49 protein-coding genes, 1 tRNA gene and 1 pseudogene (1 of these 51 running past the window's edge) are annotated in these 57671 nt (G+C 68.3%); 22 read left to right on the forward strand and 29 right to left on the reverse strand.

Annotated features, from left to right (window positions below; all coding sequences use genetic code 11):
* Window positions 1–287, forward strand: a pseudogene (locus IE97_RS0113120) (serine/threonine protein kinase); the annotation flags it as partial.
* 44 nt (window positions 288–331) lie between these two features.
* Here IE97_RS0113120 and IE97_RS0113125 read toward each other — a convergent pair.
* Together IE97_RS0113125 and IE97_RS42905 are read right to left on the reverse strand one after the other, a co-directional pair.
* Window positions 332–1651, reverse strand: a complete 1320-nt coding sequence (locus IE97_RS0113125; RefSeq protein ID WP_030237325.1) for a hypothetical protein — start codon at window positions 1649–1651, stop codon at window positions 332–334.
* 216 nt (window positions 1652–1867) lie between these two features.
* Complete coding sequence (locus tag IE97_RS42905; RefSeq protein ID WP_003999697.1) at window positions 1868–1996, reverse strand: DLW-39 family protein; 129 nt, start codon at window positions 1994–1996, stop codon at window positions 1868–1870.
* Between the two features lie 337 nt (window positions 1997–2333).
* On the opposite strand from IE97_RS42905, the gene IE97_RS0113135 reads away from it, so the two are divergent.
* Window positions 2334–2699 (forward strand): DUF6344 domain-containing protein, encoded by a 366-nt coding sequence (locus IE97_RS0113135; protein WP_030237328.1) that lies wholly within the window; start codon window positions 2334–2336, stop codon window positions 2697–2699.
* Window positions 2700–2819: 120 nt separating this feature from the next.
* On the opposite strand, the gene IE97_RS0113140 is transcribed toward IE97_RS0113135, so the two are convergent.
* From IE97_RS0113140 to dnaA, 9 genes are all read right to left on the reverse strand, one after another.
* Window positions 2820–2896, reverse strand: a tRNA-Ile gene (locus IE97_RS0113140).
* Window positions 2897–3010: 114 nt separating this feature from the next.
* Window positions 3011–3814, reverse strand: coding sequence for a DUF3566 domain-containing protein (locus tag IE97_RS0113145; RefSeq protein WP_030237333.1), 804 nt, complete (start codon window positions 3812–3814; stop codon window positions 3011–3013).
* Between the two features lie 19 nt (window positions 3815–3833).
* Entirely contained in the window at window positions 3834–6428 is a 2595-nt protein-coding gene (gene gyrA / locus IE97_RS0113150) for a DNA gyrase subunit A (protein ID WP_030237336.1), read from the reverse strand.
* A 42-nt stretch (window positions 6429–6470) separates the two neighbouring features.
* Complete coding sequence (gyrB, locus tag IE97_RS0113155) at window positions 6471–8519, reverse strand: DNA topoisomerase (ATP-hydrolyzing) subunit B (protein ID WP_106975344.1); 2049 nt, start codon at window positions 8517–8519, stop codon at window positions 6471–6473.
* A gap of 466 nt (window positions 8520–8985) precedes the next feature.
* Window positions 8986–9552, reverse strand: coding sequence for a DUF721 domain-containing protein (locus IE97_RS0113160; RefSeq protein ID WP_030237344.1), 567 nt, complete (start codon window positions 9550–9552; stop codon window positions 8986–8988).
* Window positions 9549–10670 carry a DNA replication/repair protein RecF gene (gene recF / locus IE97_RS0113165; RefSeq protein ID WP_030237348.1) on the reverse strand — a complete coding sequence of 374 codons (1122 nt, stop codon included), beginning with the start codon at window positions 10668–10670 and terminating at the stop codon, window positions 9549–9551. Before recF ends, IE97_RS0113160 begins: the two co-directional genes overlap by 4 nt.
* 54 nt (window positions 10671–10724) lie before the next feature.
* On the reverse strand, window positions 10725–11600 hold the full coding sequence (gene gnd, locus IE97_RS0113170; protein ID WP_030237352.1) for a phosphogluconate dehydrogenase (NAD(+)-dependent, decarboxylating): 876 nt from the start codon (window positions 11598–11600) through the stop codon (window positions 10725–10727).
* 174 nt (window positions 11601–11774) lie between these two features.
* Entirely contained in the window at window positions 11775–12905 is a 1131-nt protein-coding gene (gene dnaN / locus IE97_RS0113175; RefSeq protein ID WP_010032702.1) for a DNA polymerase III subunit beta, read from the reverse strand.
* A gap of 859 nt (window positions 12906–13764) precedes the next feature.
* On the reverse strand, window positions 13765–15858 hold the full coding sequence (dnaA, locus tag IE97_RS0113180) for a chromosomal replication initiator protein DnaA (protein ID WP_078603210.1): 2094 nt from the start codon (window positions 15856–15858) through the stop codon (window positions 13765–13767).
* Between the two features lie 374 nt (window positions 15859–16232).
* Between dnaA and rpmH the strand changes: the two genes are divergently transcribed.
* The 9 genes from rpmH (at window position 16233) to IE97_RS0113220 (ending at window position 23168) form a co-directional block, all read left to right on the forward strand.
* A complete protein-coding gene (gene rpmH / locus IE97_RS40200; RefSeq protein ID WP_003956500.1) occupies window positions 16233–16370 on the forward strand; it encodes a 50S ribosomal protein L34 in 138 nt (45 codons plus the stop codon).
* 21 nt (window positions 16371–16391) lie between these two features.
* Window positions 16392–16763: a ribonuclease P protein component gene (gene rnpA / locus IE97_RS40205; protein ID WP_078603211.1), complete on the forward strand. Its 372-nt coding sequence runs from the start codon at window positions 16392–16394 to the stop codon at window positions 16761–16763.
* Window positions 16760–17134: a membrane protein insertion efficiency factor YidD gene (yidD, locus tag IE97_RS0113190; RefSeq protein ID WP_030237362.1), complete on the forward strand. Its 375-nt coding sequence runs from the start codon at window positions 16760–16762 to the stop codon at window positions 17132–17134. Before rnpA ends, yidD begins: the two co-directional genes overlap by 4 nt.
* Before the next feature lie 3 nt (window positions 17135–17137).
* Window positions 17138–18418, forward strand: coding sequence for a membrane protein insertase YidC (yidC, locus tag IE97_RS0113195; protein WP_030237365.1), 1281 nt, complete (start codon window positions 17138–17140; stop codon window positions 18416–18418).
* Between the two features lie 15 nt (window positions 18419–18433).
* Complete coding sequence (locus tag IE97_RS0113200; RefSeq protein WP_020273088.1) at window positions 18434–18946, forward strand: protein jag; 513 nt, start codon at window positions 18434–18436, stop codon at window positions 18944–18946.
* 127 nt (window positions 18947–19073) lie between these two features.
* Complete coding sequence (gene rsmG, locus IE97_RS0113205) at window positions 19074–19790, forward strand: 16S rRNA (guanine(527)-N(7))-methyltransferase RsmG (RefSeq protein ID WP_030237371.1); 717 nt, start codon at window positions 19074–19076, stop codon at window positions 19788–19790.
* Window positions 19791–20055: 265 nt separating this feature from the next.
* Window positions 20056–21132 (forward strand): ParA family protein, encoded by a 1077-nt coding sequence (locus tag IE97_RS0113210; RefSeq protein WP_078603221.1) that lies wholly within the window; start codon window positions 20056–20058, stop codon window positions 21130–21132.
* Window positions 21129–22229 carry a ParB/RepB/Spo0J family partition protein gene (locus IE97_RS0113215; RefSeq protein WP_030237378.1) on the forward strand — a complete coding sequence of 367 codons (1101 nt, stop codon included), beginning with the start codon at window positions 21129–21131 and terminating at the stop codon, window positions 22227–22229. The genes IE97_RS0113210 and IE97_RS0113215 overlap by 4 nt, the downstream gene beginning before the upstream one ends.
* Window positions 22230–22550: 321 nt before the next feature.
* Window positions 22551–23168 (forward strand): GNAT family N-acetyltransferase, encoded by a 618-nt coding sequence (locus tag IE97_RS0113220; protein WP_030237382.1) that lies wholly within the window; start codon window positions 22551–22553, stop codon window positions 23166–23168.
* A 92-nt stretch (window positions 23169–23260) separates the two neighbouring features.
* Here the strand turns inward: IE97_RS0113220 and trxA are convergent, their stop codons facing one another.
* The 7 genes from trxA to IE97_RS0113255 all read right to left on the reverse strand — a co-directional run bounded on the left by trxA (window position 23261) and on the right by IE97_RS0113255 (window position 33025).
* The gene (gene trxA, locus IE97_RS0113225; RefSeq protein ID WP_010032728.1) at window positions 23261–23593 is read right to left on the reverse strand and encodes a thioredoxin; all 333 of its coding nucleotides are present in this window, start codon (window positions 23591–23593) and stop codon (window positions 23261–23263) included.
* A gap of 47 nt (window positions 23594–23640) precedes the next feature.
* Window positions 23641–24609, reverse strand: a complete 969-nt coding sequence (trxB, locus tag IE97_RS0113230; protein WP_030237386.1) for a thioredoxin-disulfide reductase — start codon at window positions 24607–24609, stop codon at window positions 23641–23643.
* Between the two features lie 167 nt (window positions 24610–24776).
* Window positions 24777–25706: an anti-sigma factor family protein gene (locus IE97_RS0113235; RefSeq protein ID WP_030237391.1), complete on the reverse strand. Its 930-nt coding sequence runs from the start codon at window positions 25704–25706 to the stop codon at window positions 24777–24779.
* Window positions 25703–26428 carry an RNA polymerase sigma factor SigM gene (sigM, locus tag IE97_RS0113240; RefSeq protein ID WP_030237395.1) on the reverse strand — a complete coding sequence of 242 codons (726 nt, stop codon included), beginning with the start codon at window positions 26426–26428 and terminating at the stop codon, window positions 25703–25705. Before sigM ends, IE97_RS0113235 begins: the two co-directional genes overlap by 4 nt.
* A gap of 27 nt (window positions 26429–26455) precedes the next feature.
* On the reverse strand, window positions 26456–28156 hold the full coding sequence (locus tag IE97_RS0113245) for a protein kinase family protein (RefSeq protein WP_030237401.1): 1701 nt from the start codon (window positions 28154–28156) through the stop codon (window positions 26456–26458).
* Window positions 28157–28275: 119 nt separating this feature from the next.
* Window positions 28276–30585, reverse strand: a complete 2310-nt coding sequence (murJ, locus tag IE97_RS0113250; RefSeq protein ID WP_030237406.1) for a murein biosynthesis integral membrane protein MurJ — start codon at window positions 30583–30585, stop codon at window positions 28276–28278.
* A gap of 43 nt (window positions 30586–30628) precedes the next feature.
* Window positions 30629–33025: a DUF6049 family protein gene (locus IE97_RS0113255; protein ID WP_030237408.1), complete on the reverse strand. Its 2397-nt coding sequence runs from the start codon at window positions 33023–33025 to the stop codon at window positions 30629–30631.
* 256 nt (window positions 33026–33281) lie between these two features.
* Between IE97_RS0113255 and IE97_RS0113260 the strand changes: the two genes are divergently transcribed.
* A complete protein-coding gene (locus IE97_RS0113260; RefSeq protein ID WP_030237413.1) occupies window positions 33282–34727 on the forward strand; it encodes a CCA tRNA nucleotidyltransferase in 1446 nt (481 codons plus the stop codon).
* 100 nt (window positions 34728–34827) lie between these two features.
* Here IE97_RS0113260 and IE97_RS0113265 read toward each other — a convergent pair whose 3' ends face one another.
* The 3 genes from IE97_RS0113265 to IE97_RS0113275 all read right to left on the reverse strand — a co-directional run bounded on the left by IE97_RS0113265 (window position 34828) and on the right by IE97_RS0113275 (window position 37982).
* Window positions 34828–36090: an MFS transporter gene (locus IE97_RS0113265; RefSeq protein ID WP_030237418.1), complete on the reverse strand. Its 1263-nt coding sequence runs from the start codon at window positions 36088–36090 to the stop codon at window positions 34828–34830.
* 89 nt (window positions 36091–36179) lie between these two features.
* Entirely contained in the window at window positions 36180–37262 is a 1083-nt protein-coding gene (locus tag IE97_RS0113270) for an inositol-3-phosphate synthase (protein WP_030237421.1), read from the reverse strand.
* 45 nt (window positions 37263–37307) lie between these two features.
* Window positions 37308–37982: a PadR family transcriptional regulator gene (locus tag IE97_RS0113275; protein WP_030237425.1), complete on the reverse strand. Its 675-nt coding sequence runs from the start codon at window positions 37980–37982 to the stop codon at window positions 37308–37310.
* A gap of 402 nt (window positions 37983–38384) precedes the next feature.
* Between IE97_RS0113275 and IE97_RS0113280 the strand changes: the two genes are divergently transcribed.
* Together IE97_RS0113280 and IE97_RS0113285 are read left to right on the forward strand one after the other, a co-directional pair.
* The gene (locus IE97_RS0113280; RefSeq protein WP_234331809.1) at window positions 38385–41021 is read left to right on the forward strand and encodes a transglycosylase domain-containing protein; all 2637 of its coding nucleotides are present in this window, start codon (window positions 38385–38387) and stop codon (window positions 41019–41021) included.
* 121 nt (window positions 41022–41142) lie between these two features.
* Window positions 41143–42657, forward strand: a complete 1515-nt coding sequence (locus IE97_RS0113285) for a glycosyltransferase family 87 protein (RefSeq protein ID WP_030237433.1) — start codon at window positions 41143–41145, stop codon at window positions 42655–42657.
* 96 nt (window positions 42658–42753) lie between these two features.
* On the opposite strand, the gene IE97_RS0113290 is transcribed toward IE97_RS0113285, so the two are convergent.
* The 3 genes from IE97_RS0113290 to IE97_RS0113300 all read right to left on the reverse strand — a co-directional run bounded on the left by IE97_RS0113290 (window position 42754) and on the right by IE97_RS0113300 (window position 45482).
* Entirely contained in the window at window positions 42754–43785 is a 1032-nt protein-coding gene (locus IE97_RS0113290; RefSeq protein ID WP_030237437.1) for an alanine racemase, read from the reverse strand.
* A 92-nt stretch (window positions 43786–43877) separates the two neighbouring features.
* Complete coding sequence (femX, locus tag IE97_RS0113295; protein WP_030237440.1) at window positions 43878–44999, reverse strand: peptidoglycan bridge formation glycyltransferase FemX; 1122 nt, start codon at window positions 44997–44999, stop codon at window positions 43878–43880.
* A 165-nt stretch (window positions 45000–45164) separates the two neighbouring features.
* Window positions 45165–45482: a hypothetical protein gene (locus IE97_RS0113300; RefSeq protein ID WP_030237445.1), complete on the reverse strand. Its 318-nt coding sequence runs from the start codon at window positions 45480–45482 to the stop codon at window positions 45165–45167.
* Between the two features lie 262 nt (window positions 45483–45744).
* On the opposite strand from IE97_RS0113300, the gene rpsF reads away from it, so the two are divergent.
* The 4 genes from rpsF (at window position 45745) to rplI (ending at window position 47441) form a co-directional block, all read left to right on the forward strand.
* The gene (gene rpsF / locus IE97_RS0113305) at window positions 45745–46035 is read left to right on the forward strand and encodes a 30S ribosomal protein S6 (protein ID WP_030237450.1); all 291 of its coding nucleotides are present in this window, start codon (window positions 45745–45747) and stop codon (window positions 46033–46035) included.
* 71 nt (window positions 46036–46106) lie between these two features.
* The gene (locus IE97_RS0113310; protein WP_030237454.1) at window positions 46107–46694 is read left to right on the forward strand and encodes a single-stranded DNA-binding protein; all 588 of its coding nucleotides are present in this window, start codon (window positions 46107–46109) and stop codon (window positions 46692–46694) included.
* Between the two features lie 45 nt (window positions 46695–46739).
* Complete coding sequence (gene rpsR, locus IE97_RS0113315) at window positions 46740–46976, forward strand: 30S ribosomal protein S18 (protein WP_003949403.1); 237 nt, start codon at window positions 46740–46742, stop codon at window positions 46974–46976.
* Window positions 46977–46994: 18 nt separating this feature from the next.
* Window positions 46995–47441 carry a 50S ribosomal protein L9 gene (rplI, locus tag IE97_RS0113320; RefSeq protein ID WP_030237457.1) on the forward strand — a complete coding sequence of 149 codons (447 nt, stop codon included), beginning with the start codon at window positions 46995–46997 and terminating at the stop codon, window positions 47439–47441.
* Window positions 47442–47607: 166 nt separating this feature from the next.
* Here the strand turns inward: rplI and IE97_RS0113325 are convergent, their stop codons facing one another.
* Entirely contained in the window at window positions 47608–48945 is a 1338-nt protein-coding gene (locus IE97_RS0113325) for an MATE family efflux transporter (protein ID WP_030237460.1), read from the reverse strand.
* Between the two features lie 461 nt (window positions 48946–49406).
* Between IE97_RS0113325 and dnaB the strand changes: the two genes are divergently transcribed.
* On the forward strand, window positions 49407–50888 hold the full coding sequence (gene dnaB / locus IE97_RS0113330) for a replicative DNA helicase (RefSeq protein ID WP_030237465.1): 1482 nt from the start codon (window positions 49407–49409) through the stop codon (window positions 50886–50888).
* Between the two features lie 65 nt (window positions 50889–50953).
* Here the strand turns inward: dnaB and IE97_RS0113335 are convergent, their stop codons facing one another.
* Window positions 50954–51517 (reverse strand): dihydrofolate reductase family protein, encoded by a 564-nt coding sequence (locus IE97_RS0113335; RefSeq protein ID WP_030237469.1) that lies wholly within the window; start codon window positions 51515–51517, stop codon window positions 50954–50956.
* 141 nt (window positions 51518–51658) lie between these two features.
* On the opposite strand from IE97_RS0113335, the gene IE97_RS0113340 reads away from it, so the two are divergent.
* On the forward strand, window positions 51659–53044 hold the full coding sequence (locus IE97_RS0113340; RefSeq protein ID WP_030237473.1) for a serine hydrolase domain-containing protein: 1386 nt from the start codon (window positions 51659–51661) through the stop codon (window positions 53042–53044).
* A 72-nt stretch (window positions 53045–53116) separates the two neighbouring features.
* Here IE97_RS0113340 and IE97_RS0113345 read toward each other — a convergent pair whose 3' ends face one another.
* Both IE97_RS0113345 and IE97_RS0113350 read right to left on the reverse strand, forming a co-directional pair.
* Window positions 53117–53569, reverse strand: a complete 453-nt coding sequence (locus IE97_RS0113345) for a GNAT family N-acetyltransferase (RefSeq protein ID WP_030237477.1) — start codon at window positions 53567–53569, stop codon at window positions 53117–53119.
* A 40-nt stretch (window positions 53570–53609) separates the two neighbouring features.
* Window positions 53610–54074 carry a MarR family winged helix-turn-helix transcriptional regulator gene (locus IE97_RS0113350; RefSeq protein ID WP_030237480.1) on the reverse strand — a complete coding sequence of 155 codons (465 nt, stop codon included), beginning with the start codon at window positions 54072–54074 and terminating at the stop codon, window positions 53610–53612.
* 143 nt (window positions 54075–54217) lie between these two features.
* Here IE97_RS0113350 and IE97_RS0113355 point away from each other — a divergent pair, with 143 nt between their 5' ends.
* The gene (locus IE97_RS0113355) at window positions 54218–55426 is read left to right on the forward strand and encodes an MFS transporter (RefSeq protein ID WP_030237485.1); all 1209 of its coding nucleotides are present in this window, start codon (window positions 54218–54220) and stop codon (window positions 55424–55426) included.
* A 113-nt stretch (window positions 55427–55539) separates the two neighbouring features.
* Here IE97_RS0113355 and IE97_RS0113365 read toward each other — a convergent pair whose 3' ends face one another.
* A complete protein-coding gene (locus tag IE97_RS0113365) occupies window positions 55540–56406 on the reverse strand; it encodes a GNAT family N-acetyltransferase (protein WP_030237490.1) in 867 nt (288 codons plus the stop codon).
* A gap of 454 nt (window positions 56407–56860) precedes the next feature.
* On the opposite strand from IE97_RS0113365, the gene IE97_RS0113370 reads away from it, so the two are divergent.
* A protein-coding gene (locus IE97_RS0113370; RefSeq protein WP_234331810.1) for a globin domain-containing protein crosses the window boundary here: on the forward strand, window positions 56861–57671 show its 5' portion. The gene runs 554 nt beyond the window's last position; 811 of the gene's 1365 nt are visible here — the first part of the coding sequence; it begins with the start codon at window positions 56861–56863; the stop codon falls past the right edge of the window.

Genomic DNA, 57671 nt, shown 5'->3' on the forward strand with positions numbered 1-57671 from the left:
CCCTGCCCCCCGCGCAGCCGCTCCCCCCGGCGTACCCGAACCACCAGGGTTACTCCGGCCGGCCGCTGCCCGAAGCGGCACGGCTTCGCGCCGACACTTCCACCGCCTCGTACACCGCACAGACCCCCGAGGCCCCACGGACGCCGCTGTCCGGCCAGGGGGCGTCACGGCACCGAGCGCAGCGCCCGGCGCGTCGCTCCGGGCCGCCGCCCAAGGTGGCGGTCCCGCTCCTGCTCCTCGCCCTGGCCTGCTACGCCGTGGGCTTCTGGGCCCTGGCCCAGCTCTGAGCCCCGCACGGGCGAGCGCGTACCGAACGGCACCCGGTTCGGCCCTAGACCACGTTCTTCCGCCGGGCCAGCACGGTCCACACGCCGAGCCCCACCAGCAGCGCGCTCCCCGTGCCGATGCCGCCGACGGCGACTACCCGCAGCGCGGTGTCGTCACCGGCGGCCACGCCCTCCGCCGCGGTCTGCCGGTCCTGGTCGGTGACCTCGAAGACGCCCTTCGGTTCGGACTCCCCCACGTACCGGGGCCCGTCCTTCGCCGCCCCGCTCACGCGCACGCGCAGTGTCATCGCGAAGGGACCGTCCCCGAAGCTGTCGGCGACGTCCTCCGCGAGGTGTGCGACGAGGTAGTAGGAGCCGGCGAAGCGCATCGCGCCGATCTGGTCCGTGGGGGCGTGGCGGTTGGCGTGGTCGACGGGCGGCAGGGCGGGCAGGCTGTTGGACTTCTGGTCGCCGTCGTAGCCGACACCCACATCGGCGACATGGCCGCGCGCGGGGTTGTACAGGGCCAGGTCCAGCGCGTCTGAGGTGTACCCGGTGCCGCCGGAGTCCGAGCTGCCCAGTTCGGCGGTGACGTGCAGCTGCTGGCCCCAGTCGACCGGCACCTCGTAGAACAGCGTCCGGCCGGGGCGGATGCCGTCACGCCAGACGCCCTGATCCAGAGGGGTCGCCCCGGCGAACCCCTCGCCGCCGCGACGCCGCTCGGCCTCCCCCTGGAGCGGCTGCGGCGAGGCGGAGTTCCACACCTCGGGCGCGCTGGTCGCCCCGGTGTTCGCCGTCCGTGGCTCGGTCATGGCGACGAGCTCCAGATCCCAGGCGTCGGGCGAAGAACCCTCGCCGTCCGGATCGACGCGTTCGACGAACACGTAGTAGGTACCGGCCTCCCGGCACAGCGGTTTGGCGGGTGAGATCTCACGCTTGCCCCATGCCGCGACCGGGTGCGGGCTGCGGGCGGCCCCGAAGCTCGTGGTGTCGACGGAGCAGGGGGCGCCGTTGTCGTCCTGCAGGGACACCTTGACCCCGTCGATGACGGAGACGGTGCTGCCGGGGGAGGGGACGGCGGTGACGGAGACGTACGCGTTCGAGGAGGCGTCGAGTGCGATGCGGTAGCTGACCTTGCCGCTGCTCGGGAGGGAACTCCGGTAGACCGTCCCGGGCTCCAGGGGGGCGGCGTCCGCGGTGCTCCTGGCTCCCTCGATGCTCCGCGCCCCCTCGGCGAAGGCGTAGGGGCTCGGCGACGTCGCCGTGTCGGAGGCCTCGACGGCGGCGAGAGCCGCCTGGCCCGGTCCCACGGCGGCCGTCGTACCCAGCACCACCGCCACGACCCCGAGGCGCACGGCCACCGCAGGACGACGGCCGAGCCACATACCCCCACGACGCCCCCGCTCCGTACGAGACCGTCCCCTCACGCGCCACCCCTCACGTCACCGACCCGCGGAACCGCCGGGAACCTCACACCGTGAACCCGTGGCCCATCCTGCCTCGCGGTCGCGTCCACCACCCGGCCATCCACGCAATCCGTGCGACACACAAAACCCCGACCGCGAGGCGGCCGGGGTGTGCTCGGTATGGGGTGTCGTGACTCAGGAACCCGTGGGCACGGAGTCAGTCGCCTCCGTCCACAGATCCTGCTCGGCGCGATCCGCCTGGATCTGGCGGTACACGAGGAGCCCGCCGATGGCGGCCAGTGCGACCAGGAGAAGCTTCTTCACCGCGCGACCTCGTCTTTCCTTGACGTAGGGGACCTCTGGCGCCCGACTATACACACCGACCGATACCGATCGGTGACCTGCGTCGGCCCTCAACTCCCTTCCGAATGCCCGGGATAGAAGCGGAACTCACCGATCCGACCGGAGGGTGATCACACGCCGACGGACGGTTACTTTGACCGTCATTCTCCCCTCTTCTCACATTCTGCCCCCTCTTACGCCCATCCGAGTGGTGTTCATCTGAACATCCACGCGCCACGGGCGTCGGTCCACCACTTCTCGCCCCCCATACACATCATGAGGAAAGTACGCAAATCGCCCGACCCGAAAGTGAGGGGCCATGGCCCGGAACAAGGTCATGCAGCTGTGGACCGTCATCGTCACCGCCTTCCTCGCACTGTGCAGGACGCTCGGACTCATCACGACGACCGCCGCGGCGGCCGTACCGCAGACCGAGCAGACGCGCAACAGCGAGCACATCCCGCACCAGCGAACGGTGTCGGTGACCTCTTCCAGGTCCTACGCCAGGGCCCTGCCCCCCACGATGAAACAGCGCATCCGCGCCGAGGCCCACGGCAAGTCCCCCCGCTGCCGCAACCGCCCGCTCGCGGACGCACCGGCGGCACCGGCCGCCGACGGCACCCACGACGGCACCGACGCAGCTTCGGACCCCCGGGCGGACCGCCTCATCCCCATGCAGCCCTGAGTCCCTGGCACATCCCACCGGCGATCCGCGTACAGACCCGGCAGCTCGGCAGAGCCGCCGGGTCCTCTCATGTCAGAACACAGAAAACCCCCAACCGCTATCGGTTGGGGGTTTCCGTGCTGGTGGGGCTAACAGGATTTGAACCTGTGGCCTCATCCTTATCAGGGATGCGCTCTAACCAACTGAGCTATAGCCCCGCCGCGCTCTGCGGTGTGTGTCCCGCGCGCTGACTCCTGAAGATTAGCGCACGACATGGGCAGTCCCAAAATCGGTTGTCGGGACAACGACAAAGGGCAACGACAAAGGTGACGTCACTCGTCCTCGGCGAGCGTCAGCTCCACACCGCCAACGAAACCCGCGGAGAGGTTGTAGATGAACGCGCCCAGCGTCGCGAGGGCCGTCGCCAGGACGACGTCGATGACCGCGATGACCGACGTGAACAGCAGGACGTTGGGCAGCGACAGGAAGGCCTGCAGGTCGAAGCCGTTGGACTCGTTCGAGCCGGTCGCCTCGGAGATCGTGCCGCCGACCGTCGAGAAGACACCCATCGCGTCCATGACCATCCACAGCACGGCGGCCGCGACGATCGTGCAGATGCCCAGGGCGATGGAGAGCAGGAAGCTGACCTTCATGACCGACCACGGGTCGGCCTTCGCCACCCGCAACCGCGCCTTGCGGACCCGTGGCGTGGTGCGTGCGCCCGTGCGGGGGCGCCGTACGGCACCGGCGGCGCCCGCGCCCGCTGCCTGCTGCGCCGGATAGGCCTGCGGCGGGTGGTACGGCCCGGCCTGCTGCCGCGTCTGCCGTTCTCCCGGCAGCGGGGAGGCCGTCTGCGCGGCGGTGCCCTGGTCCTGGGCGGCCGGCTGCGGCTGGGCGGCGGAAGCGGCGGGGCCCGCATCGGTCTTCTGCTGGGTCTGCGGACCTCTTGCGTCCGTCACAGTTCCCCCCTGGGAATCATGCGAGTCAGGCGAGGGTGCGTCCTCGGCCGGGGACTTGATCGCCTTCAGGTTGGTCGTGTGCGGGTCCGCCGCACGCGCGGCGGAGCCACGGCCGCCGCCGTCCGTCTCCGTACCCTTCGAGGTACCGGTCGGTCCGGCGCCCGTGGCTCCGCTCACGCTGACTCACTCCTCGTGCCTACTCGGCCGAGGGCACCTCACCCTCGTCCGTGCCGGTGTTCGCGGCACCCTCGGCGGTCTCGTCGACGACCACGTCGCCGTCGACCTCTTCCGCCTCGCGTCCCGCCTCGGCGTTGCGAGCGATGCCGACCACGGCATCGCGCTTGCCCAGATTGATCAGTTGGACGCCCATGGTGTCACGGCCGGTTTCCCTGATCTCGTTGACTCGCGTACGAATCACACCGCCCGACAGCGTGATGGCGAGGATCTCGTCGGTCTCCTCGACCACCAGCGCGCCGACGAGGGAACCACGGTCCTCGACGATCTTGGCAGCCTTGATGCCGAGGCCGCCGCGACCCTGGACGCGGTACTCGTCGACGGCGGTCCGCTTCGCGTACCCGCCGTCCGTGGCAGTGAACACGAACGTACCCGGTCGAACAACATTCATCGAGAGCAGCTCGTCTTCCTCGCGGAAGCTCATGCCCTTGACGCCCGAGGTGGCACGGCCCATGGGACGCAGGGTTTCGTCCGAGGCGGTGAACCTGATCGACTGCGCCTTCTTGCTGATCAGAAGCAGATCGTCGTCCGACGAAACCAGTTCGGCTCCGATCAGTTCGTCGTCCGAACCGTCCTCCATCGAGCGGAGGTTGATCGCGATCACACCACCGGAACGCGGCGAATCGTAATCCTTCAGAGGCGTCTTCTTCACCAGCCCGGCCTTGGTGGCGAGCACGAGGTACGGAACGGCCTCGTAGTCGCGGATCGCCAGGATCTCGGCGATCGCCTCGTCCGGCTGGAAGGCGAGCAGGTTCGCGACGTGCTGGCCGCGCGCGTCCCGGCCGGCGTCGGGCAGCTCGTAGCCCTTGACGCGGTAGACGCGGCCCTTGTTGGTGAAGAACAGCAGCCAGTGGTGCGTGGTCGACACGAAGAAGTGGTCGACGATGTCGTCTTCCTTCAGCTTCGTGCCGCGAACGCCCTTGCCGCCGCGCTTCTGAGCGCGGTAGTCGTCGGTCTTGGTGCGCTTGATGTAGCCGCCCCGGGTGACCGTGACGACGATGTCCTCCTCGGCGATCAGGTCCTCGATGGACATGTCGCCCTCGTAGGGGATCAGCTTGGTCTTGCGGTCGTCACCGTACTTCTCGACGATCGCGGCCAGTTCCGCGCTCACGATGCCCCGCTGGCGGACCGGGGAGGCCAGGATCTCGTTGTACTCGTTGATCTTCGCCTGGAGTTCGTCGTGCTCCTGGACGATCTTCTGGCGCTCCAGGGCCGCCAGTCGGCGCAGCTGCATCTCCAGGATGGCGTTGGCCTGGATCTCGTCGATCGTCAGCAGGTCGATCAGGCCGCCGCGGGCGATCTCGACGGTCTCACTGCGCCGGATCAGCGCGATGACCTCGTCGATGGCGTCCAGGGCCTTCAGCAGACCACGCAGGATGTGGGCCCGCTCCTCGGCCTTGCGCAGCCGGAAACGCGTACGGCGGACGATGACCTCGATCTGGTGCGTCACCCAGTGGCGGATGAACGCGTCCAGCGAGAGCGTGCGCGGCACACCGTCCACCAGCGCCAGCATGTTGGCGCCGAAGTTCGTCTGCAGGTCGGTGTGCTTGTAGAGGTTGTTCAGCACGACCTTGGCGACCGCGTCCCGCTTCAGCACGATGACCAGACGCTGGCCGGTGCGCGAGGAGGTCTCGTCACGGACGTCCGCGATGCCGCCGATCTTGCCGTCCTTGACGAGGTCGGCGATCTTCTGGGCGAGGTTGTCCGGGTTGACCTGGTACGGCAGCTCCGTGACCACCAGGCACTGGCGGTTCTGGATCTCCTCGACCTCGACGACCGCGCGCATCGTGATGGAGCCGCGGCCGGTGCGGTACGCCTCCTCGATGCCCTTGCGGCCCACGACCAGCGCGCCGGTGGGGAAGTCAGGGCCCTTGATGCGCTCGATCAGCGCGTCCAGGAGCTCCTCGTGCGAGGCCTCCGGGTTCTCCAGGTACCACTGGGCGCCGGCGGCGACCTCGCGCAGGTTGTGCGGCGGGATGTTGGTCGCCATGCCGACCGCGATACCGGCCGAGCCGTTGATCAGCAGGTTCGGGAAGCGGGCCGGCAGGACGGTCGGCTCCTGGGAGCGGCCGTCGTAGTTGTCCGTGAAGTCGACGGTCTCCTCGTCGATGTCACGGACCATCTCCATGGACAGCGGCGCCATCTTGCACTCGGTGTACCGCATCGCCGCGGCCGGGTCGTTGCCCGGGGAGCCGAAGTTGCCGTTGGAGTCCACGAGCGGCATGCGCATCGACCAGGACTGGGCGAGGCGGACCAGGGCGTCGTAGATGGAGGAGTCGCCGTGCGGGTGGTAGTTGCCCATCACGTCGCCGACGACTCGGGCGCACTTGTAGAAGCCGCGCTCGGGGCGGTAACCGCCGTCGTACATGGCGTACAGCACGCGCCGGTGGACGGGCTTGAGGCCGTCACGGACGTCCGGCAGTGCACGCGAGACGATGACGGACATCGCGTAGTCGAGGTAGGAGCGCTGCATCTCCGTCTCGAGCCCGACGGGTTCGACGCGCAGGCCCGCCGACTCGTCCACCTCAGGCGTGACGGGAGTGTTCTCGTCGGTCATTGCTGGTGAAGGTCCTTCCTGGTGCGGTCAGCTGAGACCGACTCAGATGTCGAGGAAGCGGACGTCCTTGGCGTTGCGCTGGATGAACGCGCGACGGGCCTCGACGTCCTCGCCCATGAGGACCGAGAACAGGTCGTCGGCCTGGGCGGCGTCGTCGAGGGTGACCTGGCCGAGGACGCGGTGCTCCTGGTCCATGGTCGTGATGCGCAGCTCCTCGGCGTTCATCTCGCCGAGACCCTTGAAGCGCTGCACCGAGTCGTCCTTGATGCGCTTGCCGGCGTTGCGGCCCATCTCGATCAGGGCGTCGCGCTCACGGTCGGAGTACGCGTACTCGAAGTCGTCCTTGCCCCACTTGATCTTGTAGAGCGGCGGGCGGGAGAGGTACACGTGCCCGGCCTCGACCAGCGGCCGCATGAAGCGGAACAGGAAGGTCAGCAGCAGGGTGTTGATGTGCTGGCCGTCGACGTCGGCGTCCGCCATCAGGATGATCTTGTGATAGCGGAGCTTCTCGATGTCGAAGTCCTCGTGCACACCCGTGCCGAACGCGGAGATCATCGCCTGGATCTCCTGGTTCTGCAGGATGCGGTCGATGCGCGCCTTCTCGACGTTGAGGATCTTGCCGCGGATCGGGAGGATCGCCTGGTACTGCGGGTTGCGGCCGGACTTGGCCGAACCGCCGGCCGAGTCACCCTCGACGATGAAGATCTCGCACTTCTCGGGGTCGTTCGACTGGCAGTCGGAGAGCTTGCCCGGCAGGGACGCGGTCTCCAGCAGGCCCTTACGACGGGTCAGGTCGCGCGCCTTGCGGGCCGCCACGCGCGCGGTGGCCGCCGCGATGCCCTTGCGGATGATGTCCGCGGCCTCGTTGGGATTACGGTCCAGCCAGTCCGCCAGGTGCTCGTAGACGACCCGCTGGACGAAGGTCTTGACCTCGGTGTTGCCCAGCTTGGTCTTCGTCTGGCCCTCGAACTGAGGCTCGCTCAGCTTGACCGAGATGATGGCGGTCAGACCCTCACGGATGTCGTCACCCGTGAGGTTGTCGTCCTTCTCGCGCAGCAGCCGCTTGTCGCGCGCGTACTTGTTGATCAGCGAGGTCAGGGCGGACCGGAAGCCCTCTTCGTGCGTACCGCCCTCGTGGGTGTGGATGATGTTGGCGAAGGAGTACACGCCCTCGGTGTAGCCGCCGTTCCACTGCATGGCGAGCTCGAGGGACAGCTGCCTGTCCTTGTCCTCCGCCTCCAGGTCGATCACGGTGGGGTGCACCGCCTCGCCCTTGCGGGAGTTGAGGTACTTCACGAAGTCGACGATGCCGCCCTCGTAGTGGTACGAGACGGACTTGACCTCGTGCTTCTCGTCCTCGCCCGCCTCGTCCGCGCCGGCGGTGGCCTTCGCCGACTCGCGCTCGTCGGTCAGGTTGATCCGCAGGCCCTTGTTGAGGAACGCCATCTCCTGGAAGCGCCGCGACAGCGTCTCGAAGGAGTAGTCGGTGGTCTCGAAGATGTCCGGGTCGGCCCAGAAGGTGACCGTCGTACCCGAGTCCTCGACCGCCTCGTGCTTGGCGAGCGGGGCCGTCGGAACGCCCATCTTGTAGTCCTGCGTCCAGCGGAAGCCGTCGCGTTTGATGTCGACGCTCACCTTGGTCGACAGGGCGTTCACGACGGAGACGCCGACGCCGTGCAGACCACCGGAGACCGCGTAGCCGCCGCCGCCGAACTTGCCGCCCGCGTGCAGCACGGTCAGCACGACCTCGACGGCCGGCTTCTTCTCGACCGGGTGCAGGTCCACCGGGATACCACGGCCGTTGTCGACGACGCGTACGCCGCCGTCGGCCAGGATCGTCACGTCGATGGTGTCCGCGTAACCGGCCAGCGCCTCGTCGACGGAGTTGTCGACGACCTCCTGCACCAGGTGGTGCAGGCCGCGCTCACCGGTCGAGCCGATGTACATGCCGGGTCGCTTGCGGACCGCGTCCAGACCCTCGAGGACGGTGATGGCACTGGCGTCGTACGAAGCGGCGGCTGAGGCCTCGGCGACTCCAGCCATGGCCTCGACGGACGGATTGTTCTCGTTGGGGTTGCCGGAATCGGCCACGAAGCGCCCTTTCTGGCACAGCACGAGCCAGGCTCGTCGGCGGGTTGCCGGAGCGGCTGCGGCATGTTGCGTTGGTAAGCCTTGATCAGCGTTGCTCAGCTTTTCCCGGACGGTCCCCACGATGGGGGCGGGATTGCTTCCAGTCTACCGGTAGCACTGACACTGATGGGGGTTTGCCGGTACCTGGGTCCGCATGTGCCGCCCTCAACCGGTCTTGTCCGACTCCCGATATGCGGATGGGGTCTCCAAGAGGCTCACAGCGGCACTCAGCGCTTCCGGCCGTCAACCCTTGGCTACTTCGGAGTCAGGTCGCGCATCGCGACCGTGCGCGCTCGCGCGAAGAGTGCGCCGCCGGGGCCCGGAGCGGGCCCCCGACGGCCTCTTTTGTGATGTCAGTCACGTGGTGGCGATCGGTGGGAAAAGGGGTGCGGATCGAGGCCGGGCAGGCGTGGGACAGGGGCTCCGGTCAGCCGTAGGTGTCGCCCGGTCCGGTGCTGCCGGGGGCCCGCAGCGGGCCGTAGCGCCGCGTGGGGGCACCGGGGCCCTGCACCTTGATCTGCCGCACCGTGCCGTGCCCCAGGTCCTCGTTGAGACGGGCCACCAGGGTCGGGGCGAGCAGCCTCAGGTTCGTCGCCCAGGCCGTCGAGTCACAGCGCACGCTCAGGACACGCTCGTCCTCGTCGTACCTCTCCGGCACACAGTGCTTGGCCACGTCCTCGCCGACGATCTGCGGCCAGCGGCCCATCACACCGCCCACCGCCGCCGGCGCCTCCCAGCCGCGCTCCGTGATCAGCCGGTTGATCGCGGAGCCCAGCGCCATGGGGTCGCGCCCGTCGGCGCGCGCGCCGGAGCGCAGTCCGCCACGGCGCGCCTGCTTCTTCTGCTGCGCCGCGTCCCCACGCGCGCGAGCGGCCTCCTTCGCCGCACGCAGCGCCACGCGCGCGAGGTCCACGCCGGAGGGCTCGGGAGAACGGGGCGCAGGCGGTTTCCCTGAGGCGGTCTCCGACGCACGCTCCGGTGAGTTCTCGGTCATACGCGCTCCACCGTCCCCTCGGACACGGCGAACCGCGCCCCGGACAGCACATGCGGTACGTCGTCGTCGACCGCCGCCGTCACCAGGACCTGCTCGCCCGGCGCCACCAGCTCGGCAAGACGCTCACGGCGACGGGCGTCCAGCTCGGCGAAGACGTCGTCGAGCACCAGCACCGGCTCGTTGCCCTCGGCACGCAGCAGGTCGTAGGAGGCGAGACGCAGCGCCAGGGCATAGGACCAGGACTCGCCGTGCGAGGCATACCCCTTGGCGGGCAGCTGGCCCAGCTTGAGCACCAGGTCGTCCCGGTGCGGGCCGACCAGCGTGACGCCCCGCTCGATCTCCTGCTTGCGGGCCTCGGCGAGCGCCGCCATCAGCTGCTCGAACAGGTCCTCGCGCGTGTGCGCCTCACCCGGCGCCGACGGCCTGTACTCCAGCGCGACCGGGCCGCCGCCCGGGGCGAGCTGCTCGTACGCCTTGTCGGCGAGCGGCTGGATCGTGGCGATCAGGTCCAGGCGCTGGGCGAGCAGCTCGGCGCCCGCGCGCGCGAGGTGCTGGTCCCACACGTCGAGGGTGGACATGTCCATGGAGCGTCCGCCGTGCCGACGGGCCAGCGCGGCCGACTTCAACAGGGTGTTGCGCTGCTTGAGGACCCGGTCGTAGTCGGAACGGACCCCGGCCATGCGCGGCGAACGGGCGGTGATCAACTCGTCCAGGAAGCGCCGCCGCTCACCGGGATCGCCCTTGACCAGGGCGAGATCCTCCGGCGCGAACAGCACGGTCCGTACGATCCCCAGCACATCACGCGGTCTGACCTGCGAGGACCTGTTGATACGGGCGCGGTTGGCCCTGCCCGGGTTCAGCTCCAGCTCGACCAGCTGCTGCCGGTCGCCCTGCCGGACCTGGGCCCGGACGACCGCACGCTCGGCACCCATGCGGACCAGGGGGGCGTCCGAGGAGACACGGTGACTGCCGAGGGTGGCGAGGTAACCCACGGCCTCGACCAGGTTGGTCTTGCCCTGCCCGTTCGGGCCGACGAAGGCCGTCACTCCCGGGTCGAGCGGGACCTCGACCCGGGGGTACGAGCGGAAGTCGGCCAGCGACAGATGCGTGACGTGCATGGTCGTTTCGCCGACCTCCCAGGTCCTCGGGTGCTGCTTGCTTCCGGGTGCTGCTTACTTCTTCTCGACCGCGTGGCCGCCGAACTGGTTCCGCAGCGCCGCGATCATCTTCATCTGCGGCGAGTCCTCCTGGCGCGAGGCGAACCGTGCGAACAGCGACGCGGTGATCGCCGGCAGCGGCACCGCGTTGTCGATCGCGGCCTCCACAGTCCAGCGTCCCTCACCGGAGTCCTGTGCATAACCCCGGAGCCCGTCCAGATGCTCGTCCTCATCGAGCGCGTTGACGGCGAGGTCCAGCAGCCAGGAGCGGATGACCGTGCCCTCCTGCCAGGAGCGGAAGACCTCCCGGACGTCGGTCACCGAGTCGACCTTCTCCAGGAGCTCCCAGCCCTCGGCGTAAGCCTGCATCATCGCGTACTCGATGCCGTTGTGGACCATCTTGGCGAAGTGGCCCGCACCGACCTTGCCGGCGTGCACCGAACCGAAGTCGCCCTCCGGCTTGAGCGCGTCGAACACCGGCTGCACCTTGGCGACGTTCTCCTTGTCGCCGCCGTACATCAGCGCGTAGCCGTTCTCCAGGCCCCAGACGCCGCCGGAAACACCGCAGTCGACGAAACCGATGCCCTTGGCCGCCAGCTCCTCGGCGTGCTTCTCGTCGTCCGTCCAGCGGGAGTTGCCGCCGTCCACGACGACGTCGCCGGGCTCCAGCAGTTCGGCGAGCTCGTCGATGGTGGACTGCGTGGCCTCACCTGCCGGGACCATCACCCAGACCACGCGCGGGCCGCTGAGCTTGCCCACAAGCTCCTGCAGGCTGTGGACGTCGGCGAGGTCCGGGTTGCGGTCGTATCCGAAGACGGTGTGGCCGGCGCGGCGTATCCGCTCGCGCATGTTGCCGCCCATCTTGCCGAGGCCGACGAGACCGAGCTCCATCAGTTGTGTTCCTTAGCTGTGCAGGTGTCCGACGTGGCGTTGCGGCACTGTCGTGCGCGCGTCCGAGCCTAAACCCGGACGCTCGCGCACATCTGTGGGCATACGCGCTCAGTCGTACGCCCTCACCTGCGGGTTTGCCCTCAGCCCGTGGACGACCGACGGCGCGCTGCTGCCTCAGCCGCTCAGGCGCACCGGCATGATCAGGTACTTGTAGGCCTCGTCAGCCTCGGCGTCCAGCGCCGGCTTGCCGCTGAGCAGCGCCGGCTTGGTGGACGTCGTGAAGGACAGCTGGGCCACCGGGGAGTCGATGGCGCTCAGGCCGTCGAGCAGGAACGTCGGGTTGAAGGCGATCGAGATGTCGTCGCCCTCCAGCTGCGCGTCCACCCTTTCCACAGCCTGTGCGTCGTCGCTGGAACCGGCCTCGAGGATGAGCACGCCCTGCTCGAAGCTGAGCCGCACCGGGGTGTTGCGCTCGGCGACCAGGGCCACGCGCTTGACGGCCTCCACGAAGGGGGCGGTCTCGATGACGGCGACGCTGTTGAACTCCGTCGGGAACAGCGTGCGGTACTTCGGGAGGTCGCCCTCCAGCAGGCGGGTCGTGGTACGACGGCCGGCGCCCTCGAAGCCGATCAGGCCCTCGCCGGAGCCCGAGCCGGACAGCGCCAGAGTCACCTGGTCCCCGCTGGTCAGGGCCTTGGCGGTGTCCAGGAGCGTCTTGGCGGGCACCAGGGCGACCGCGGAGGCCTCCGGGTTCTCCGGCTTCCACAGGAACTCGCGCACCGCGAAGCGGTACCGGTCGGTGGACGCCAGGGTGACGGTGTCGCCCTCGATCTCGATCCGCACACCCGTCAGGACCGGGAGAGTGTCGTCCCGGCCGGCCGCGATGGCCACCTGGGCGGCCGCGGAGGCGAAGACCTCGCCGGGGACCGTGCCCGTGGCGTTCGGCATCTGCGGCAGTGCCGGGTACTCCTCCACAGGCAGTGTGTGGAGTGTGAACCGGGAGGAGCCGCAGACCACGGTCGCCCGTACACCGTCTGTGGAGATCTCCACCGGACGGTTGGGGAGGGCGCGGCAGATGTCGGCGAGCAGACGGCCGGAGACGAGTACCGTGCCCTCCTCCTCGACCTCGGCCTCCACGGACACCCGCGCGGAGACCTCGTAGTCGAAGCTGGACAGGCTCAGCTGGCCGTCCTCCGCCTTCAGCAGCAGGCCGGCGAGGACAGGCGCCGGCGGACGGGCCGGGAGGCTGCGTGCCGCCCAGGCCACTGCCTCCGCGAGTACGTCGCGTTCCACCCGGATCTTCACTGTTGCCGCCTCCTGCTGTTGCCGGCGCTTCTCGCTCTGCCTGGCCCTCGTCGTCTGTCTCGGTGTCGACGGTCCCTGTGAGGGGGAGGACACCGGGGACCAGTCTGACGCACCGCACTGACAGTAGGTGCCTCTCGGGGTCAAGTCGTGACGAGGGGCGGTCGGGCGCCGGAGAGCGAGTTGTGCACAGGACCCGCTTCGAAACGAATTCCCAACTCTCTCTAGTCGGGAGTAGTAGTAGGGCCTGTGGATACCGTGGATAACCCTGTTTGCCCAGCTCAGAGCAGGAATTTTGTCCACGGGGCCTGTGGGTGGCGGCGGTGGACAACCTGGGGTCTCTGTGGAGAACGGAAAGTTCTGCACATCCCGTGCACAGGGCAGGGCGAGTTCTCCCCAGTGCTGTCCCCAGCTTTACCCACCTTTCCCACAGCCCAACCCGGCAGCTTCGTGTGACGCCTTTCACTCGACCCGGTGAGGAGGCGCGTCGCGTTGCCGAACAGTGGACAGCGATGTGGAGAAGCTGGGGATCGCTGGGGACAACTCACCTCAGCCTGTGGGTTGGCGGTGGACAACTCGATGCACAGCCTGTGGATCAGCTCTCCGTCCACAGCCTGTGGAGCGTGTTCGTCCACGGATCCACATGCCATTGACCTGGTCTGATGGTCCTTCAACACGGCTGCCTGTGGACACAGTCTGGACAACTTCCCGGTCCCCAGGATGTGGACGGGAAAAAGTCACCGAATCTGTGGAGAGTGGCCGTAACCCGGCTGGTAATCGAACAGCCGGCGTCCGCGACATGACGAAGGGCGCCCCCGGAAGAGTCTCCGGGGGCGCCCTCAGCGGCCTTCCGCGGTGGCCGTCAGCCGTTCTTGATGCGGTTGGTCAGCTCGGTGACCTGGTTGTAGATGGAGCGGCGCTCGGCCATCAGGTTGCGGATCTTGCGGTCCGCGTGCATGACCGTCGTGTGGTCGCGGCCGCCGAACAGTGCGCCGATCTTCGGCAGCGACAGGTCCGTGAGCTCACGGCACAGATACATGGCGATCTGCCGGGCCGTGACGAGCTGGCGGCCGCGCGAGCTGCCGCACAGGTCCTCGACGGTGAGACCGAAGTAGTCGGCGGTCGCGCCCATGATGGCCGTCGAGGTGATCTCCGGCGTCGCGTCGTCGCCACCGGGGATCAGGTCCTTCAGCACGATCTCCGTCAGGCCCAGGTCCACCGGCTGCCGGTTGAGCGAGGCGAACGCCGTGACCCGGATCAGCGCGCCCTCCAGCTCACGGATGTTGCGCGAGATCCGCGAGGCGATGAACTCCAGCACCTCCGGCGGGGCGTTCAGCTGCTCCTGCACCGCCTTCTTGCGGAGGATCGCGATCCGTGTCTCCAGCTCGGGCGGCTGGACGTCCGTGATCAGACCCCACTCGAAACGGTTCCGCAGCCGGTCCTCCAGCGTCACCAGCTGCTTGGGCGGCCGGTCGCTGGAGAGCACGATCTGCTTGTTGGCGTTGTGGAGCGTGTTGAACGTGTGGAAGAACTCCTCCTGCGTCGATTCCTTGTCCGCCAGGAACTGGATGTCGTCGACGAGCAGGATGTCCATCTCGCGGTAGCGCTTGCGGAAGCTGTCGCCCTTGCCGTCGCGGATGGAGTTGATGAACTCGTTGGTGAACTCCTCCGAGCTCACGTACCGCACGCGCGTGCCCGGGTAGAGGCTGCGCGCGTAGTGCCCGATCGCGTGCAGCAGGTGCGTCTTGCCGAGTCCGGACTCCCCGTAGATGAACAGGGGGTTGTAGGCCTTCGCCGGTGCCTCGGCGACGGCCACCGCGGCCGCGTGCGCGAAGCGGTTGGAGGCGCCGATGACGAACGTGTCGAAGAGGTACTTCGGGTTCAGTCGCGCCGTGGGCTCACCCGGGCCGGTCGCCGGCGCGGGCTGCGCGGCCAGCGGGCCGGGCGCACCGGTCGTGGGCAGGTTCGGGCCGACGGGGCCACCGCGGTGCACGTGCCCGGAGCCGGGCGGGGGCTCGGGCAGTTCCCGGCGGACCGGGTCGCGCTGGTCGTATTCGGCGCGTGGCGGTTCGTAGTCGGAACGCGGTGGCTCGTAGGGACGCTCCATGGACTGCGGGCGGTAGTCCTGGGAGGGGGAGCCGTACGTGTCCTGGGCGGGCGAGCCGTAGGAGTCCTGTGTGCCGTATGTGTCTTTGGAGCCGTAGGAGTCCTGGGGTGATCCGTATGCGTCCTGCGGGCTGTAGGAGTCCTGGGCGCGGTAGGAGTCCTGAGCCTTGTAGGAGTCCTGCGCGCCGTAGGAGTCCTGGCTCGGTGACGCGTACGGGTCACGCTCGGGGAAGCCCAGGCGCTGCTGCTGCCAGCCGTAGTCGTCGTGCGTCGGCCGCGGCCAGGAGCCGGGTTCGGGGCGCTGGTACTCGGACGGGTAGGCGGGACGGGCGGTGGGCAGTTGATCGCCGCGCTGATCTCCGCGCTGATCGCCGCGCTGATCTCCGCGCGTAGGCGGGAGCTGGTCGCCCGCGGTGCCCGGCAGCGGGTCGGCGCGGTGGCGGCCGTAGCCCTCGTACCCGTCGCGTTCCTGGCGCTCGTAGGCGTCGCGTTCCTGGCGCGCGGCCGGGATCTCGGGCTCTTCGTAGCGCGGCTGGGAGCGGGCCGGAGGCGCCGGCGTGGCCGGGGGCTCGCCGGCGGAGTCGTCGACGGTGATCGCGATCCGGATCGGGCGGCCGCACTCGCGGCTCAGCGTCTCGCTGACGACGGGTGCCAGGCGGCCTTCGAGCACACCCTTCGCGAACTCGTTCGGTACGGCGAGCAGGGCGGTGTCCGCCACCAGCGCGAGCGGCTGGCAGCGCCGGATCCAGTGCTCGTCCTTCGCCTCGACCCCCTGGCCTCGACCCTCTCCGAGGAGCTGCTCCAATACGCGTGGCCACACTGCGGCAAGATCGGCAGGTACGTCAGCCACAGGGCACGCTCTCTCGCAGGTCCCACGAACGTGTGGTTCTGGGACGGGTTGGGATCCAAGACGGATTTCGCAGGGACAAGGGAACGAATCGGAGTTCCGTCACGGTAGTCAGGGCGGCCGGTAGGGTTCAAGTTGTTGTCCCCAGCCTGTGGACAAGTGTCTCCGGGCGGGTGCCGGTTTGACCGGATGGCGTAGCCGCGCGTACCGTAACCAGGTCGAGTTGTCGATGGCTGCTGCCGCCTGCCTCCGATGGGCACAGATCATTTGGGTGATCGGTAAGCGGTGCACTCGGGCGTAACTGCGAGCTACTCGTGGGCGCACGGTGACAGCCAGGACGGCACCCCGCAACTACCGATTTCTTCTGGAGCCCCCGAGTGAGCAAGCGCACCTTCCAGCCGAACAACCGTCGTCGCGCGAAGACCCACGGCTTTCGGCTGCGTATGCGCACCCGTGCCGGCCGCGCGATTCTCGCGTCCCGCCGTAGCAAGGGTCGCGCCCGTCTGTCCGCCTGATCCCGATCAGGTCATGACGTCGTGCTGCCCACCGAGAACCGGCTGAGGCGGCGCGAGGACTTCGCGACCGCGGTACGGCGAGGGCGTCGGGCAGGACGCCCGCACCTCGTCGTCCACCTTCGAAGCGGTGCAACGGACCCGCATGCGCCTGGGGAGAGCGCTCCCCCGACGCGTGCGGGTTTCGTCGTGAGCAAGGCCGTGGGTGGCGCGGTCGTACGCAACAAAGTGAAGCGCAGGCTTCGCCACCTGATGCGTGAGCGGGTCGCCCAGCTGCCCCCCGGTAGCCTGGTAGTCGTACGAGCGCTGCCCGGAGCGGGCGACGCCGACCACGCACAGCTGGCCCGAGACCTGGATGCCGCTTTCCAGCGGCTGCTGGGAGGGGGCGCGCGATGAAGTACCCGCTGCTGGCCCTGATCAAGCTCTACCAGTGGACGATCAGTCCGCTGCTGGGGCCGGTCTGCAAGTACTACCCGTCGTGCTCGCACTACGGCTACACGGCCATCGACCGGCACGGTGCCATCAAGGGAACGGCACTCACGGCCTGGCGCCTCCTGCGGTGCAATCCGTGGTCGCTGGGCGGTGTGGACCATGTCCCGCCGCGCAAGCGCCCGCGGTGGCACGAGATGCTGCGTAACGCGTGGCGTGCACGCAAGGGCGGGCCCTCCGCCGCCGCACCGGCCACCGAGGGACAGACTTCTCCCACAAGTCAGTCCAGTCCCTCGAGCCCGGCCGCAGAGACACCGTCCCATGCCCAAGGAGCATGATTAGTGGACACGATTGCCAGCCTCTTCAGCTTCATCACCACACCCGTCTCCTGGGTCATCGTCCAGTTCCACACGGTGTACGGGGCCATCTTCGGCCCTGACACCGGTTGGGCCTGGGGCCTGTCGATCGTGTCCCTGGTGATCCTGATCCGTATCTGCCTGATCCCGCTCTTCGTGAAGCAGATCAAGGCGACTCGGGCCATGCAGACGCTCCAGCCCGAGATGAAGAAGATCCAGGAGCGCTACAAGAACGACAAGCAGCGTCAGTCCGAAGAGATGATGAAGCTGTACAAGGACACGGGGACCAACCCGCTGTCCTCGTGCCTTCCCATCCTGGCGCAGTCCCCGTTCTTCTTCGCTCTGTACCACGTGCTCAACAGCATCGCGTCGAACGACACCATCGGCGTGATCAACGAGAACCTGCTCCAGAGCGCGCAGAAGGCGCACATCGTCGGTGCGCCGCTGGCGGTGAAGTTCACCGACAGCTCGTCGAAGGTGGAAGCACTCGGTGCTTCGCTCACCGACGTCCGCGTGGTCACCGCCGTCATGATCGTCCTGATGTCGGCGTCGCAGTTCTTCACTCAGCGCCAGCTCATGACGAAGAACGTCGACACCACGGTGAAGACGCCGTTCATGCAGCAGCAGAAGATGCTGATGTACATCTTCCCGGTCATGTTCGCCGTCTTCGGCATCAACTTCCCCGTCGGTGTCCTCGTGTACTGGCTGACCACCAACGTGTGGACCATGGGCCAGCAGATGTACGTCATCCGCAACAACCCGACCCCGGGTTCCAAGGCTCAGGCCGAGTACCTGGAGCGCCTGACCAAGCACGTGGCGCAGCACAGCAAGGTCAGCCGGCGTCGTGACCGGGCCATCGTCAAGGCGATCGTCGCCAAGGGACGCGACCGCAACGAGTTCGAGCGCAAGTTCGTCAACGGCCTCAGCAAGGCCGGTCTCGCAGCCCAGGCCGACGGCACGGTGATCAAGAGCGAACCCGCTGCCGCCGCTCAGGCCGAGGACGGAGCGCCGATCACCACCGGCACTCCCAAGCGTCAGCAGCCCAAGCGGCAGAGCAAGGCGCAGCGACAGTCCGGTGCCGCGAAGGCGGCCGGTGACCACCACGAGTCCAAGACGTCGCTGACCAAGTCCGACGAGCCCGAGGATGCCAAGCCCGCAGCCGCTGCCAAGAAGGGCGGAGCGAAGCCCGCCGGCGGTACCCGCAGCAAGGCCCAGTCCGGACAGCGCAAGGGTCCGCAGCGGCCCAAGTCCCCGTCCAAGAAGTAAGAAGGAGTCCATCCCGTGACGGAAGGCACCACCTCCGCCGCTGCCGAGGGTGCAGACACCCTGACTCGCCTGGAGCAGGAGGGCGAGATCGCTGCGGACTACCTGGAGGGTCTGCTCGACATCGCCGACCTCGACGGCGACATCGACATGGACGTCGAGGCAGACCGTGCCTCCGTCTCGATCATCAGCGACACGGGCAGCCGTGACCTGCAGAAGCTGGTCGGCCGTGACGGTGAGGTACTGGAGGCGCTCCAGGAGCTCACCCGTCTGGCCGTGCATCGGGAGACCGGTGACCGCAGCCGTCTGATGCTCGACATCGCGGGATACCGCGCCCGGAAGCGCTCCGAGCTGTCCGAGCTGGGCGCCAAGGCCGCCGCCGAAGCCAAGAGCAGCGGTGAGGCTGTGAAGCTGCAGCCGATGACGCCGTTCGAGCGCAAGGTCGTGCACGACGCGGTCAAGGCCGCGGGTCTGCGCAGCGAGTCCGAGGGCGAGGAGCCGCAGCGCTTCGTCGTCGTGCTGCCGGCCTGATCGGCCTCTACGTTTTCCCGGCCCCGTCTGTTGCGCAGGCGGGGCCGAACTTTGTCAGCCTGATAGTTCTGGTGGTTCTGTCGTCGGCGCCGGGTGCGCCTGACGCGGTACGGAAGGACGGTCCCCCGTGACGGAGGCAGCGGAGCTTCCCCCCGCGCCCGAGCAGGCGCGCGAGGTGTTCGGCGATCGCTTCGCGGATGCGGTGCGGTACGCCGAGCTGCTCGCTGAGGCGGGCGTGCAGCGCGGTCTTATCGGCCCGCGTGAAGTGCCCCGCCTCTGGCAGCGGCACCTGCTGAACTGCGCGGTGCTCTCGGAGGTCGTGCCCGAGGGCGTGACGGTGTGCGATGTCGGCTCGGGTGCCGGTCTCCCGGGCATTCCGCTGGCGCTGGTCCGGGAGGACCTGAAGATCACGCTGCTGGAGCCGTTGCTGCGGCGTACCAACTTCCTCACCGAGGTCGTCGAGCTGCTCGGCCTCGATCATGTGACCGTCGTGCGGGGCCGTGCCGAGGAGGTCATGGGGAAGATCCAGCCCGTCCACGTCGTGACGGCCCGAGCCGTCGCGCCGCTCGACCGTCTCGCGACCTGGGGCATCCCGCTGCTGCGGCCCTACGGGGAGATGCTCGCCCTCAAGGGGGACGCCGCCGAGGAGGAGCTGAAGAGCGCGTCGGCGGCCCTGAACAAACTGGGTGCGGTGGGAACGTCCATCCTGCATGTCGGTGAGGGTGTGGTGGACCCGATGTCCACGGTCGTCCGGGTTGAGGTCGGGGAGAGCCCCGGAGGCGTGCGCTTCGCGGCGAAGCGCGCCAAGGCGGCTCGCACGGGTCGCACGCGCCGACGGCGCTGATCCGTCCTGCGGACGAGACGTACTCCACACAAGCTGCCAAACCTATGCATGCCGGAGTGTCGCGACGTTTGGGCTCCGGCTGCTGTGCATCGTGTTTCACGTGAAACGTCGCTCACTGCTGCACGGCATCATCAGTCGTGGTCGCGCTGCGGCCGAACCCCGTGACCGCAAGCCTCTGGGTTCACTCGATGAGGGAACTGAGTTGTCCACAGAGGTGGATTTCTCCACAGATCGCCAGGCCTCACTGGTTCACGACCCCGAAGGCATGGGAGGCTCTGTTCATTGCGAGCCTGAAGTCGAGGAGAGTGAATCCTTGCGGTCCGACGCCAACATCGCGGGACCGATGACCGATCCGGTCCCCGGTCCCCGTACCGAGTCGATGGGGGCGGATGTTTCACGTGAAACGCCGCCTCCGATGGACGACACTCCCATCGGTCGTGCTGCCCAACTGGCGGTGGAGGCTCTGGGCCGCGCCGGCGAGGGTCTGCCACGGCCCGAGCAGACCCGAATCATCGTGGTCGCCAACCAGAAGGGCGGTGTGGGCAAGACGACGACGACCGTCAACCTTGCCGCGTCTCTGGCCGTACATGGGGCCAGGGTTCTGGTGGTCGACCTCGACCCACAGGGCAATGCGTCCACCGCGCTGGGTATCGACCATCACGCCGAGGTCCCGTCCATCTACGACGTGTTGGTGGAGAGCAAGCCGCTCTCCGAGGTCGTCCAGCCGGTCCCCGATGTCGAAGGCCTCTTCTGCGCCCCCGCCACGATCGATCTCGCCGGTGCGGAGATCGAGCTGGTGTCTCTGGTGGCAAGGGAGAGCCGGCTGCAGCGCGCCATCCAGGCGTACGAGCAGCCGTTGGACTACATCCTCATTGACTGTCCGCCCTCGCTCGGTCTCCTGACGGTCAATGCGTTGGTGGCGGGCCAGGAGGTCCTGATCCCGATCCAGTGTGAGTACTACGCGCTGGAGGGCCTGGGGCAGCTGTTGCGCAACGTCGACCTGGTGCGAGGCCACCTCAACCCCGCCCTGCATGTGTCGACCATCCTGCTCACCATGTACGACGGCCGGACGCGTCTCGCTTCGCAGGTCGCGGAAGAGGTGCGCACCCACTTCGGTGACGAGGTCCTGCGGACGAGCATTCCCCGCTCCGTCCGTATCTCCGAGGCGCCGAGCTACGGGCAGACGGTATTGACTTACGATCCTGGATCGAGTGGTGCCCTCTCCTATCTTGAGGCGGCACGAGAGATCGCGCTGAAGGGTGTTGGGGTCAGTTATGACGCGACCCACGCCCACATCGGCGCACAGCAGAACGATCCGAGCATGGTGGAGGGCATCCAGTGAGCGAGCGACGGAGGGGGCTGGGCCGTGGTCTGGGCGCACTGATCCCTGCCGCACCGACGGAGAAGTCGGTGGCCCAGGCTGCGGCGGGGAACACCGCTTCGACATCCCCCGCGGCAGTGCCCGCGCTGCCGAACGACCGTGGAGTGGCTGCGGCGAAGGTGGCGACACTGCCGACTGTTTCACGTGAAACGGAGGAGCCGGCCCAGCCCGGTGCTCCCGCCGTGCCTGCGGCACCCGTCGGTGCGCACTTCGCCGAGATCCCCCTCGACGCCATCACGCCGAATCCGAGGCAGCCGCGTGAGGTGTTCGATGAGGACGCTCTGGCCGAACTCATCACCTCCATCAAGGAAGTGGGACTCCTCCAGCCGGTTGTCGTCCGGCAGGTGGGTCCGGCCAGCTATGAGCTGATCATGGGTGAGCGCCGCTGGCGGGCCTGCCGCGAGGCGGGGCTGGAGGCGATCCCGGCGATCGTACGGGCCACGGACGACGAGAAGCTCCTCCTGGACGCCCTGCTGGAGAACCTGCACCGGGCCCAGCTGAACCCACTGGAAGAGGCAGCCGCCTACGACCAGTTGCTGCGGGACTTCAACTGCACGCACGATCAGCTGGCGGATCGCATCGGCCGATCCCGTCCGCAGGTCTCCAACACCTTGCGCTTGCTGAAGCTTTCGCCCGCTGTGCAGCGCCGGGTCGCTGCCGGGGTGCTCTCCGCCGGCCACGCGCGGGCACTGCTGTCCGTCGAGGACTCGGAGGAGCAGGACAGGCTGGCGCACCGCATCGTGGCTGAAGGGCTCTCGGTGCGGGCCGTCGAGGAGATCGTGACCTTGATGGGGTCGCGGCCCCAGAAGGCCCAGCGGCCCAAGGGCCCGCGTGCCGGTGCCCGAGTTTCTCCCGCGCTGTCGGAGCTCGCCACGCGGCTCTCAGACCGCTTTGAGACGCGCGTGAAGGTCGACCTGGGACAGAAGAAGGGCAAGATCACCGTCGAGTTCGCTTCCATGGAGGACCTCGAGCGGATCCTCGGCTCACTCGCTCCCGGCGAGGGGCCCGTCCTGCAGAAGAGCCTCCTGGAGGGCGACGCCGACGAGAGCGAGTCCTGAGCCTCCGACAGGAGCGTCCTCTGCGTCTCCGGCAGAGCGGGCTGTGTCCGGTGTGTGCCGGAACATGGCCCGCTCTTTCCTTTCTGGCGGTTTCGATGGAATCACATCGTGGATACGATGCGTTCGAGTACGGCGCAACCCACCCGGCAGCACCTCTGAGAGGAAGGCAGGGGCCATGCGAACGATGAGCCGCACCGGACTGGTGAGCGCCGGTTTGGGGCTGGGGGCGGTCGGTGGCTTCATCGGCAGTCTCCTCAGGGAACGGAGCGCTCTGACAGCCGCCCGTGACGCTGCGGGCGAAGGAAGCGAGGAACAGCCTTCATGGGGCGCCGGCTCGTACCGCTCACACTGGACAACCTTCAGGACCTTCCCAAGCGCTGTCGCACGTGTGTCTTCTGGGAGCTCGACCCGGTCAGCGGTGAGGCTGCGGTAAAGGCGGGAACGCCTGCCTTGGAGAAGGAAGCCTGGATCTCAGCCGTCCTGCTGGACTGGGGATCCTGTGGTCGGGTCGTGTACGTGGACGATGTACCGGTGGGTTTCGTGCTCTACGCACCACCCGCCTATGTCCCGCGTTCCACGGCGTTCCCCACGAGCCCCCTGTCTCCGGACGCGGTTCAGCTGATGACCGCGTTCATCATTCCGGGCTATCAGGGGCAGGGTCTGGGCAGGGTGCTCGTCCAGACGGTCGCCAAGGATCTGCTGCGGCGGGGGTTCAAGGCGATCGAGGCGTTCGGAGACGCACGCTGGAAGGAACCGGCCTGTGTGCTGCCCGCCGAGCATCTCCTGGCGGTGGGCTTCAAAACGGTCCGACAGCACCACGCCTATCCCCGCCTCAGGCTGGAACTGAGGTCGACGCTCTCCTGGAAGGAAGACGTCGAGATGGCGCTGGACCGGCTTCTGGGAGCCGTTCAGAAGGAACCGGCGCTGCGACCGCTGTAGAGCAAGCAGACAAGCGAATGGGCCAACCCTTCGGGTTGGCCCATTCGTGTTTCACGTGAAACACGCACCGTCCGTGCGACGGCTCAGCCGTGTCACTCGGCGATGAACTCTTCAAGGTCGCGAACGATCGCGGCCTTCGGCTTCGCGCCGACGATGGTCTTGGCGACCTCGCCACCCTGGTAGACGTTCAGCGTCGGGATGGACATGACGCCGTACTTGGCGGCCGTACCCGGGTTCTCGTCGATGTTCAGCTTGACGACCTCGATCTTGTCGCCGTACTCGGAGGCGATCGCCTCGAGGGACGGCGCGATCTGGCGGCAGGGACCGCACCAGGCGGCCCAGAAGTCCACCAGAACGGGCTTGTCGCTCTTGAGGACGTCCTGCTCGAAGGAGTCGTCGGTCACGTTCTTCAGGGTGCCGGCCACGGCGGGCTCCTTAACTGGTTGGTGCGTGGGGCGGGTAGGGAGGGGATTCAGACAGAGGTCTTCTCGGGCTCCGGCTGCTCCTCGTCCGCGAGAGCGGCGAGGTAGCGCTCGGCGTCGAGAGCGGCGGAGCAGCCGGTGCCGGCCGCGGTGATCGCCTGACGGTAGGTGTGGTCGACGACATCACCGGCAGCGAAGACACCGGTCAGGTTCGTGCGCGTCGACGGCGCGTCCACCTTCAGGTAGCCCTCTTCGTCCAGGTCGAGCTGACCCTTGAAGAGCTCGGTGCGGGGGTCATGGCCGATGGCGATGAAGAGACCCGTCACCGGCAGGTCCGAGAGCTCGCCGGTCTTGAGGTTGCGCAGCTTCAGGCCCGAGAGCTTCGGGTCGCCCTGGATCTCCGCGACCTCGCTGTCCCACACGAAGGTGATCTTCGGGTCGGCGAAGGCGCGCTCCTGCATGGCCTTGGAGGCACGCAGGGTGTCGCGGCGGTGGACGACGGTCACGGACTTGGCGAACCGCGAGAGGAAAGTGGCCTCCTCCATGGCGGTGTCGCCGCCACCGATCACGGCGATGTCCTGGTCCTTGAAGAAGAACCCGTCACAGGTGGCGCACCAGGACACGCCACGGCCGGAAAGGGCGTCCTCGTTCGGCAGGCCGAGCTTGCGGTGCTGCGAGCCGGTGGCGACGATGACGGCCTTGGCTCGGTGGACGGTACCGGCCGTGTCCGTGACGGTCTTGATCTCACCGGCCAGGTCGACGGCCACGATGTCGTCAGGGACGAGCTCGGCACCGAAGCGCTCCGACTGGGCGCGCATGTTGTCCATGAGCTCGGGTCCCATGATGCCGTCCTGGAAACCCGGGAAGTTCTCGACGTCGGTGGTGTTCATGAGCGCACCACCGGCGGTGACGGCCCCCTCGAACACCAGTGGCTTCAGCGACGCGCGCGCGGTGTAGAGCGCCGCCGTATAGCCGGCGGGCCCGGAGCCGATGATGATCACGTTACGGACGTCGCTCACGGCTTGATTCCTCGTCTCTGGACTGCGTCGTTCGGCCGGTGGGAGCCGCTCTTGGAGCTCTCACCCCACCCAACGGATCCTAAGGGGCGCGCATTCCCACTGTGTCCGGGCACACGAAGATGCCACACCGTGCGGGTGGCCACGTAGGGCAAGGATGAGGCGCTTCCTCAGGCGGACGGGTAGGAGCGCTGCAGAAGGATCTTGCCCGAGGCGGTGGATGCCGACTGATCCACGCAGGTCGCATCGACAACGTAGGCAGTGACCCGAGTGGCGTCGGCAGCGTCGGGAAGCAGCACGAGCATTGCCTTCTTCCCCTGGTACCTGCCGTTCTCGACAGCGAGGGCAGCGTCGTTGCGTCCGATCCCGTCGCGGACGCACCCCGGCACGGTGGGCTGCCTGAAGACCCTGGGATGGCTGGTCCCGGAGGTCTCCGCGCCGAACGGGGTGCGGGAGCTGCTTTCCTTACTCTGGTTCTCGGCCAGGAGATCGGTCACCTGCTGCCGCAGCTTTCCCTCGGAGAAGGTGTCCGCTGGGGTGGTCTGCTGCTCGCCCGCCGTGTCGCGTGGCGGCGTGCCGTCGTCGAGTGACGACAGCAGGACCGACCCCAGCCCCAGGGCCGCCACCGTGAAGACGGTCCCCAGAACGGCGATCCTGCGGCGCCCGTTCCGCGTGCGGTCCTTGCGACCGGGGCCTGTGGTGGAGGAGCGGGGCCGTCCGGCCGGCCGGTCGACGGGCGCCGATGTTTCACGTGAAACACGCGCACCGCTGTCGTCGCGGCCGTCCTCGGATCCGGATGGCAGTTCACTCGGCGGTGCCGAGGTGTCCGCGGCCTCCGGCCCTGTGGCGTTCAGCAGCGCCTCGGCAGCCAGGGCGGCGTCGATGCGGCCCGCGACATCGGCGGGCATGCGCTGGGGCCCCGGCAGGGTGCCGAGAAGTCCGCGGATCTCCTCCAGAGAGGCGTGGACGTCCGCGCAGAGCTCGCACTCGTCCAGGTGCCGACGCACGTCGCTGCTCCGGGACGGTGGAAGAAGGCCCTCGGTCAGGTCGGAGATCTCCGCGACGTCCGGGTGCCCGGCCATGTCTGTCGTCGACGTCACGCTCGTCCACCTCCGCCCTTCACTGCGGCTGAGTCGCTCTGTCCTGTGTCTGATGGTTTCGCTCGGTGCGGTCCCGCTGCGGGTGGGACGGCTGGCCCCTGCGTCCGGTTCCGCTCGCTGCCCGGCTTCTTGCCCTCTCCGCCGCTGTCGGGCCGGAGGTGGGTGAGGAGCGGCAGGAGTCTGGCTCTGCCGCGCGCGCATCGGCTCTTCACGGTGCCGGTCGGCACGTCGAGGATGCGGGCGGCCTCCGCTACGGGGTAGCCCTGCATGTCCACGAGGACGAGTGCCGCCCGCTGGTCGGCCGGCAGGGTTCCCAGGGCTTCGATGAGCTGCCGGTGGAGATCGTTGCGCTCAGCGGGCGCGGAAGCCGACTCGTGCGGCTCCAGGAGCTGCTCCAGGCGCTCGGTGTCGTCGACGGGTGAGGTCTTGCGGGAAGCGACCTTGCGGGCACGGTCCAGGCAGGCGTTCACCGTGATCCTGTGCAGCCATGTCGTGACGGCCGACTGGCCCCGGAAGGTGTGGGCGGCCCGGTAGGCGGACACGAGGGCGTCCTGCACCGCGTCAGCGGCCTCCTCGCGGTCTCCCAGGGTCCGCAGGGCGACGGCCCAGAGCCGGTCACGATGCCGCCGTACGAGCTCACCGAAGGCGTCCGGATCGCCATCCACGTGGCGGGTGAGCAGGTCCTGATCGCTCACAGCGTCGTACTCGGTGCCGTCTGCCATCGGCCTCCTTCCTCGAGGCAGATGTCGTCAGCTGGTCACCTTGATGTCTGCCATCCTGCCGCGCCACTTGCCGTCGTCCGCCTGGATGGGCAGCTTGGTCAGCCACACCAGGAGGTAACGGCTCTTGACGGACTTGCCGGGCTTCAGTTCCACCGTCGTCCCGGTGCCCTCCGCGACCTTGGTGTAGGCGTCGAAGGACGTCGGCTCAGAGCCCGCGTCCGCACTCGCGCTGCGGAGCTCCACCGAGGTGTCCCCCACGAAGGTGACCTTCACCTGTCCGACCTGCTGGACCTTGCCGAGGTCGAGGATGACGCCGACGCCCGACTTGAGACGGCCGAAGTCGGAGCTCAGGTAGTAGTCCGTTTGCCAGTACGTGGCGGTGCTGTCGTCGTAGACCTTCCCTATGTCGGACGGCTTCTCGGAACCGTCGGGGCCGAAGGGGTCGAAGTCGTGTGCGCCGCTGATGGCGATGGGCTTGCCGGACGGGGGCTTCTTCGGGGACTTGTCGTTCCCGTCGTTCGTCTGCGTCTGCTTCGGCTCGTCGTTCTTGCTGCCCTGGTCCATGAGCGCGTCCGCCAGCTGCCAGCTGCCGAGGCCCAGTGCGGCGATGAGGAGCGCGGACACGGCCCACTTCAGGGCCTTGCCCGTGCGGCTCTGCAACGGTGGCGGCGGGGTCGGGACGGGCTGGGGAGCGCCGGGACGCGCCGTCTGACGGCCGTAGGAGCCCTGCTGGTACGTCGTGTGCTGGTACTCGGGCGGGGCGGTGAACGCCGGCTCCGGAGGCCGGATGCGGGGCATCTCGCCGATCGCCTTCACCAGCTCCTCCGGCGTGGTGCAGGGCGACTCGTGCCGGGAGGCGGTGGCGCCGTCGTTGACGAGCGCTCGCATGGACAGCTCGGACAGGCCGCGGTGTACACCGGCACGCACCTGGTCGGGGGCGATCAGGCCGATGTCCTTCGGCAGCCCTGACAGGCCGTAGGCGTCACTCTCGTACGGCCACCTCTGGGTGAGCGCCGCGTACAACAGGGCGCCGATGGCCTCGGTGTCGGTGCGTTGCGGGGTCGCGGACGAGACACCCCGCAGGGCCGCGTTCACGGCGAGTCCGCGGATGCGCCACTGGCCGGTCGAGGCACGCAGTACGGCGTTGGGGTTCAGCCGCAGATGGGCGAGGCCCTCGCGGTGGGCTGCGGCCATGGCTGAGGAGATCTGGCTGACCATCTGGTAGGCGTCGTACGGCTCCAGGGGCCCGGCGGCGAGGAGCGTGGTCAGTTCCGTCGCGTCGGGAAGCCACTCGTGGACGACGTAGACGAGGTCGTTCTCCTCCACCGCGTCCAGGACCTGGACGAAGCGCGGGTCGCCGAGGAGAGCAGAGGAGCGGGCGGCCGCCAGGACAGATCGCGCCCGAGCGTGGTCCGCGGGCAGGATGTGCACGCCGACAGCACGGCGGAGCTTCTCGTCCACGGCTCGCCAACTGCTGAAACCGTCCAGCCGGGTGACGCACTCCTCGAGACGGTAGCGTCTGGCGAGCTTGTGCCCACTGTGCAGCTCAGGCGGTGAGGTCTTCCCGGACTCATCGGTCCGAGGGCTGTCCTGTACCTCGTCGCTGTCCGTGTCCCGCTCCCGGTTTTTGGCCACCCCGTCGGCCGTGGACTGGTCCGCCTCCGCGGTCAGCGACGTCTCGTCGCTGTTGTCTGCCACGTCGACGGCAGCCGTGCTCCGTTCCGCCACCGTCGTTCCTGCCTCCCCATCCGTTGCGCGCCGTCCGGCGCCGAAACCAATTGTGCCCACAGTCCGCCGCTATGCACGACACGCGGTGGCTGACGATGGTTGTGCGCCTACCCCCTGCCTCAGCGTCCCAGGCGTCCGCGGACCATGCCGACCAGCGAGTTGAGTTCCTCGATGCGCATGCGGCGGGCGGCGAAGAAGAAGGTCACGAGGAGGACCGCACCACCGGCCAGCACCGCGGCGAGCGAGCCGACGACGCCCTGGCCGAGCGTGTGGCCGATGCCGTAGCAGGCGGCCCCGCTGAGGAGGGCGGCCGGGATCGACGCGATGCACAGCCGGGCGTAGGTCCGCAGGACACGGGCGCCGTCGAGGTCCCCGCCCAGCCGCTTGCGCAGCCGGCGCCACGCCACGCCGACGCCGATGGCGTAGGCCAGGCCGTAGGAGGCGGCCATGCCGACCACGGCCCAGCGGGGCGGGATGACGTAGTAACAGACAGCCGAGGCGCCCGCGTTGACCGCGGCCACGATGACCGTGTTGTAGAAGGGAGTCCGGGTGTCCTCGTAGGCGTAGAAGGCGCGCAGGACGACGTACTGCACGGAGTACGGGATCAGGCCGAGACCGAACGCCATCAGCATGTAGCCCATGTTGGTGGCCTCGCTGGTGCCCGAGGAGCCGAACATCAGAGTGCACATCGGGATGCCGAGCGAGACGAAACCGAACGCTACCGGCACGATGGCGACCGCCGTGTTGCGCAGGCCCTGGGAGATGTCGTCGCGGACGGCGCCGCCGTCGCCCTCGGCCGCCGAGCGCGACAGGCGCGGCAGCAGCGCGGCCATGAGGGAGACCGTGATGATGGCCTGCGGCAGGCCCCAGATCAGCTGTGCGTTGGCGTAGGCGGAGTAGCCGGTGCCGTCGATGGGCGAGGCCTTGCCCGCGGCCGTGGACAGCCAGATCACGATCATGGCGCCCGCCTGGTTGGCGAGGACGAACAGGACCGTCCACTTGGCGAGGGTGATGGCCTTGCCGAGGCCCTGGCCCTTCCAGTCGAAGCGCAGCCGCAGCCGGAAGCCGGTCTCCCGCAGGTAGGGGATCATCGCCAGCGCCTGGACCACCAGGCCGAGCAGCACACCGACGCCGAGAAGGCGCTGGCCCTCCGGCGGGATGGTGGTGACCTTCATCCCGGAGTCAGCGGCCGTGCCGTAGACGTAGATGAACATGCCCAGCGTCACGATGATGACGATGTTGTTCAGGACCGGCGTCCACATCATCGCGCCGAACTTCCCGCGGGCGTTGAGGATCTGGCCCATCACCACGTGGACGCCCATGAAGAAGATCGAGGGCAGGAAGTACTGGACGAAGGTGATGGCGACCTGGTTCGCCGCGGGGTCGCCGGCGATCGAGGGGGACATCACGCGAATCAGGAGTGGCGCGCCGAAGATCGCGAGGGCGGTGAGTGCGCCGAGCGTCACCATGACGAGGGTCAGCAGGCGGTTGGCGTATGCCTCGCCGCCGTCCTCGTCGTCTTTCATGGAGCGCACGAGTTGCGGCACGAAGACGGAGTTGAGACCGCCGCCGACCGTGAGGATGTAGATCATCGTCGGCAGCTGGTAGGCGACCTGGAAGGTGTCACCGAGGAAGCCGACGCCGATGGCCGACACGATCAGCGCGGAGCGGATGAAGCCGGTGAGGCGGGAGACCAGCGTGCCCGCCGCCATCACGGCGCTGGACTTCAGCAGGCCGGCCGCGCGACCGCCCTTCTTGGGCGCGGGCGGGGCGGCGGGCTCCGGGGCGGGGACGTCGTCCACGGGGGGTGCGGCCGCGGCCTGGCCGGGGCCCGGGTAGGGCCCGTGCGCCGCGTACTGCCCGTGCGCCGCGTATTCGCCCTGCGCCACCTGGCCCGAGGCCGGTGACGGGCCGGGAACGGCGGGCGACTCGTAAGACGGGTGGCCGCTGCTCTGCTGCTGGTCCCGGAAGAGGTGTGCGAACGCGTCGGGTTCCTGGCGCGGCTCGCCCGCCTGGGAGACGAGGTCGTCCACGCCCACGAACTGGGTGGTCCGGGCGTCGTCGCCGTACGGCAGGTGGCGGGTGGGGCCCTCCGGCTCCGGCGCGGGTGTCTGGGCCCACACCCCCGGGTCCGGTGCGTAGGGCGACTGCGGTGGCTGGGCGTAGAGCTGCTGCTGCGGCTGGTACGTGCCCGGCGGGGGCGGCGGGTGCGCGGCACGGTCGTAGAGGGCCTCGGCCACCGGATCCTGGGCGGCGAGGTCCTGGGCCCGGTAGGGGTCCTGGTCGTAGGCGTCCTGGAGGTACATGTCCGCGGGCGGCTGCGGCGGTACCTGGCCGTGGTCGGGCGGCGAATCCTCGGGCCTGCCCGTTTCGGGGTAGCCCGAGCTGCCCACGGCACGGCCGTGGTCACCGTCGTACGGCGCGTTCATGGTTACCCCACCTCATCGTCCCGGGCCCACCGGCCACGACTTCTCAACGGTCCACTCTCTCACCCGTGCCGGACGGGTCGGCGCTTTCCGCTGCGGTGTCCGGGGCCGGGTCACTCGGCTGCTCCCGGGCGTCTGCCCGTGCGTCGGCCGCGGACTCCTCCGTGAGACGGTCGCCGGGGGCTTCCGGGTTCTGCGGAGCGTCGACCGTGCCGTCGACGTCGTCTTTCGCCTCGCCTGCGCGGTCCTCGGCGACCTCGCGGGCGGCGGCGCGCTTGCGCTGGGTGTACATCCGGAAGCCGGCGAGGACCAGGAGCAGGACGCCGCCGCCGATGACCAGCATCACGGTGGCTGTGACCTCGGTGACCCTCACGTCGAAGGTGACGGGTGCGCCGTACTTCTGACCGTCCTCGGTGTACAGCTGGGCGACCACCTCCGCCCGGCCGTTGGCGTTGGCGGACGTGGTGAACTTCACCGACTGACTGTGGCCGCCGTTCACGGTGACCGGCTGTTCCTCGTAGGCGGCGCCACCGATCTTGAGTCGGGTCGGGTTCTTCGAGGTGAGACGCAGTGTCAGGCGCTCGACGCCCTGGACCAGGTTGTTCTGGACGGTCACGGGGATCGTGGCGCTGCGGCCGGAGAGCTTGGTCTCCGACTTGTCGATCAGCTTGACCCCGTCGATGAGTCCGTCGAGGTACGACTCGATGCCGTCGCGGTATCCCACCGCCGCGATGCCCTTACCTCGCCACGACGTGGACATCTCGCGGTTCATGGCCCGCCCGAAGGGGGTCACCACCCGGGACTGGCGGGTGAGCACCACCTTGAACTTGTCGAGCTTGTCCTGCGTCCTGGCGATCTGCTCGAAGGCGGCTCGCGGCAGTTCCTGCTTGCGCAGCGAGGACGGGTAGGCGGAGGGCGGCGGCACCTTTGTGTTGGCCGCCGGGTCCGGCTTGGCCTTGGCGGCTGCCGCGAGGTCCTGCCACTCGGACCACGTCCCGTTCTGCAGAACCCTGAGCGCCTCGGCCATGGCCTGGGCCTGGCGCACGGTGGGCATGCGCTGCGGTGCGACGACCACGCTGCGCTGCTTGCCCGTCTGGAGGCCCAGGGCCAGGCTCTGGGCCAGGAAGCGCTGCACGGCGAGCGTGGACGCGGAGGCCCTCGTCAGGTCGCCCTGGAACGCCGTGGACATCCTGGCGTCCGCGACGACTGCCGTGGTGCCGCCGCCGATGGGCCGGGCTGCGGACGGCGTGTACGACAGGTCGTCCTGGAGGCTGTCGCTGCGGGCGATCACCTTGTCGGCGCCCGAGGAGGTCGCGACCTTCACGATCGAGGGGTCGACGGCGCCGTCCACGGGCCACGCGAAGTCCGTGGACGGTTTCACGTGGAGGATCGTAGGGATCGTGTTCTCGATGACGTCGGTGGCTTCCTTGAGGTGGCTCAGGGTGCCGGTGACGTCCGTTCCCTTGTGGGCGACGGAGGCCAGGTCCGGGTCGCCGTAGGGCAGGGCGACGACCTCCTTGCCCGCGACGGCCTGCTGGAGCTCGGCGAGCCAGCGGTTGGCGACCGCCTGGTTGCCACCTTCTGTGTTGGTGCCGTCCGGGCTCTGGACCTGATAGGTCTTCGTCATCGCGTCGACGGATGCCAGCAGGTCCGGGTCGATCACCCAGGTGACGTCGAGCTCCTTGCCCAGCGAGACCATCTGGTCGAGGCGGCCGCCCGGGGCGATCTCCTTGGCGAGCTCCTCGTCGCGGAAGACCGGCGTCTGCTGTTCGTTCGACCCCGTCTCCGCCGCCATGTGGGCGGAGGAGACGAGCGGCCACAGAAACGTGGTCTTCGTCTTGGTGCCCGCCTCCTCAGGCTGCCACGGCAGGAATGTGCGCTGGATGCCGAGGATCCGGTCCCAGGGCTGCGTGGCGGTCTGCCCGGAGAGCGCGACAGCCAGCTGGTAGACGCCGTCCGAGCCGAGGTCCAGCTTGTCGGCGGGCACGGAGATGTTGAACGGCTCCGCGACGCCGGGAGTGAGCTTGGGAAACTTCTTGGCGTACTTTCCGCCGACCGCCTCGCCGGCGGGGCCCTGGATGTCGTCGCTTTTCTTGGCGAGGGTGTCGACTCTTGAGCGGGTGCCGAGCTGGGGGCCCACCCGCAGGTCGACGTGGGCGTCGGTGACCGGCTGCTTGCCGTTGTTCGTCACCGTGCCCGTCACGGTCACCGTGTCCCCCTCGGTGGGGGCGCTGGGGCTGAGGGAGTCGACCGAGACCGATACCGAGCCTGAGCCGGGGGCAGCCTGCGGGGCCTCTTCTCCGGCCGCGCCCGCGGGTGTCGCGGCGGGCAGCTGGAGAAATCCGGCCAGCAGGGGCGCACCGGCGAGCAGTGCCCCGGTGCGCCGCAGCCACCGGCGGGCAGGTGAGGGACTGGTCCCCTGGAAGTCTGCCGCCTCGGCCACGCGCTCGTCCGTCCCTCGTCGTCGTCAGTGGTCGTCGGAATGTGCGTCCAGGCATGGTAACGATGCGCGCTGAGGGGAAGTGCCGCGGTCCGTTCCACAAGATCGCCGGCCGGCAGTGCGGGTGTCTGATATGTGACTCTATGGAAGGACGGGGTCCTTTACATCTCAAGAGCGGTCCTTATCGGTGCATGACGGATGTGTCCGCAGGCATAACCGGGAAGCTCGGGGCGGTCCGGGCCACGTACCCTCTTCTGTTGTGCCGAACGTCAACGAAGATTCGCCCAGTGCCCTGAGCCAGGTGCAGCATCGCGCGGTGAGTGAGCTGCTGCGGGTCGCCCCTGTCGCCGACGACCTCGCCCGCCGCTTCCAGGAGGCCGGGTTCTCCCTTGCCCTGGTCGGCGGCTCGGTCCGGGACGCGCTGCTGGGCCGGCTCGGCAACGACCTGGATTTCACGACCGACGCCCGGCCTCAGGATGTCCTCAAGATCGTGCGTCCGTGGGCCGACGCAGTGTGGGAGGTCGGGATCGCCTTCGGTACCGTCGGCGCCCAGAAGGGTGGCTACCAGATCGAGGTGACCACGTACCGGTCGGAGGCGTATGACCGGACCTCGCGCAAGCCCGACGTGTCGTACGGCGACTCCATCGAGGAGGACCTCGTCCGTCGTGACTTCACGGTGAACGCGATGGCCGTAGCCTTGCCGGAGAAGGACTTCATCGATCCGCACGGCGGTCTCGAGGACCTCGCGTCGCGCGTGCTCCGTACCCCGGGCACGCCGGAGGAGTCCTTCTCCGACGATCCCCTCCGTATGATGCGCGCCGCTCGCTTCGCGGCTCAGCTCGATTTCGAGGTGGCCCCTGAGGTCGTCACCGCGATGAAGGAGATGGCCGGGCGAATCGAGATCGTCTCGGCCGAGCGGGTGCGGGACGAGCTGAACAAGCTGGTCCTGTCCCAGTACCCGCGCAAGGGGCTGACGCTGCTCGTTGAGACGGGCCTTGCCGACCGGGTGCTCCCCGAGCTGCCGGCCCTGCGTCTGGAGCGTGACGAGCACCACCGGCACAAGGACGTCTACGACCACACGTTGATCGTCCTGGAGCAGGCGATGGCGCTGGAGGACGACGGTCCCGACCTGACGCTGCGCCTGGCTGCCCTGCTGCACGACATCGGCAAGCCGCGCACCCGTCGCTTCGAGAAGGACGGCAGGGTCTCGTTCCACCACCACGAAGTGGTGGGGGCGAAGATGACCAAGAAGCGCATGACGGCACTCAAGTACTCCAACGAGTTGGTGAAGGACGTCTCACGTCTGGTCGAGCTCCACCTTCGCTTCCATGGCTACGGCACCGGCGAATGGACGGACTCCGCGGTTCGCCGTTATGTCCGTGACGCCGGCCCGCTCCTCGACCGCCTCCACAAGCTGACCCGCTCGGACTGCACCACGCGCAACAAGCGCAAGGCGGCGGCTCTGTCGCGTGCGTACGACGGCCTGGAAGAGCGGATCGCCCGGCTTCAGGAGCAGGAGGAGCTGGACTCGATCCGCCCGGACCTCGACGGTAACCAGATCATGGAGATTCTCGGCGTCGGCCCCGGCCCGGTCGTCGGTCGCGCATACAAGCACATGCTGGAGCTGCGCCTGGAGAACGGGCCGATGGAGCCCGATGCGGCGGAGGCCGCGCTCAAGGAGTGGTGGGCCGAGCAGCAGGGCTGAGGTCGTGAAACGGGTCATGTTTCACGTGAAACATGACCCGGTTGAAGACGGTCCGAGGGCGGTGTTTCACGTGAAACACCGCCCTCGGACCATGTCTGCCTTACTGGCGAACAATCCGGTTCATGGCCCCGGCCACCGCCGCATAGATGACGGACACCATGATCACCAGCGGTACGGATCGGCCGTCCGGCGGCAGCATCAGGGCGGCCACGGCGGCGGCGCCGACGAAGGAGACGTTGAAGAGGACGTCGTAAACGGAGAAGATCCGGCCGCGGAAGCCGTCCTCGACGGAGGACTGCACGATCGTGTCCGTCGCGATCTTCGCGCCCTGGGTGGTCAGCCCGAGGACGAAGGCCGCGACCAATAGAGGGACGATGGCGAAGGGCAGCCCGAGAGCGGGCTCCAACAGCGCTGCGGCCCCCGCACACACGACGATCCAGCGGCCGGGCCCGAGCCGCCCCGCAGCCCAGGGCGTCACCACGGCCGCCGCGAAGAACCCGGCCCCGGAGGCGCCCAACGCCAGCCCCAGCAGGGCGAGTCCGTCGTCAGTGGTCGAGGTGAGCGCGTACCGGCAGAGCATCAGCAGCATCACCAGCAAGGCGCCGTAGCAGAACCGCATCAGCGCCATCGCCGCGAGCGCCGAGGCGGCCTCCCTGCGCGCCGGTGCGGACAGGTGACGTACGCCTGCCACCAAATCGCGAACGGTGCCCGTGAGGGCCGGCCAGATCCGCTCGCGCACCAGATTCCGGTCCGGGCCGAGGAGTTCCCGCGCCATGCTCAGTATCGCCATGGCCGCGCACAGATACAGACCGGCTGCCACCAGCACAACGGCGGCGTCGGAGTCCGCCACCATCAGACGGACGACGAAGGCGAGCCCACCGCCCGCGGTCGCCGCCAGGGTGCCGGCGGTCGGGGAAAGGGAGTTGGCGATGACCAGGCGCTCGGCGTCGACCACGCGCGGCAGGGCGGCGGACAGACCGGCAAGGACGAACCGGTTGACGGCGGTGACGCACAGGGCGGAGACGTAGAAGAGCCAGTCCGGTGCCGGGCTGAGCATCAACAGGGCTGTCGCTGAGGCCAGCAGGGCGCGCAGAAGGCTCCCGTACAACAGGACCTGGCGGCGTCGCCAGCGGTCCAGCAGGACACCGGCGAAGGGGCCGACGAGCGAGTACGGAAGCAGGAGCACCGCCATCGCGGAGGCGACCGCGACCGCGGAGGTCTGCTTCTCCGGTGAGAAGACGACGTAGGCCGCGAGCGCTACCTGGTAGACACCGTCGGCGCCCTGGGACAGCAACCGCACGGCGAGCAGGCGTCGGAAGCCCTGGAAGCGCAACAGGACGCGCAGGTCACGGACGACGGCCATGGGGCACAGCCTCACATACGGGGAGGGTCTCCGGGTCGTGCGACCCGGAGACCCTCACAGCCCTGGCAGGAGCGACTAGTGGCGGCGCGTCAGCGCTCGACCTCACCCTTGATGAACTTCTCGACGTTCTCACGGGCCTCGTCGTCGAAGTACTGCACGGGCGGGGACTTCATGAAGTAGCTCGACGCGGAGAGCACGGGGCCACCGATGCCGCGGTCCTTGGCGATCTTCGCGGCGCGCAGCGCGTCGATGATGACGCCGGCGGAGTTCGGGGAGTCCCAGACCTCCAGCTTGTACTCCAGGTTCAGCGGGACGTCACCGAAGGCGCGGCCCTCGAGGCGGACGTAGGCCCACTTGCGGTCGTCCAGCCAGGCCACGTAGTCGGAGGGGCCGATGTGGACGTTGCCCTCGCCCAGTTCGCGGTCGCGGATCTGGGAGGTGACGGCCTGCGTCTTGGAGATCTTCTTCGACTCGAGGCGGTCGCGCTCGAGCATGTTCTTGAAGTCCATGTTGCCGCCGACGTTCAGCTGCATGGTGCGGTCCAGGATGACGCCCCGGTCCTCGAACAGCTTCGCCATGACGCGGTGCGTGATGGTGGCACCGACCTGCGACTTGATGTCGTCGCCGACGATCGGGACGCCCGCCTCGGTGAACTTGTCCGCCCACGCCTTGGTGCCCGCGATGAAGACCGGGAGGGCGTTGACGAAGGCGACCTTGGCGTCGATGGCGCACTGGGCGTAGAACTTCGCCGCGTCCTCGGAGCCGACGGGCAGGTAGCAGACGAGGACGTCGACCTGCTTGTCCTTGAGGACCTGGACGACGTCGACCGGCTCCTCGGCGGACTCCTCGATGGTCTCGCGGTAGTACCGGCCGAGGCCGTCGAGGGTGTGGCCGCGCTGGACCGTCACACCGGAACGGGGCACGTCGCAGATCTTGATGGTGTTGTTCTCGGAGGCGCCGATGGCGTCCGCGAGGTCGAGACCGACCTTCTTGGCGTCCACGTCGAACGCGGCGACGAACTCGACGTCGCGGACGTGGTAGTCGCCGAACTGGACGTGCATCAGGCCCGGCACCTTGGACGCCGGGTCGGCGTCCTTGTAGTACTCGACTCCCTGCACCAGCGATGCGGCGCAGTTGCCCACACCGACGATGGCTACGCGAACCGAACCCATTCCGGTTGCTCCCTGTGTGTACGAGTGAGGCCCTTCAGGGGGCTCTCACGTGGCGGTGTCGTCGGGCGTATCCGGACGGGGGTCGCCCCCCGGCCGGGGCAGGCCGCCCGACGCTCCAGATGTGGTGTCACGCGAGCCGGGCTCCTCCGAGGCGGCACCCTTCAGGTCCCGTCCCGCCCGCTCGCTCTCGATGAGCTCGTTCAGCCAGCGCACCTCGCGCTCCACGGACTCCATCCCGTGGCGCTGGAGCTCAAGCGTGTAGTCGTCGAGTCGTTCCCGGGTCCGGGCCAGGGAGACGCGCATCTTCTCCAGGCGCTCCTCCAGCCGGCTGCGCCGGCCCTCCAGCACGCGCATGCGAACGTCTCGTGAGGTTTGCCCGAAGAAAGCGAAACGCGCTGCGAAGGTCTCGTCCTCGTAGGCGTCGGGCCCGGTCTGCGAGAGCAATTGCTCGAAGTGCTCCTTACCCTCCGCCGTGAGCCGGTAGACGATCTTGGCGCGGCGGCCGGTGAGGGGAGCGGCCTCGGCTTCGTTCCCCGGTTCCTCGATCAACCAGCCGTTGGCGACCAGAGTCTTGAGGCAGGGGTACAGCGTCCCGTAGCTGAACGCACGGAACACGCCCAGTGACGTGTTGAGCCGTTTGCGCAGCTCGTAGCCGTGCATCGGAGATTCGCGGAGCAGACCGAGTACGGCGAACTCGAGGATCCCGGAACGCCGGCTCATCGTCGCCTCCTCTCTGCCGCGGTACTCGTCTCGCGGACCCGTGTCTCGGTCCGATGTGTCGGACTGATGTATCGACTCGATACATCTCGACGATAGAACGGCCTTCCGGATGCGACAAGAGGGGGTGTAGTGAGCGGGATCACATCACCGATTCGTCGGACGCGAGATGCCTGATTTGAGATGAACTTCGGCCCCGGCAGGTTTTGGCGGTGCGTAGTCTGTGCGCCATGCACATCACCGGGAACCGAGCGACGCCTGAGAGCGTCGTTGTCTTCGGTGTAGTACGGGTGCAAGCGGGACCGATGAATGCAGAGCCGACCGCATCCGTACTTCGGGGGGACCGGAAACCAGCCGCCGTTTCCAGGCGCGCAAGGGTGCGCCTGCCCGAGGAGTAGTCGTTCGATGAGCGAGCACCGTCGCAAACCGCCGCAGCCGCAGGGAGGCGGACGTGCCGCGGCCCGACGCGGCCAGTCCGGCTCGTCCTCCGGCCGCCGCGCGGCACCGCGAGGCGCCACCGGGTCTCCCTCCGACTCGTATGGGTCGGACTCCTACGGCTCGGGGGGTGAGGAGCGTCCGTACGGCGGCCGTGCCGAAGCCCGGCGTGCGGCGCAGAGAAGCACGGGCGGCCGCCGCAGAGCGGCCGAACCGAGCCGTGGCGGCCGGCGCGCCGCTCCCGGCGGGGCCAGAGGAGGTGCCGCGGCCTTCCCCGCTGAGAAGCGGTTGATCGACTACCCGCGCGCCGGCAAGTACGGCTGGCAGCGCTGGCTGCCGTCCTGGAAGCTCGTCTCCGGTCTGTGTATCGGCTTCTTCGGCAGCCTGGTGGCCGTGGCGGGCATCGGCTACGCCATGGTGGGCGTCCCCACGGAGGAGAACGCCGCAGCGCTGTCGCAGAACAACGTCTACTACTGGGCCGACGGCACCCAGATGGTCGCGGCGGGCAGCGGCCAGAACCGGCAGAACGTCACTTTCGCGCGGATCCCCAAGGAGATGCGGGACGCGGTGATCTCGGCCGAGAACAAGACCTTCTACCAGGACTCCGGTGTCGACCCCATGGGTATCGCCCGGGCCCTGGCGAACATGGCCCGGGGCGGCGACACGCAGGGCGGTTCGACGATCACCCAGCAGTTCGTCAAGAACACCTACCTGAGCCAGGAACAGACGGTCAGCCGTAAGTTCAAAGAGATGTTCATCTCGATCAAGGTGGGCACGAAGCTCAGCAAGGACAAGATCCTCCAGGGGTACCTCAACACCTCGTACTACGGCCGCGGCGCCTACGGCATCCAGGCCGCCGCCCAGACCTACTTCGGCAAGGACGCTGAAAAGCTCAACGCGAGTGAGTGCGCGTTCCTCACCGCCCTGCTCAAGGGCCCGACGTACTACGACCCCGCAGGCAACGCGAGCCTTGACCCAGCGGCGAGCGCCAAGAAGAACCTCAAGCGTTCCAAGGAGCGCTGGGGCTGGATCCTCCAGCAGATGCACAACGACGACAAGCTCTCGGACGCCAAGTACCAGGAGGCGATCAGCAAGTACCCCATGCCTCAGGAGCGCAAGGCGAGCAAGGGCATGAGCGGTCAGATCGGCTACCTGGCGGACACGGCCAAGAAGTACGTCCTGAACAACTCCGACATCACGGAGAAGCAGTTCGACCAGGGCGGCTACCAGATCAGGACGACCTTCGAGAAGAGCAAGGTCGAGGCACTGACCAAGGCCGTCAAGAAGATCGAGGACGAGAAACTCGACCCGGAGAAGCGTGAGCTGGACAAGCACGTCCAGTTCGGCGCGGCGTCGGTGAAGCCCAAGGACGGCGCGATCGTCGCGCTCTACGGTGGCGCGGGGTACGAGAACGGCCACTTCAACAACAACGCGGACACCTCGGGTGTCCCCGTCGGTTCGACGTGGAAGCCGTTCGTGCTCGCGGCCGCCATGGAGCACGGCACCTACCGGAGTGACGGAGTCGGCGTCTCACCGCTGAGCAAGTACAACGGCAACGACGACCTGAAGGTGCGGAAGCCGGACGGCAGCTATTACCTGCGCAAGGACAACTCGATCTTCCGGCAGCAGAACGAGACCGACTACCCGTGGGGCTACATCAGCCTGCGCAAGGCGATGGAACAGTCGGTCAACACACCGTTCGTGCAGCTCGGCGTGGATGTGGGCATGGCACGGGTGCGGGAGGTCGCCAAGCGGTCCGGGATTCTGGACCAGAGCATGGTGCAGGAGCTCAACCCGTCGTTCGCGCTCGGTACGTCGACTCCCAGCGCGATCCGCATGGCGGACGCCTACGCGACGTTCGCCGCCTCCGGCAAGCAGGCCGCGCCGTACTCGGTGACCAGCGTCAAGTTCAACGGGCAGGAGGTCCAGGGCTTCGAGAAGCCGAGGATCACGCAGGCCATGCCCGAGAACGTGGCCAACAACGTCACCAACGTTCTCGAGAACGTCATCCAGAACGGTACGGGTAAGAACGCCCTGTCCCTGGGCCGTACGGCGGCCGGCAAGACCGGTACGACCGACGAGAACAAGTCCGCATGGTTCGTCGGCTACACCAAGCAGCTGTCGACCTCGGTCGCGATGTTCCGTGAGGACCCCAAGAGCGCCAAGCTGCTCTCCATGAACGGCACCGCGGGTGAGGAGTCCATCCACGGTGGTGACGTCCCGACGCTGGTCTGGACCGAGTACATGAAGGCCGCGCTCAAGGGCAAGCCGGACCTCGGCTTCCCGGAAGCAGAGAAGATCGGGGTGATCCAGAACGCGGTGGGTGCTCCGTCACCGACCCCGACGCCGAGCCCCACGCCCAGCGAGACCGTGACCGAGTCGCCGAGCCCCACGCCGAGCGAGAGCTCGAGTCCGTCGCCCTCGCCGAGCGACACCTGTGGGTTCTTCGGCTGCGAGGACGACGGTGGCACCGACAACGGTGGTACCGACAACGGTGGCACGGACGGAGGGGTATCCACCCCGCCCACGCCGACCGAAACGAATGTGGACGGCGGCAACAGCAGAGGCAATGGCAATGGGGGCCTCTTCGGAGGCCCCGAGGGATAGCCGACCGTTCGCCCGGCTTGGGTGTTTCACGTGAAACGCCAGGCTGTTTCACGTGAAACATGGGCCGCCGCACCTGCCGGGTGTGGCGGCCCTCGGCGTATGGACAGACTCGTACGGCAGGATGTGCGGCATGGCCAGTGCAGAATCGACGCGAGCGAGCGTCCACGAGCCGGACCCGGTGCGGCCGACCCATGAGGACGGCGTCGCCGCGGCCGGCAGCGAGCTGATCGGTGGCCCGCTCGGGCGGCGTGCCCTGCTCGGGGTGTCCTGGTGGACTCCCGTGCGGGTGATCGCGCTGGTGGCGATCGGTATGTTCGCCCTCGGCCTGGTCCAGAAGGCGCCCTGCTACAACGGCGCCTGGTTCTTCGGCGCCAGCTCCCAGTACACGCACGCGTGCTACTCGGACATTCCGCACCTCTACCAGGGGCGGGGTTTCGCCGACGGGCTCGTGCCGTACTTCGACAAGCTCCCGGGCGACATGCAGTACCTGGAGTACCCGGTGCTCACCGGTGTCTTCATGGAGGTCGCGTCCTGGCTCACGCCCGGCAGTGGCACCATCCAGGACCAGGAGCAGTTCTACTGGATGGTCAACGCCGGGATGCTCATGGTGTGCGCGTCCGTCATCGCCGTGTGCGTGACCCGGACCCATGCCCGGCGCCCCTGGGACGGTCTGCTGGTAGCCCTGGCGCCGGCCTTCGCGCTGACGGCGACCATCAACTGGGACCTGCTGGCGGTCGCTCTGACGGCCGCGGCGATGCTGATGTGGTCGCGCGGCCGCTCCCTCGCCTTCGGTGTCCTGCTGGGCCTCGCCACGGCCGCCAAGCTCTATCCGTTCCTGATCCTCGGTCCGCTGCTCGTCCTGTGCTGGCGGGCGGGCAGGTGGCGTGAGTTCGGGACGGCTCTGGGCGGCGCGATCGTCGCCTGGGTCGTGGTGAACGGGCCCGTGATGCTCTTCGCGTTCGAGGGGTGGTCGAAGTTCTACACGTTCAGCCAGGAGCGGGGTGTGGACTTCGGCTCCTTCTGGCTGATCATGGCGCAGAACTCGGACGACCCGCTCAGCACCGACACCGTCAACACGCTCGCCACCGTGCTGATGCTGGTGTGCTGCGCGGGTGTCGCGGTGCTCGCGCTGACCGCTCCGCGCCGCCCACGGTTCGCCCAGCTCGCCTTCCTGATCGTCGCGGCGTTCATCCTCACCAACAAGGTCTACTCACCGCAGTACGTCCTGTGGCTGGTTCCCCTGGCCGCCCTCGCCCGGCCGAAGTGGCGGGACTTCCTCATCTGGCAGACCTGTGAGGTGGCGTACTTCCTGGGGATCTGGTTGTACCTCGCCTACACGACCAGCGGAGACGCCCACAAGGGTCTGCCCGCCGACGGCTACCACTGGGCCATCGGCCTCCACCTGCTGGGCACGCTGTACCTGTGCGTCATGGTCGTGCGGGACATCCTCATGCCGGAGCGCGACCCGGTACGCAGGTCAGGGGACGACGATCCCTCGGGCGGCGTGCTCGACGGGGCCGACGACGTCTTCGTCCTCGGTCCCGCGGCTCGTCCCCGGCGGCGGCACGCGGCCGCACAGTCCGAGGGGCCCCCGGTCGAGTGGGGCAAGCAGGGCGCGACGGGCGATTCGCTCTGAGCGAACGACGTCGGGAAGCCGTCCACGGGACGCGAAAGGCCGTACACGGAGAACCGTGTACGGCCTTCTCGCTGTGTCCTTGCCGCGCGGCTCCGGTCAGCGGTCCACGATGCGGTCGAACTGCGTCGTGGTGTGCCGCAGATGAGCCACCAGCTCGTCGCCGACCTTCGGCTCCGGCGCGTCCGCCGGCACGAACAGGATCGACACCTGCATGTGCGGCGGCTCGGCGAACCAGCGCTGCTTGCCGCCCCAGACGAACGGAGACAGGTTCCGGTTGACCGTCGCCAGGCCGGCCCGGGCGACGCCCTTCGCGCGCGGCATGACACCGTGCAGTGCCTTGGGGGCCTCCAGGCCCACCCCGTGCGACGTACCGCCCGCCACGACCACCAGGAAGCCGTCGGAGGCCGCCTTCTGCTGCCGGTAGCCGAAGCGCTCGCCCTTGGCGACGCGCGTGACGTCCAGCACCGCGCCGCGGTACTCGGTGGCCTCGTGGTCCCCCAGCCACAGCCGGGTGCCGATGCGGGCGCGGAAGCGGGTCTGCGGGAACTGCTGCTGGAGCCGGACCAGTTCCTCGGCCTTCAGGTGGCTGACGAACATGGTGTGCAGGGGCAGCCGGGCCGCACGCAGCCGGTCCATCCAGCCGATGACCTCCTCGACCGCGTCCGAGCCGTCGGCGCGGTCCAGCGGCAGGTGGATGGCGAAGCCCTCCAGGCGGACGTTCTCGATGGCGGCGTGCAACTGAGGCAGGTCCTGCTCGCTGATGCCGTGCCGCTTCATCGAGGACATCACCTCGATCACCACACGGGCACCGACCAGGCCGTAGACACCGTCTATCGACGAGACCGAGCGGATGACCCGGTCCGGCAGCGGCACCGGCTCCTCGCCGCGCCGGTACGGCGTCAGCACCAACAGGTCACCACTGAACCAGTCCTTGATCCGGGCGGCCTCGTACGTCGTGCCGACGGCGAGGACGTCCGAGCCCAGCCGCGTGGCCTCCTCCGCCAGCCGCTCGTGACCGAAGCCGTAGCCGTTGCCCTTGCAGACCGGCACGAGACCGGGGAACTGCTCCTGCACGTGCTTGTGGTGCGCCCGCCAGCGCGCGGTGTCGACGTAGAGCGTGAGCGCCATGGCCGGACCTGGAACCCTTCTGCCGTGTATCAGCGGTTGCCGTGTGTCGGGGGATGCGGTGTATCAGAGGTATAGAAGCACTGAACCTGACGTCAGCGGCGCGACATGTAGATGTCGAGCGCCTTGTGCAGCAGCTTGTTCAGTGGGAAGTCCCACTCGCCGAGGTACTCGGCGGCCTGGCCGCCCGTACCCACCTTGAACTGGATCAGGCCGAAGAGGTGGTCGGTCTCGTCCAGCGAGTCGGAGATGCCGCGCAGGTCGTAGACGGTGGCGCCGAGCGCGTAGGCGTCGCGCAGCATCCGCCACTGCATCGCGTTCGAGGGCCGCACCTCACGGCCGATGTTGTCGGAGGCGCCGTAGGAGTACCAGACGTGCCCACCGACGATCAGCATCGTCGCCGCCGACAGGTTCACGCCGTTGTGCCGGGCGAAGTACAGCCGCATGCGGTTGGGGTCCTCGGTGTTGAGGGCCGTCCACATGCGCTGGAAGTACGACAGCGGACGCGGCCGGAAGTGGTCGCGCACGGCCGTGATCTCGTACAGCCGCTGCCATTCCTCGAGGTCCTGGTAGCCGCCCTGGACGACCTCGACGCCGGCCTTCTCGGCCTTCTTGATGTTGCGGCGCCACAGCTGGTTGAAGTTCTTGTGGACCTCTTCCAGGGAGCGGTTGGCCAGCGGCACCTGGAAGACGTAGCGGGGCTGGACGTCACCGAAGCCGGCCCCGCCGTCCTCGCCCTGCTGCCACCCCATGCGGCGCAGCTTGTCGGCGACCTCGAAGGCACGCGGCTCGATGTGGTCGGCCTCGATGTCCCGCAGGCGCTTCACGTCCGGATTCTGGATGCCCTGCTTGATGGAGGCGGCCTCCCAGCGCCGGATGATCACCGGGGGGCCCATCTTCACGGAGAAGGCGCCCTGCTGCTTCAGGTGCGCGAGCATCGGCTCGATCCAGTCCTGCAGATTCGGCGCGAACCAGTTGATGACCGGGCCCTCGGGCAGGTAGGCCAGGTAGCGCTTGATCTTGGGCAGCTGCCGGTAGAGGACCAGACCGGCGCCGACCATCTCGCCGGTCCTCTCGTCGAACCAGCCGAGGTTCTCGGAGCGCCACTCCGCCTTGACGTCAGCCCAGGCCGGGACCTGCATGTGACTCGCCGACGGCAGGCTCTGGATGTATGCCAGATGCTGCTCTCGACTGATGGTCCTCAGGGTCAGGCTCATTCGGGGCGCTCCTCGGGCTGGTGTGTCCCCATGGGGTCAGGGGCTCCGGCTCTCGCGCGAAGCCTACTGCGCCTTGGGAGCGCGCCGGTTGGGCGTACGGACCTTCGCCCCGGCCCGTGGGCGGTCGGGGCGTCACGCGGTGTTCAGAAGGAGGTGTCCCTGGCGTCAGTCGATGAGACCGCCGAAGAGGCCGCCGTGCGCCATGCCCAGGAAGAACCCGACACCGGACGCGCCGAGGCCGAGGATCAGGCCGAAGCGCTCACGGGTCGTCTCCGAGATCCACTGGCCGTACGCACCGGTGAGAATGCCCACCAGGCCGGTCCAGGAGCTGAGCAGGTGCAGGTCGTCGTCGACGAGTGCCGACACGAACGACGTGATGCCCAGCACCAGTGTCACGGCGAGCAGGGTGTCCTGGAGGGGGTGGGGCTTTCCGTCCGTGGCGAAGAGGCCGCCGGCGCTGTTGGGTCGCAATGCCTGTGCCATAGGGCACCTCCTGCGAAGTCGGCGCATCGTAGCGCCATACACACCCGATGTGTACAGATTGGCTGCCCCCGCGGCCGGATTTCAACCGCAAGCCGCTGTGCGGGTACTCTGTACCGTCCGCACCGGTGTCTGCCCATGTCACGACAGGGACTTCTCCACGGAACCCCGATTGTCAGTGGTGGCCGATACCGTTGCCTACGCATCACAACCCTCCTGCCACGGAACGACCGTGGCCGCTGAGTCCAAAGGAGGTGGGTTCCACATGCGTCACTACGAGGTGATGGTCATCCTCGACCCCGACGTCGAGGAGCGCGCTGTCTCCCCGCTGATCGAGAACTTCCTCTCTGTCGTCCGTGACGGCGGCGGAAAGGTCGAGAAGGTCGACACCTGGGGCCGTCGTCGTCTCGCGTACGAGATCAAGAAGAAGCCCGAGGGTATCTACTCGGTCATCGACCTGCAGGCCGAGCCTGCGGTCGTCAAGGAGCTCGACCGCCAGATGAACCTGAACGAGTCGGTCCTCCGGACCAAGGTCCTCCGTCCCGAGATGCACTGAGCTTCCACGCTCAGCTGATCCCGGGATTCGAGTAGCAAGCAGCCAGAGCAAACCCGCCGAGAGGTTCCCCCATGGCAGGCGAGACCGTCATCACGGTCGTCGGCAATCTTGTCGACGACCCCGAGCTGCGCTTCACCCCCTCCGGTGCGGCGGTCGCGAAGTTCCGTGTCGCGTCCACTCCCCGCACCTTCGACCGCCAGACGAACGAGTGGAAGGACGGCGAGAGCCTGTTCCTGACCTGCTCGGTCTGGCGTCAGGCGGCGGAGAACGTCGCGGAGTCGCTCCAGCGAGGCATGCGCGTCATCGTGCAGGGCCGGCTGAAGCAGCGGTCCTACGAGGACCGTGAGGGCGTCAAGCGCACGGTCTACGAGCTGGACGTCGAGGAAGTCGGCGCCAGCCTGCGCAACGCCACGGCCAAGGTCACCAAGACCAGCGGCCGCGGTGGCCAGGGCGGTTACGGCGGCGGTGGCGGTGGCGGCCAGGGTGGCGGCGGCTGGGGCGGCGGCCCCGGTGGCGGCCAGCAGGGCGGCGGCGCCCCCGCCGACGACCCGTGGGCGACCGGCGCTCCCGCCGGTGGCAACCAGGGCGGTGGCGGCGGCTGGGGTGGAAACTCCGGCGGCGGCAGTGGCGGCGGCTACTCGGACGAGCCCCCCTTCTAAGGGCGGGTTCGCACCCACACTTCTTGATCACACAGGAGAAACCCCATGGCGAAGCCGCCTGTGCGCAAGCCGAAGAAGAAGGTCTGCGCTTTCTGCAAGGACAAGGTCACGTACGTGGACTACAAGGACACGAACATGCTGCGGAAGTTCATTTCCGACCGCGGCAAGATCCGTGCCCGCCGCGTGACCGGCAACTGCACGCAGCACCAGCGTGACGTCGCCACGGCCGTGAAGAACAGCCGTGAGATGGCGCTGCTGCCCTACACGTCCACCGCGCGATAAGGGAAGGGTGACCGACTCATGAAGATCATCCTCACCCACGAGGTCTCCGGCCTCGGTGCCGCGGGCGACGTCGTCGACGTCAAGGACGGTTACGCTCGCAACTACCTGATCCCGCGGAAGTTCGCTATCCGCTGGACCAAGGGTGGCGAGAAGGACGTCGAGCAGATCCGTCGTGCTCGCAAGATCCACGAGATCCAGACCATCGAGCAGGCCAACGCTGTGAAGGCCCAGCTCGAGGGCGTCAAGGTCCGTCTGGCCGTTCGCTCCGGCGACGCCGGTCGTCTCTTCGGTTCCGTCACCCCGGCCGACATCGCTTCCGCGATCAAGGCCTCCGGTGGTCCCGAGGTCGACAAGCGTCGCATCGAGCTCGGCTCGCCGATCAAGACGCTGGGCGCTCACGAGACGTCCGTGCGTCTGCACCCCGAGGTTGACGCCAAGGTCAGCATCGAGGTTGTCGCGGCCTGAGTGCCGCACTCGCTCAAGCAGTGAGCGATGGGGGCCGCATCCTTCGGGATGCGGCCCCCATCTTCCGTTTCACGTGAAACAGGGACCTCCACTGAAACCCGCCGTTTCACGTGAAACGGTCGGGCGGGCTGAGTCCGCCGGTCATCGGACGGGCCGAGCCCGGCGGTCAGCGGCTCGCCCCCGTCACGATCCAGCGGCCCGAGCGGGTCCGGACCCACAAGGTCAGCATCCGCACGGTCATCATCAGCGTCATGGTGGCCCAGAGGGCGGTGAGCCCACCGCCCAGTACGGGAACCAGCAGAGCGACCGGGGTGAAAACGGCCAGGGTGAGCAGCATCGCCCAGGCCAGATAGGGGCCGTCACCGGCACCCATCAGAACACCGTCCAGGACGAAGACGATGCCGGAGATCGGCTGCGAGAGGGCGACGATCAGGAGAGCCGGCAGCGCCGCGTCCTTGACCGCGGAGTCGCTGGTGAAGAGCGGCAGGAAAGCCGGCCGAGTGAGGGCCACCAGGATGCCGAGGACGACGCCGACGGCGATACCCCACTCCACCATGCGGCGACAGGCATCACGAGCGCCCTGGGTGTCACCGGCTCCGAGGTAGCGGCCGATGATGGCTTGTCCCGCAATGGCGATGGCGTCGAGTGCGAAGGCGAGCAGGCTCCACAAGGACAGGATGATCTGGTGGGCGGCGATGTCGGCGTCCCCGAGGCGGGCGGCCACAGCTGTGGCGATCAGCAGGACCGCTCGCAAGGAAAGGGTGCGCACCAGCAGAGGAACACCGGCCTGGGCCGAGGCCCTGATCCCGGCGACATCCGGGCGCAGCGAGGCGCCGTGCTTCCGGGCGCCGCGCAGAACCACCACGAGATAGACCGCGGCCATGCCGCACTGGGCGATGACGGTGCCCCAGGCCGAACCGGCGACGCCCAGGTCGGCACCGTAGACAAGCCCTGCGTTGAGCGCACCGTTGGCGACGAAACCGGCGACGGCGACATAGAGCGGCGTCCTTGTGTCCTGCAGGCCGCGCAGGAGACCGGTCGCGGCGAGGACGACCAGCATGGCTGGTATGCCGAGTGTCGAGATGCGCAGATAGGTGGTCGCGTAGGGGGCCGCCGCGTCCGAGGCGCCGAACAACTCAACGAGGGCGGGCGCCGTCGGCAAGGCGACGGCTATGACGGCAGCGCCGAGGAGCAGTGCCAGCCAGATGCCGTCCATGCCCTGGCGGATGGCGGCCTGGAGGTCGCCGGCGCCGACACGACGCGCGACCGCCGCCGTCGTGGCGTAGGCCAGGAAGACGAAGACGCTGACGCCGGTCATCAGCAGGGCCGAGGCGACGCCGAGACCGGCGAGCTGGGCCGTGCCCAGGTGACCGACGATGGCGGTGTCGGCCATGAGGAAAAGGGGCTCGGCGACGAGAGCGCCGAAGGCCGGAATCGCCAGCGAGACGATCTCTCGGTCGTGCTGTCTCCGGTCGGCTCGGCGGCGCGCGGGGGCCTGTGTCATGTGCACCAATCTAATCGTCCACAGGTAAGAGATGCAAAGCCTTTGCAGCCCTTACTTAGCGTCCTGGGGGGCGCACTGCTGTGCACCGTTCGACGCGATCTTGGTCCGGGTGGGGAAGTTTTTCTTCTGCACAGCCGGTGGACGATAAAACTGCAGCTCAGGAGAGTTTCCTTCGGGTGACTCGATGCTTGTTCACAGGGCTGTCCACCGAGTCGTGCACAGGTTTCGGGGAGTTCTCCACAGCATTGGGGCCGTCGTCCACATGGCCTGTGGATAACCAGATTGGCTGACGGTGCAGACAGGCCTAACGTGGTCCGGCGCCCGCTCCGTCCGCCGGTTTCCAAAGCATCGCAAAACCGGCACCGACCAACCGGAGTTGGGCCTCTCATTTGTCAGTGCCGTGCCGTAGAAAAGATGGGGCACGGCGAGGTCTGCTGCGGCGGACGGGAGGAGGTGGCTCGGTGAGCATTTCCGAGCCCTTGGACGACCCGTGGGCCGACAGCGGACCCAGTGATCGTCTGCCCTCCTCCCGCCGACGTGGCGACGGAGCCCGGGGCCGCGACGAGCAGCACGAGCGCGGCAGGGACAACGGTGCGTGGGACGGCGGCGGGGGCCCGGCGTTCGAGCGGGTGCCGCCGCAGGACATCGATGCCGAGCAGTCGGTCCTCGGCGGCATGCTCCTGTCCAAGGACGCGATCGCCGACGTTGTCGAGATCCTCAAGGGTCACGACTTCTACAAGCCCGCCCACGAGACGATCTACCAGGCCGTCCTCGACGTCTATGCCAAGGGCGAGCCGGCCGACCCCATCACCATCGCCGCCGAACTCACCAAGCGCGGCGAGATCAACAAGGTCGGCGGTGCCTCGTATCTGCACACCCTCGTCCAGACCGTTCCCACGGCCGCCAATGCCGCCTACTACGCGGAGATCGTCCACGAGCGCGCCGTCCTGCGCCGCCTGGTCGAGGCCGGTACGCGCATCACACAGATGGGATACGCGGCCGACGACGACGTCGACGAGATCGTCAACCGCGCCCAGGCCGAGGTCTACGCGGTCACCGAGCAGCGGACCAGCGAGGACTACCTGCCGCTCGGCGACATCATGGAGGGCGCGCTCGACGAGATCGAGGCGATCGGCTCGCGCAGCGGCGAGATGACCGGAGTACCCACGGGGTTCACGGACTTCGACTCGCTCACCAACGGCCTGCACCCGGGCCAGATGATCGTCATCGCCGCGCGTCCGGCCATGGGTAAGTCCACGCTCGCGCTGGACTTCGCGCGGGCCTGCTCGATCAAGAACAACCTGCCGAGCGTGATCTTCTCGCTCGAGATGGGACGCAACGAGATCGCGATGCGTCTGCTGTCCGCCGAGGCCCGCGTCGCCCTGCATCACATGCGGTCCGGCACGATGACGGACGAGGACTGGACGCGTTTGGCCCGGCGGATGCCGGACGTCTCGGCGGCACCGCTCTACATCGACGACTCGCCGAACCTGTCGATGATGGAGATCCGTGCCAAGTGCCGCCGCCTCAAGCAGCGCAATGACCTCAGGCTGGTGGTCATCGACTACCTCCAGCTGATGCAGTCCGGTGGGTCCAAGCGGGCCGAGAGCCGTCAGCAGGAGGTCTCGGACATGTCCCGGAACCTCAAGCTGCTGGCCAAGGAACTGGAGATCCCGGTCATCGCGCTCTCCCAGCTGAACCGTGGTCCCGAGCAGCGCACCGACAAGAAGCCGATGGTCTCCGACCTGCGTGAGTCCGGTTCCATCGAGCAGGACGCGGACATGGTCATCCTGCTGCACCGCGAGGACGCCTACGAGAAGGAGTCCCCGCGCGCGGGCGAGGCCGACCTGATCGTGGCCAAGCACCGAAACGGCCCGACGGCGACGATCACGGTCGCCTTCCAGGGCCACTACTCACGCTTCGTGGACATGGCACAGACCTGATCCGGTCCGGCAGGCTGGCTGTAGGGTCCCAGGTCTCGGTCGTCGCGGTGATCATCCGCGGGCGCTCAGCGCCTCGTCTCGTACCTGGTCAGGATCACGCCGCAGGGAAACGTCCGGGTCTCCACCAGGTTCAGGTTCACCCAGCTGTCCAGCGCGGTGAAGAACGGCGTGCCGCCGCCCACCAGGACCGGCGCGGTGGCCAGCACATACTCGTCGATCAGCCCGGCCCGCATGGCGGCCCCGGCGAGCGTCGCGCCGCCGATGTCCATCGGGCCGCCGTCCTCGGCCTTGAGCCGGGTGATCTCGGCGATCGCGTCGCCGGTGACCAGGCGGGTGTTCCAGTCGACCTTGTCGATCGTCGAGGAGAACACCACCTTCGACATGTCCCGCCAGCGGCGCGCGAACTCGATCTCCGCCGGGGTGGCGTTGGGCTGCTGGTCGCCGGTCGGCCAGTAGGAGCTCATCGTCTGCCACAGCTTGTGTCCGTACAGCGACAGGTCGGTCGCCTGCAGCTGGTCGGACCAAAACTGGAACAGCTCGTCGCTCGGCACGCTCCAGCCGATGTCGTCGCCGGGCGCGGCGATGTAGCCGTCCAGGGTCAGGTTCATGCCGTAGATCAGTTTCCGCATGGCGCCGGCCTTCCGTGAGTCGGTCTCACGTGTAACAGACCGGCGCGGCGCGGGAAACTCATCGTTCCGCCGAGGAAATGGCACGGTGCCTGCTCCGAATGTGCTCGACGGAGAGGTGCCGGGCCGGGTGGACTGGGGTCCATGACGACATCTCAGGAAGAGTTGCTCCCCGGCACGCGTCGGGCGTTGCTGCACCGGATCTCCGTCGCGCAGGCCGAAGGGCGGGCTCCCTCGCTCGTCGCGGCTGTCGTGCGGGACGGAAAGCCGGTGTGGACGGGCACGCGGAGCTCCGTGGAAGGGCATGCGCCGGACGAGAACGTGCAGTACCGGATCGGTTCGATCACCAAGACCTTCACGGCGGTTCTGATCCTGCGGCTGCGCGACGAGGGGGTACTGGATCTCGGCGATCCCCTGGAAAAGCATCTGCCGGGTACCGGCGTGGGGGAGGCGACGGTGGCCGAGCTGCTCGCGCACACCGGCGGGCTGGCGGCCGAGACTCCAGGGCCGTGGTGGGAGCGGACGCCCGGGTCTCTGCGGCCAGAACTCGGCGACGTTCTGGGCGAGCGGCCCTTGCTTTCCCCGCCCGGCCGACGGTTCCACTATTCGAATCCGGGCTACACCCTGCTGGGCGCACTCATCGAGAAGCTGCGTGACGCCCCCTGGGAGGAGGTTCTTCGGCGGGAAGTGCTCGAACCCCTGGGGTTGTTTCGCACGAGCGTGCTGCCGCAGGCGCCGCATGCGGGTGGCTGGGCAGTGCATCCATGGGCTGACGTCATGCTCCCGGAGCCCACCGAGGACCTGGGGCGTATGGCCCCGGCCGGTCAACTGTGGTCAACCACTGATGACTTGGCGAGGTTCGCGGTATTCCTGGTCAACGGTGATGAGCGGGTACTGAGCGCTGATTCGCTGCGGGAGATGAGGACCCCGGCGGCCCCTCACGACGCAGCCGACGTGGCGAGCGGCTACGCCTACTGCCTGGGCCTGGAAATCCGGCAACAGGACGGGCGGGCCCTCGTCGGCCACACCGGTTCGTTGCCCGGCTTCCTGGCGTGTCTCATGATCAGTGTCGAGGACGATGTGGCCTCGGTCGTCCTCGCCAACTGCAGCTCCGGGCCGCTGCTGTCCGCTGTCGCAGCCGACCTCGTTCGCATCGTCGCAGAGGCGGAACCGCGTATCCCGGCACCATGGAAACCATTGCGCGATGCCGATCCGGCGACGCTGGAGCTGACGGGCCAGTGGTACTGGGGGACGCATGCGTTCGCCCTGCGGATGACGGCCGACGGGTTCGTCTCGCTGGGCCCCTTGTCCGGCAGCGGTCGGCGCTCGCGGTTCCGCCCGAACGGCGACGGCACATGGACAGGCCTGGAGGGCTACTACGCCGGTGAGCTCCTGAAGGCCGTACGGCGGCCGGACGGATCCCTGAGTCACCTTGACCTCGGGTCGTTCATCTTCACGCGCCAGCCGTATGACGAGGGGGCTCCGGTGCCAGGTGGGGTCGACCCGGAGGGATGGCGCGGGATCGGTTAGGCGGGGGCCTCCGGCACACCGGGCGGAGCCTGCGGGGGCGCCCTGTTTCACGTGAAACAGGGCGCTTGCGGGTCACAGCGAAAGCTTGAAACCGGTGTGGGAGGGTGTGAAGCCGAGCCGTTCGTAGAAGCGGTGGGCATCGGTGCGTGTGTTGTCCGAGGTCAGCTGGACCAACCGGCAGCCCTGCCGACGGGATTCGTTGATGGCCCACTCGATGAGCCGGGTTCCCAGACCGCTCCCGCGCTCATCGGCGTGGATACGAACGCCTTCGATGATCGACCTGGTCGCACCGCGTCGCGACAGCCCGGGCACGATCGTGAGCTGGAGCGTGCCGACGGCTCGGCCTTCCCGAACCGCCACCACCAGGCGCTGGTTCGGATCGGCGCTGATCCGCTCCAGCGCGGTCAGGTAGGGGGTCAGGTCGTCCGGTGACTCGCGCTCTGCGCCCAGGGGGTCGTCCGCGAGCATGCCGACGATCGCAGGAACGTCGTCGACGGCTACAGGACGTATGTCGAAATCTCCCATGAGGCGCACCCTACGCAGGATCAGCCGGTGCGAGTGGTGACTACGCAGGCACCGGAGCCTTCAGCGTCTCCACGACCCGGACCAGCTGGGCCAGCTCCGGATTCTTCGCCGCCTCGTCGAGCGCCTCGCGCAGGGCGGCGTCGTTGGTCGGCCGCGCCTCTTCCAGCAGCTTGAGTCCCGCTTCGGTGACGTTCGTGTAGATGCCCCGGCGGTCGGTGGGGCACAGGTAGCGCTCCAGGAGCCCGCGGTCCTCGAGCCGGGTGACCAGACGTGTGGTGGCGCTCTGGCTGAGAACGACCGCGTCGGCGACCTGCTTCATCTGCAGATGGCCTCCGTCCCCGTCGTGCTGCCGGCTGAGCACGTCCAGCAGGGAGTACTCGCGCGCGCTCAGGTCGTGCCCTGCCTGCAGGGCGCGCTCGATGTGGGCCTCGATCTTTCCGTGCAGCAGGGAGAGCGCGCACCAGCCCTGGGCGAGAGCGGTGAGTGCGGGGTCCGTCGCTGTCATTGGCGTTTCCTCCGTCCCGGAGCGGCTGACACCAAGGATAGGGCAGAGTCGCAATTGACGGCGGTTGCATATAGCCCGCGTATGCAACTATTGTGTTCGCACGTAAAGCGCTCATGCAATCGTTTGGAAGGTGTATCTCCTCCATGCCTCTCGCGCTTCTGGCCCTCGCGATCGGGGCCTTCGGAATCGGCACGACCGAGTTCGTGATCATGGGGCTGTTGCCCGAGGTCGCGGGCGACTACGGCGTCTCCATCCCCACCGCCGGATACCTGGTGACCGGCTACGCGCTCGGTGTCATGTTCGGCGCCCCGCTGATGACCGTGATCGGCACCAAGGTCTCCCGCAAGCGGATGCTGATGCTGCTGATGGGCCTGTTCATTGCCGGCAACCTGCTCTCGGCGCTCGCCCCCGCCTTCGCCGTGATGCTGATCGGCCGGGTCATCGCCTCGCTGGCCCACGGCGCCTTCTTCGGTATCGGCTCAGTCGTCGCGGCCGACCTCGTCGCCCCGGACAAGAAGGCCGGTGCCATCGCGATGATGTTCACCGGTCTGACCGTCGCCAATGTCGTCGGTGTCCCGCTGGGCACGCTCGTGGGGCAGTCCGCCGGCTGGCGCGTGACCTTCGTGATCGTCGCCGCCCTCGGTGTCGTCGGCCTGGCCGGCATCGCCCGGCTCGTCCCCGACATGCCCAAGCCGGAGGGGGTGCGCCTGCGGCACGAGCTGGCCGCCTTCAAGAACGTGCAGGTGCTCCTCGCGATGGCGATGACCGTTCTCGGCTTCGGTGGTGTCTTCGCGGCCATCACCTACATCGCGCCGATGATGACCCACATCGCCGGCTTCGCCGACGGCTCCGTCACCTGGCTGCTGGTCCTGTTCGGCCTCGGCATGGTCGGCGGCAACCTCGTCGGCGGCAAGTTCGCCGACCGCGCCCTGATGCCCATGCTGTACGTCTCACTGGGCGCTCTGGCCGTCGTCCTGGCGCTGTTCACCCTCACCGCGCACAACAAGCTGCTGTCGGCCCTCACGATCGCGCTGATCGGTGCCCTGGGCTTCGCCACGGTACCGCCGCTGCAGAAGCGGGTCCTCGACCAGGCGCACGGTGCCCCGACGCTGGCCTCCGCCGTGAACATCGGCGCCTTCAACCTCGGCAACGCACTGTCCGCATGGCTCGGCGGTCTCGTGATCTCGGCGGGCTTCGGCTACACCGCTCCCAACTGGGTCGGTGCCGTGCTCGCCGGGGGAGCCCTGGTCCTGGCCTTCATCTCGGCCGGCCTGGAGCGCCGCGCCGATGCCACCAGCACCGTCGTCACCCGATCCGCGCCGGCCGATCAGCGGACCACGGTCCACCACTGATCGCCGACGGTGTACCGGTACACCACGACGGCTTTCTGATCGGCTCGATCGGTGTGGGAGACGGTCCGCAGGAGCAGGACCACGCCTTCGCCCCGGCCGGCATCGGGGGCGCTTCAGCCCGCGGCGACTGTGACCGGGGCGAACCGGCGGCTCCAGTCCCCGGGCAGCTCGTTGATCCCGTAGGACATCACCGCATTGAAACCGACGGACGCCAGGCCGCGCTCCTTCACCCACGTGAGCAGCTCGGAGTGCCGCACGTCGATGTCGGTGCGCAGGGGGCGGTCGGTGTGGGCGGCGAGCGAGGCGATGAGCGCCTGTGCCACCCGCGTGTCACGCGCGATGAGCGGGCCGACGACATGCGTGTCCATGTTCGGCCAAGCGGCGGCGTACCCGATGATCTTCCCGCCCTCCTCGGCCACGCGCAGCTGGTCGGCGAAGGCGGGCAGCCGGGTGACGATGTGTGTACGGTCGGCGCCGAACACCTCCTCGTCGAGACGGAGGATCGCGGTGAGGTCCTCGGCGGTCGCGGCGCGGGTGACCACCGTCGGCTGCGGTACATCAGCGGTGAAGTGCCCCCTCACCATCTCCGCCCCTCCGGTGACCTTGAACCCGAGCTCCTCGTAGAGGGGGCGGCCGTACGGCGTCGCGTGCAGGGTGAGGGGTGTGGTGCCCATCGCCGAGATGACATGGCGCATGAGCCGGCGCCCCACGCCCTGGCGGGCATGCCGTTCGGCGACCAGGACCATGCCGATCGCCGCGAGGCCGGGGTGCTCCTGGGGCCCGTACTCGGTGACGACGCAGGCGCTCACGAGGCCGCCGTCGGGGGCGTCGACGCCGTAGCCCTTGCCGGCCGTGAGGAGGAAGCTCCACTTGTGCTCCTCCCGTGGCCACCCCCGGTCCTCGGACAAGTCGGCGCAGGCGGCGAGATCGCGGAGCGTCAGACGGCGGATGGGCAGAGAGGCAAGGGAAGGAGTCGGCACGCAGGTCAGGCTGTCCGACGAGGACCTCTGACGTCCACCTCTTTCCCGGGACGCATACGAGCTTTTGGCCAGTTGTAGCCGACTGCACAGAGGGCCGACATGCGCCGGTCGTTTCACGTGAAACACGGGAGCCACTCAGTACGTGACGGCGCTGATGGTTCGCGCCGCGCCCTCATTCGTGAGGAGGGAAGGGGGGACTTGTGTGCACAGCGGTGGCCGGTATGGTCGACTCCGGTTCGTGTCCGGGGCGGGGTGGCCCGTCCGGCATCGGCCCCGTGCTGCGGCCAATGTCACACTCTCGCCTTACTTGTCCGTACAGAGCTGGGACACGTGTTGAATATGGCCGCATTGGCCACGACACGGATGGGAACGCAGTCCGTCCACGGGGGACAGCAGGCACCTTCCGACCGGAAGTGCGCAGACCGACCGAGAGATGCTCGAGGCGAGGCACACCATGGACGCTCCGACCACCACGTCGGCCGACAACGGCACTTCTGGCGGCGGAGGCGGCTGGTTCACGCCCCGCACCAGGCCGATAAAGGACCCCGACGGTGAGCCCGGCACGGAGGAAGGGCGTCGACCGGCCGCTGACTCGACGACCGGCAGTACGGACACCGACGTGGTCCAAGAACCCGGCCCCGAGGTCTCAAGACCCGCCGAGGCGTCGCCTTCGGAGCCGGCCGCCTCCGCCACGCCCGGGGAAGCGTCCCCGGACGCCATCCTGATCCGCCGTGCGATGGCCGAGGTCACCCCCGTGGCCGACAAGGTCACGTCGTACTTCTACGCACTGCTCTTCGTCCGCTACCCGGACCTGCGGTCGTTGTTCCCGGCCGCGATGGACACCCAGCGGGACCGGCTGCTCAGGGCGTTGCTCACAGCGGCCGAACACATCGACAACACCGATGTCCTCGTCGACTACCTGCAGAACCTCGGCCGGGGCCACCGGAAGTACGGAACGCGGCCCGAGCACTACCCGGCCGTCGGCGAATGCCTCATCGGCGCGCTGAGCAAGTACGCCACCGGCGTCTGGAACGAGGAGATGGAGGCGGCCTGGATCCGGACGTACACCACGATCTCCCAGATCATGATCGACGCGGCGGCCGCGGACGAGCTGCGAGCTCCGGCCTGGTGGTACGCGGAGGTCGTCACACACGACCTGAGAACCCCGGACGTCGCCGTCATCACCGTCCGCCCCGACCAGCCGTACCCCTTCCTCGCCGGGCAGTACACGAGCGTGGAGACTCCTTGGTGGCCGAGGATCTGGC

This window comes from Streptomyces sp. NRRL S-455 (assembly GCF_000717875.1).
GTDB lineage: Bacteria > Actinomycetota > Actinomycetes > Streptomycetales > Streptomycetaceae > Streptomyces.

Excerpts from the sequence above, each read along its gene's own strand:
- IE97_RS0113125 (WP_030237325.1), bottom strand. The coding sequence starts at position 1,651 with ATGTGGCTCGGCCGTCGTCCTGCGGTGGCCGTGCGCCTCGGGGTCGTG.
- IE97_RS0113135 (WP_030237328.1), top strand. The coding sequence starts at position 2,334 with ATGGCCCGGAACAAGGTCATGCAGCTGTGGACCGTCATCGTCACCGCC.
- gyrA (WP_030237336.1), bottom strand. The coding sequence starts at position 6,428 with ATGACCGACGAGAACACTCCCGTCACGCCTGAGGTGGACGAGTCGGCG.
- IE97_RS0113160 (WP_030237344.1), bottom strand. The coding sequence starts at position 9,552 with ATGACCGAGAACTCACCGGAGCGTGCGTCGGAGACCGCCTCAGGGAAA.
- recF (WP_030237348.1), bottom strand. The coding sequence starts at position 10,670 with ATGCACGTCACGCATCTGTCGCTGGCCGACTTCCGCTCGTACCCCCGG.
- gnd (WP_030237352.1), bottom strand. The coding sequence starts at position 11,600 with ATGGAGCTCGGTCTCGTCGGCCTCGGCAAGATGGGCGGCAACATGCGC.
- yidD (WP_030237362.1), top strand. The coding sequence starts at position 16,760 with ATGAAGTACCCGCTGCTGGCCCTGATCAAGCTCTACCAGTGGACGATC.
- IE97_RS0113210 (WP_078603221.1), top strand. The coding sequence starts at position 20,056 with ATGGGAGGCTCTGTTCATTGCGAGCCTGAAGTCGAGGAGAGTGAATCC.
- IE97_RS0113220 (WP_030237382.1), top strand. The coding sequence starts at position 22,551 with ATGGGGCGCCGGCTCGTACCGCTCACACTGGACAACCTTCAGGACCTT.
- sigM (WP_030237395.1), bottom strand. The coding sequence starts at position 26,428 with ATGGCAGACGGCACCGAGTACGACGCTGTGAGCGATCAGGACCTGCTC.
- murJ (WP_030237406.1), bottom strand. The coding sequence starts at position 30,585 with ATGAACGCGCCGTACGACGGTGACCACGGCCGTGCCGTGGGCAGCTCG.
- IE97_RS0113265 (WP_030237418.1), bottom strand. The coding sequence starts at position 36,090 with ATGGCCGTCGTCCGTGACCTGCGCGTCCTGTTGCGCTTCCAGGGCTTC.
- IE97_RS0113270 (WP_030237421.1), bottom strand. The coding sequence starts at position 37,262 with ATGGGTTCGGTTCGCGTAGCCATCGTCGGTGTGGGCAACTGCGCCGCA.
- IE97_RS0113275 (WP_030237425.1), bottom strand. The coding sequence starts at position 37,982 with ATGAGCCGGCGTTCCGGGATCCTCGAGTTCGCCGTACTCGGTCTGCTC.
- IE97_RS0113280 (WP_234331809.1), top strand. The coding sequence starts at position 38,385 with ATGAGCGAGCACCGTCGCAAACCGCCGCAGCCGCAGGGAGGCGGACGT.
- IE97_RS0113285 (WP_030237433.1), top strand. The coding sequence starts at position 41,143 with ATGTGCGGCATGGCCAGTGCAGAATCGACGCGAGCGAGCGTCCACGAG.
- IE97_RS0113290 (WP_030237437.1), bottom strand. The coding sequence starts at position 43,785 with ATGGCGCTCACGCTCTACGTCGACACCGCGCGCTGGCGGGCGCACCAC.
- femX (WP_030237440.1), bottom strand. The coding sequence starts at position 44,999 with ATGAGCCTGACCCTGAGGACCATCAGTCGAGAGCAGCATCTGGCATAC.
- IE97_RS0113300 (WP_030237445.1), bottom strand. The coding sequence starts at position 45,482 with ATGGCACAGGCATTGCGACCCAACAGCGCCGGCGGCCTCTTCGCCACG.
- rpsF (WP_030237450.1), top strand. The coding sequence starts at position 45,745 with ATGCGTCACTACGAGGTGATGGTCATCCTCGACCCCGACGTCGAGGAG.
- IE97_RS0113310 (WP_030237454.1), top strand. The coding sequence starts at position 46,107 with ATGGCAGGCGAGACCGTCATCACGGTCGTCGGCAATCTTGTCGACGAC.
- rpsR (WP_003949403.1), top strand. The coding sequence starts at position 46,740 with ATGGCGAAGCCGCCTGTGCGCAAGCCGAAGAAGAAGGTCTGCGCTTTC.
- rplI (WP_030237457.1), top strand. The coding sequence starts at position 46,995 with ATGAAGATCATCCTCACCCACGAGGTCTCCGGCCTCGGTGCCGCGGGC.
- IE97_RS0113325 (WP_030237460.1), bottom strand. The coding sequence starts at position 48,945 with ATGACACAGGCCCCCGCGCGCCGCCGAGCCGACCGGAGACAGCACGAC.
- IE97_RS0113335 (WP_030237469.1), bottom strand. The coding sequence starts at position 51,517 with ATGCGGAAACTGATCTACGGCATGAACCTGACCCTGGACGGCTACATC.
- IE97_RS0113340 (WP_030237473.1), top strand. The coding sequence starts at position 51,659 with ATGACGACATCTCAGGAAGAGTTGCTCCCCGGCACGCGTCGGGCGTTG.
- IE97_RS0113345 (WP_030237477.1), bottom strand. The coding sequence starts at position 53,569 with ATGGGAGATTTCGACATACGTCCTGTAGCCGTCGACGACGTTCCTGCG.
- IE97_RS0113350 (WP_030237480.1), bottom strand. The coding sequence starts at position 54,074 with ATGACAGCGACGGACCCCGCACTCACCGCTCTCGCCCAGGGCTGGTGC.
- IE97_RS0113355 (WP_030237485.1), top strand. The coding sequence starts at position 54,218 with ATGCCTCTCGCGCTTCTGGCCCTCGCGATCGGGGCCTTCGGAATCGGC.